The sequence below is a fragment of the Natronorubrum bangense genome, from assembly GCF_004799645.1.
Classification (GTDB): Archaea; Halobacteriota; Halobacteria; order Halobacteriales; family Natrialbaceae; genus Natronorubrum; species Natronorubrum bangense.
Map to the genome: position 1 here is coordinate 281,802 of NZ_CP031305.1, position 55,313 is coordinate 337,114.

Annotated in this window: 60 protein-coding genes, 1 tRNA gene and 3 pseudogenes (2 of these 64 cut by a window edge); 30 read left to right on the forward strand and 34 right to left on the reverse strand. The window is 61.5% G+C overall.

Annotation, left to right across the window (positions count from 1 at the left end):
• The 6 genes from DV706_RS01370 to DV706_RS01395 form a co-directional block, all read right to left on the reverse strand.
• On the reverse strand, window positions 1-59 hold the 5' end (the start) of the coding sequence (locus DV706_RS01370) for a metal-dependent hydrolase (protein ID WP_006067949.1). The gene continues 496 nt to the left of window position 1, outside the view; 59 of the gene's 555 nt are visible here — the first part of the coding sequence; its start codon is at window positions 57-59; the stop codon falls past the left edge of the window.
• A 109-nt stretch (window positions 60-168) separates the two neighbouring features.
• Window positions 169-684 carry a metal-dependent hydrolase gene (locus DV706_RS01375; protein WP_006067950.1) on the reverse strand — a complete coding sequence of 172 codons (516 nt, stop codon included), beginning with the start codon at window positions 682-684 and terminating at the stop codon, window positions 169-171.
• A gap of 1 nt (window position 685) precedes the next feature.
• On the reverse strand, window positions 686-1,315 hold the full coding sequence (locus tag DV706_RS01380; RefSeq protein WP_006067951.1) for a hypothetical protein: 630 nt from the start codon (window positions 1,313-1,315) through the stop codon (window positions 686-688).
• Between the two features lie 59 nt (window positions 1,316-1,374).
• The gene (gene glmU, locus DV706_RS01385) at window positions 1,375-2,556 is read right to left on the reverse strand and encodes a bifunctional sugar-1-phosphate nucleotidylyltransferase/acetyltransferase (RefSeq protein WP_136350762.1); all 1,182 of its coding nucleotides are present in this window, start codon (window positions 2,554-2,556) and stop codon (window positions 1,375-1,377) included.
• Window positions 2,557-2,777: 221 nt separating this feature from the next.
• Window positions 2,778-4,313 (reverse strand): aldehyde dehydrogenase family protein, encoded by a 1,536-nt coding sequence (locus DV706_RS01390; protein ID WP_006067952.1) that lies wholly within the window; start codon window positions 4,311-4,313, stop codon window positions 2,778-2,780.
• Between the two features lie 65 nt (window positions 4,314-4,378).
• Window positions 4,379-5,188, reverse strand: a complete 810-nt coding sequence (locus DV706_RS01395) for an RIO1 family regulatory kinase/ATPase domain-containing protein (protein WP_006067953.1) — start codon at window positions 5,186-5,188, stop codon at window positions 4,379-4,381.
• 194 nt (window positions 5,189-5,382) lie between these two features.
• Between DV706_RS01395 and DV706_RS01400 the strand changes: the two genes are divergently transcribed.
• The 3 genes from DV706_RS01400 to DV706_RS01410 all read left to right on the forward strand — a co-directional run bounded on the left by DV706_RS01400 (window position 5,383) and on the right by DV706_RS01410 (window position 8,105).
• Window positions 5,383-6,573: a DUF7544 domain-containing protein gene (locus tag DV706_RS01400; RefSeq protein ID WP_136350763.1), complete on the forward strand. Its 1,191-nt coding sequence runs from the start codon at window positions 5,383-5,385 to the stop codon at window positions 6,571-6,573.
• 156 nt (window positions 6,574-6,729) lie between these two features.
• Window positions 6,730-7,881, forward strand: coding sequence for an acyl-CoA dehydrogenase family protein (locus tag DV706_RS01405; protein ID WP_006067955.1), 1,152 nt, complete (start codon window positions 6,730-6,732; stop codon window positions 7,879-7,881).
• A 5-nt stretch (window positions 7,882-7,886) separates the two neighbouring features.
• Window positions 7,887-8,105, forward strand: coding sequence for a hypothetical protein (locus tag DV706_RS01410; protein WP_006067956.1), 219 nt, complete (start codon window positions 7,887-7,889; stop codon window positions 8,103-8,105).
• Between the two features lie 30 nt (window positions 8,106-8,135).
• Here DV706_RS01410 and DV706_RS01415 read toward each other — a convergent pair whose 3' ends face one another.
• The 4 genes from DV706_RS01415 to DV706_RS01430 all read right to left on the reverse strand — a co-directional run bounded on the left by DV706_RS01415 (window position 8,136) and on the right by DV706_RS01430 (window position 11,962).
• Window positions 8,136-8,957, reverse strand: a complete 822-nt coding sequence (locus DV706_RS01415; protein WP_006067957.1) for a DUF6517 family protein — start codon at window positions 8,955-8,957, stop codon at window positions 8,136-8,138.
• A gap of 105 nt (window positions 8,958-9,062) precedes the next feature.
• Entirely contained in the window at window positions 9,063-9,566 is a 504-nt protein-coding gene (locus tag DV706_RS01420) for a DUF2062 domain-containing protein (RefSeq protein WP_006067958.1), read from the reverse strand.
• A 117-nt stretch (window positions 9,567-9,683) separates the two neighbouring features.
• Window positions 9,684-10,940: a Glu/Leu/Phe/Val family dehydrogenase gene (locus DV706_RS01425; protein ID WP_006067959.1), complete on the reverse strand. Its 1,257-nt coding sequence runs from the start codon at window positions 10,938-10,940 to the stop codon at window positions 9,684-9,686.
• A gap of 146 nt (window positions 10,941-11,086) precedes the next feature.
• Window positions 11,087-11,962, reverse strand: a complete 876-nt coding sequence (locus DV706_RS01430) for an HpcH/HpaI aldolase/citrate lyase family protein (RefSeq protein WP_083902078.1) — start codon at window positions 11,960-11,962, stop codon at window positions 11,087-11,089.
• A 930-nt stretch (window positions 11,963-12,892) separates the two neighbouring features.
• On the opposite strand from DV706_RS01430, the gene DV706_RS01435 reads away from it, so the two are divergent.
• Window positions 12,893-14,176 carry a Cdc6/Cdc18 family protein gene (locus tag DV706_RS01435; RefSeq protein WP_006067961.1) on the forward strand — a complete coding sequence of 428 codons (1,284 nt, stop codon included), beginning with the start codon at window positions 12,893-12,895 and terminating at the stop codon, window positions 14,174-14,176.
• A 119-nt stretch (window positions 14,177-14,295) separates the two neighbouring features.
• Here DV706_RS01435 and gdhB read toward each other — a convergent pair whose 3' ends face one another.
• Complete coding sequence (gene gdhB / locus DV706_RS01440) at window positions 14,296-15,570, reverse strand: glutamate dehydrogenase GdhB (RefSeq protein ID WP_006067962.1); 1,275 nt, start codon at window positions 15,568-15,570, stop codon at window positions 14,296-14,298.
• A 307-nt stretch (window positions 15,571-15,877) separates the two neighbouring features.
• Here gdhB and DV706_RS01445 point away from each other — a divergent pair, with 307 nt between their 5' ends.
• Window positions 15,878-16,555 (forward strand): PH domain-containing protein, encoded by a 678-nt coding sequence (locus DV706_RS01445; protein ID WP_006067963.1) that lies wholly within the window; start codon window positions 15,878-15,880, stop codon window positions 16,553-16,555.
• Window positions 16,556-16,656: 101 nt separating this feature from the next.
• Here DV706_RS01445 and DV706_RS01450 read toward each other — a convergent pair whose 3' ends face one another.
• Window positions 16,657-17,007, reverse strand: coding sequence for a DUF5658 family protein (locus tag DV706_RS01450; protein WP_006067964.1), 351 nt, complete (start codon window positions 17,005-17,007; stop codon window positions 16,657-16,659).
• Window positions 17,008-17,560: 553 nt separating this feature from the next.
• Here DV706_RS01450 and DV706_RS01455 point away from each other — a divergent pair.
• Entirely contained in the window at window positions 17,561-18,733 is a 1,173-nt protein-coding gene (locus tag DV706_RS01455) for a hypothetical protein (RefSeq protein WP_006067965.1), read from the forward strand.
• 143 nt (window positions 18,734-18,876) lie between these two features.
• The gene (locus tag DV706_RS01460) at window positions 18,877-19,125 is read left to right on the forward strand and encodes a hypothetical protein (RefSeq protein ID WP_006067966.1); all 249 of its coding nucleotides are present in this window, start codon (window positions 18,877-18,879) and stop codon (window positions 19,123-19,125) included.
• Here the strand turns inward: DV706_RS01460 and DV706_RS22455 are convergent.
• From DV706_RS22455 to DV706_RS01480, 4 genes and pseudogenes are all read right to left on the reverse strand, one after another.
• Window positions 19,122-19,352 carry an ADP-dependent glucokinase/phosphofructokinase gene (locus DV706_RS22455; protein WP_136350765.1) on the reverse strand — a complete coding sequence of 77 codons (231 nt, stop codon included), beginning with the start codon at window positions 19,350-19,352 and terminating at the stop codon, window positions 19,122-19,124. The two genes, DV706_RS01460 and DV706_RS22455, sit on opposite strands and share 4 nt — an antisense overlap.
• Window positions 19,300-19,440 (reverse strand): annotated as a pseudogene (locus DV706_RS01470) (ADP-dependent glucokinase/phosphofructokinase); the annotation flags it as partial. The pseudogene DV706_RS01470 and the gene DV706_RS22455, both read right to left, overlap by 53 nt.
• 9 nt (window positions 19,441-19,449) lie before the next feature.
• Window positions 19,450-20,307, reverse strand: coding sequence for a class 1 fructose-bisphosphatase (locus DV706_RS01475; protein WP_006067968.1), 858 nt, complete (start codon window positions 20,305-20,307; stop codon window positions 19,450-19,452).
• Entirely contained in the window at window positions 20,304-21,092 is a 789-nt protein-coding gene (locus DV706_RS01480; protein WP_006067969.1) for a class I fructose-bisphosphate aldolase, read from the reverse strand. Before DV706_RS01480 ends, DV706_RS01475 begins: the two co-directional genes overlap by 4 nt.
• Before the next feature lie 189 nt (window positions 21,093-21,281).
• Here DV706_RS01480 and DV706_RS01485 point away from each other — a divergent pair, with 189 nt between their 5' ends.
• Window positions 21,282-21,617 carry a DUF5798 family protein gene (locus DV706_RS01485; protein WP_006067970.1) on the forward strand — a complete coding sequence of 112 codons (336 nt, stop codon included), beginning with the start codon at window positions 21,282-21,284 and terminating at the stop codon, window positions 21,615-21,617.
• 204 nt (window positions 21,618-21,821) lie between these two features.
• Here the strand turns inward: DV706_RS01485 and DV706_RS01490 are convergent, their stop codons facing one another.
• The 3 genes from DV706_RS01490 to DV706_RS01500 form a co-directional block, all read right to left on the reverse strand.
• A complete protein-coding gene (locus tag DV706_RS01490) occupies window positions 21,822-22,454 on the reverse strand; it encodes an RAD55 family ATPase (protein WP_006067971.1) in 633 nt (210 codons plus the stop codon).
• 177 nt (window positions 22,455-22,631) lie between these two features.
• Window positions 22,632-23,486, reverse strand: a complete 855-nt coding sequence (locus DV706_RS01495) for a geranylgeranylglycerol-phosphate geranylgeranyltransferase (protein ID WP_006067972.1) — start codon at window positions 23,484-23,486, stop codon at window positions 22,632-22,634.
• Window positions 23,487-23,598: 112 nt separating this feature from the next.
• Window positions 23,599-23,784 (reverse strand): DUF7511 domain-containing protein, encoded by a 186-nt coding sequence (locus DV706_RS01500; RefSeq protein WP_006067973.1) that lies wholly within the window; start codon window positions 23,782-23,784, stop codon window positions 23,599-23,601.
• A gap of 169 nt (window positions 23,785-23,953) precedes the next feature.
• Between DV706_RS01500 and DV706_RS01505 the strand changes: the two genes are divergently transcribed.
• Window positions 23,954-24,028, forward strand: a tRNA-Arg gene (locus DV706_RS01505).
• Between the two features lie 165 nt (window positions 24,029-24,193).
• On the forward strand, window positions 24,194-24,433 hold the full coding sequence (locus DV706_RS21995; protein ID WP_083902079.1) for a DUF7563 family protein: 240 nt from the start codon (window positions 24,194-24,196) through the stop codon (window positions 24,431-24,433).
• A gap of 69 nt (window positions 24,434-24,502) precedes the next feature.
• Here DV706_RS21995 and DV706_RS21620 read toward each other — a convergent pair whose 3' ends face one another.
• The 3 genes from DV706_RS21620 to DV706_RS01520 all read right to left on the reverse strand — a co-directional run bounded on the left by DV706_RS21620 (window position 24,503) and on the right by DV706_RS01520 (window position 25,695).
• Complete coding sequence (locus tag DV706_RS21620; protein WP_169331125.1) at window positions 24,503-24,658, reverse strand: hypothetical protein; 156 nt, start codon at window positions 24,656-24,658, stop codon at window positions 24,503-24,505.
• A gap of 110 nt (window positions 24,659-24,768) precedes the next feature.
• Window positions 24,769-25,278, reverse strand: coding sequence for a type IV pilin (locus tag DV706_RS01515; RefSeq protein WP_006067974.1), 510 nt, complete (start codon window positions 25,276-25,278; stop codon window positions 24,769-24,771).
• A 3-nt stretch (window positions 25,279-25,281) separates the two neighbouring features.
• Window positions 25,282-25,695 carry a type IV pilin gene (locus DV706_RS01520; RefSeq protein WP_006067975.1) on the reverse strand — a complete coding sequence of 138 codons (414 nt, stop codon included), beginning with the start codon at window positions 25,693-25,695 and terminating at the stop codon, window positions 25,282-25,284.
• Window positions 25,696-26,022: 327 nt separating this feature from the next.
• Here DV706_RS01520 and DV706_RS01525 point away from each other — a divergent pair.
• Window positions 26,023-26,404: pseudogene (locus DV706_RS01525) on the forward strand (hypothetical protein); the annotation flags it as partial.
• Between the two features lie 89 nt (window positions 26,405-26,493).
• Here DV706_RS01525 and DV706_RS01530 read toward each other — a convergent pair.
• The 5 genes from DV706_RS01530 to DV706_RS01550 are packed head-to-tail and all read right to left on the reverse strand — an operon-like array spanning window position 26,494 to window position 31,398.
• On the reverse strand, window positions 26,494-27,207 hold the full coding sequence (locus DV706_RS01530) for an ABC transporter ATP-binding protein (RefSeq protein ID WP_006067977.1): 714 nt from the start codon (window positions 27,205-27,207) through the stop codon (window positions 26,494-26,496).
• A complete protein-coding gene (locus tag DV706_RS01535) occupies window positions 27,204-28,013 on the reverse strand; it encodes an ABC transporter ATP-binding protein (RefSeq protein WP_049890022.1) in 810 nt (269 codons plus the stop codon). The genes DV706_RS01530 and DV706_RS01535 overlap by 4 nt, the downstream gene beginning before the upstream one ends.
• 31 nt (window positions 28,014-28,044) lie before the next feature.
• Window positions 28,045-29,226, reverse strand: coding sequence for a branched-chain amino acid ABC transporter permease (locus tag DV706_RS01540; protein ID WP_006067979.1), 1,182 nt, complete (start codon window positions 29,224-29,226; stop codon window positions 28,045-28,047).
• A gap of 1 nt (window position 29,227) precedes the next feature.
• Window positions 29,228-30,154, reverse strand: a complete 927-nt coding sequence (locus tag DV706_RS01545; protein WP_006067980.1) for a branched-chain amino acid ABC transporter permease — start codon at window positions 30,152-30,154, stop codon at window positions 29,228-29,230.
• Window positions 30,155-30,168: 14 nt separating this feature from the next.
• The gene (locus tag DV706_RS01550; protein ID WP_006067981.1) at window positions 30,169-31,398 is read right to left on the reverse strand and encodes an ABC transporter substrate-binding protein; all 1,230 of its coding nucleotides are present in this window, start codon (window positions 31,396-31,398) and stop codon (window positions 30,169-30,171) included.
• Between the two features lie 231 nt (window positions 31,399-31,629).
• Here DV706_RS01550 and DV706_RS01555 point away from each other — a divergent pair, with 231 nt between their 5' ends.
• Window positions 31,630-32,466 carry a proline dehydrogenase family protein gene (locus DV706_RS01555; RefSeq protein WP_006067982.1) on the forward strand — a complete coding sequence of 279 codons (837 nt, stop codon included), beginning with the start codon at window positions 31,630-31,632 and terminating at the stop codon, window positions 32,464-32,466.
• A gap of 97 nt (window positions 32,467-32,563) precedes the next feature.
• On the opposite strand, the gene DV706_RS01560 is transcribed toward DV706_RS01555, so the two are convergent.
• Window positions 32,564-33,298: a helix-turn-helix domain-containing protein gene (locus tag DV706_RS01560; protein WP_006067983.1), complete on the reverse strand. Its 735-nt coding sequence runs from the start codon at window positions 33,296-33,298 to the stop codon at window positions 32,564-32,566.
• Between the two features lie 134 nt (window positions 33,299-33,432).
• Between DV706_RS01560 and DV706_RS01565 the strand changes: the two genes are divergently transcribed.
• Window positions 33,433-34,965 carry an aldehyde dehydrogenase family protein gene (locus DV706_RS01565; protein WP_006067984.1) on the forward strand — a complete coding sequence of 511 codons (1,533 nt, stop codon included), beginning with the start codon at window positions 33,433-33,435 and terminating at the stop codon, window positions 34,963-34,965.
• 148 nt (window positions 34,966-35,113) lie between these two features.
• Here the strand turns inward: DV706_RS01565 and fabG are convergent, their stop codons facing one another.
• The 4 genes from fabG to DV706_RS01585 all read right to left on the reverse strand — a co-directional run bounded on the left by fabG (window position 35,114) and on the right by DV706_RS01585 (window position 37,303).
• Entirely contained in the window at window positions 35,114-35,914 is an 801-nt protein-coding gene (gene fabG, locus DV706_RS01570; protein ID WP_006067985.1) for a 3-oxoacyl-ACP reductase FabG, read from the reverse strand.
• The gene (locus tag DV706_RS01575) at window positions 35,911-36,510 is read right to left on the reverse strand and encodes an HTH domain-containing protein (RefSeq protein WP_006067986.1); all 600 of its coding nucleotides are present in this window, start codon (window positions 36,508-36,510) and stop codon (window positions 35,911-35,913) included. The genes fabG and DV706_RS01575 overlap by 4 nt, the downstream gene beginning before the upstream one ends.
• Window positions 36,497-36,715 (reverse strand): hypothetical protein, encoded by a 219-nt coding sequence (locus DV706_RS01580; RefSeq protein WP_049890004.1) that lies wholly within the window; start codon window positions 36,713-36,715, stop codon window positions 36,497-36,499. Before DV706_RS01580 ends, DV706_RS01575 begins: the two co-directional genes overlap by 14 nt.
• 288 nt (window positions 36,716-37,003) lie before the next feature.
• Window positions 37,004-37,303, reverse strand: coding sequence for a DUF7111 family protein (locus DV706_RS01585; RefSeq protein WP_006067988.1), 300 nt, complete (start codon window positions 37,301-37,303; stop codon window positions 37,004-37,006).
• Here DV706_RS01585 and DV706_RS01590 point away from each other — a divergent pair.
• The 5 genes from DV706_RS01590 (at window position 37,302) to DV706_RS01610 (ending at window position 40,398) form a co-directional block, all read left to right on the forward strand.
• Window positions 37,302-38,348 carry a DUF3267 domain-containing protein gene (locus tag DV706_RS01590; RefSeq protein ID WP_006067989.1) on the forward strand — a complete coding sequence of 349 codons (1,047 nt, stop codon included), beginning with the start codon at window positions 37,302-37,304 and terminating at the stop codon, window positions 38,346-38,348. The two genes, DV706_RS01585 and DV706_RS01590, sit on opposite strands and share 2 nt — an antisense overlap.
• 48 nt (window positions 38,349-38,396) lie before the next feature.
• On the forward strand, window positions 38,397-38,696 hold the full coding sequence (locus DV706_RS01595; protein WP_049890005.1) for a PadR family transcriptional regulator: 300 nt from the start codon (window positions 38,397-38,399) through the stop codon (window positions 38,694-38,696).
• 72 nt (window positions 38,697-38,768) lie between these two features.
• Window positions 38,769-39,815 carry a phytoene/squalene synthase family protein gene (locus tag DV706_RS01600; RefSeq protein ID WP_006067991.1) on the forward strand — a complete coding sequence of 349 codons (1,047 nt, stop codon included), beginning with the start codon at window positions 38,769-38,771 and terminating at the stop codon, window positions 39,813-39,815.
• Window positions 39,816-39,901: 86 nt separating this feature from the next.
• The gene (locus DV706_RS01605; RefSeq protein ID WP_006067992.1) at window positions 39,902-40,195 is read left to right on the forward strand and encodes a hypothetical protein; all 294 of its coding nucleotides are present in this window, start codon (window positions 39,902-39,904) and stop codon (window positions 40,193-40,195) included.
• Between the two features lie 50 nt (window positions 40,196-40,245).
• A complete protein-coding gene (locus DV706_RS01610) occupies window positions 40,246-40,398 on the forward strand; it encodes an AbrB/MazE/SpoVT family DNA-binding domain-containing protein (protein WP_006067993.1) in 153 nt (50 codons plus the stop codon).
• 18 nt (window positions 40,399-40,416) lie between these two features.
• Here DV706_RS01610 and DV706_RS01615 read toward each other — a convergent pair whose 3' ends face one another.
• Both DV706_RS01615 and DV706_RS01620 read right to left on the reverse strand, forming a co-directional pair.
• Entirely contained in the window at window positions 40,417-41,094 is a 678-nt protein-coding gene (locus DV706_RS01615; protein ID WP_240756796.1) for a nucleotidyltransferase family protein, read from the reverse strand.
• A complete protein-coding gene (locus tag DV706_RS01620) occupies window positions 41,091-42,320 on the reverse strand; it encodes a molybdopterin molybdotransferase MoeA (protein ID WP_006067995.1) in 1,230 nt (409 codons plus the stop codon). The genes DV706_RS01615 and DV706_RS01620 overlap by 4 nt, the downstream gene beginning before the upstream one ends.
• Window positions 42,321-42,481: 161 nt before the next feature.
• Between DV706_RS01620 and DV706_RS01625 the strand changes: the two genes are divergently transcribed.
• From DV706_RS01625 to DV706_RS01675, 12 genes and pseudogenes are all read left to right on the forward strand, one after another.
• Complete coding sequence (locus tag DV706_RS01625; protein ID WP_006067996.1) at window positions 42,482-43,078, forward strand: CoxG family protein; 597 nt, start codon at window positions 42,482-42,484, stop codon at window positions 43,076-43,078.
• Complete coding sequence (locus tag DV706_RS01630) at window positions 43,075-43,962, forward strand: FAD binding domain-containing protein (RefSeq protein ID WP_006067997.1); 888 nt, start codon at window positions 43,075-43,077, stop codon at window positions 43,960-43,962. Before DV706_RS01625 ends, DV706_RS01630 begins: the two co-directional genes overlap by 4 nt.
• On the forward strand, window positions 43,959-44,603 hold the full coding sequence (locus DV706_RS01635; protein ID WP_006067998.1) for a (2Fe-2S)-binding protein: 645 nt from the start codon (window positions 43,959-43,961) through the stop codon (window positions 44,601-44,603). The genes DV706_RS01630 and DV706_RS01635 overlap by 4 nt, the downstream gene beginning before the upstream one ends.
• Window positions 44,600-47,083, forward strand: coding sequence for an aerobic carbon-monoxide dehydrogenase large subunit (locus tag DV706_RS01640; RefSeq protein ID WP_136350766.1), 2,484 nt, complete (start codon window positions 44,600-44,602; stop codon window positions 47,081-47,083). Before DV706_RS01635 ends, DV706_RS01640 begins: the two co-directional genes overlap by 4 nt.
• A 30-nt stretch (window positions 47,084-47,113) precedes the next feature.
• Complete coding sequence (locus DV706_RS01645; RefSeq protein WP_006068000.1) at window positions 47,114-48,253, forward strand: XdhC family protein; 1,140 nt, start codon at window positions 47,114-47,116, stop codon at window positions 48,251-48,253.
• Window positions 48,250-49,221 (forward strand): AAA family ATPase, encoded by a 972-nt coding sequence (locus DV706_RS01650; RefSeq protein ID WP_006068001.1) that lies wholly within the window; start codon window positions 48,250-48,252, stop codon window positions 49,219-49,221. Before DV706_RS01645 ends, DV706_RS01650 begins: the two co-directional genes overlap by 4 nt.
• A complete protein-coding gene (locus DV706_RS01655; RefSeq protein WP_006068002.1) occupies window positions 49,218-50,666 on the forward strand; it encodes a VWA domain-containing protein in 1,449 nt (482 codons plus the stop codon). Before DV706_RS01650 ends, DV706_RS01655 begins: the two co-directional genes overlap by 4 nt.
• Window positions 50,663-51,583: a Rossmann-like domain-containing protein gene (locus tag DV706_RS01660; protein WP_006068003.1), complete on the forward strand. Its 921-nt coding sequence runs from the start codon at window positions 50,663-50,665 to the stop codon at window positions 51,581-51,583. Before DV706_RS01655 ends, DV706_RS01660 begins: the two co-directional genes overlap by 4 nt.
• An 11-nt stretch (window positions 51,584-51,594) precedes the next feature.
• Window positions 51,595-52,752, forward strand: coding sequence for an XdhC family protein (locus DV706_RS01665; RefSeq protein WP_006068004.1), 1,158 nt, complete (start codon window positions 51,595-51,597; stop codon window positions 52,750-52,752).
• Window positions 52,753-52,908: 156 nt separating this feature from the next.
• Complete coding sequence (locus DV706_RS21380; RefSeq protein ID WP_006068005.1) at window positions 52,909-53,658, forward strand: DUF7409 domain-containing protein; 750 nt, start codon at window positions 52,909-52,911, stop codon at window positions 53,656-53,658.
• A pseudogene (locus DV706_RS21925) lies at window positions 53,659-53,868 on the forward strand (AAA family ATPase); the annotation flags it as partial. It abuts the gene before it with no gap.
• Between the two features lie 254 nt (window positions 53,869-54,122).
• Window positions 54,123-55,313, forward strand: the 5' portion of a protein-coding gene (locus tag DV706_RS01675; RefSeq protein ID WP_006068007.1) for a potassium channel family protein. Its footprint extends 447 nt past the window's final position; 1,191 of the gene's 1,638 nt are visible here — the first part of the coding sequence; the start codon lies at window positions 54,123-54,125; the stop codon falls past the right edge of the window.

The window sequence follows — 55,313 nt, forward strand, 5'->3', positions numbered from 1 at the left end:
GCTCGAGTCGCGATCGTATAACAGAGATAGGCGACGGCGACATGTCCGAGTGGCCACATACGCGTCAAACTGAGTGAGGGCGAATCATAACTGGCGTGGTTGTCTCGCAGACCACGGCGTCGGTCGGGTCGGTTGAGACACACGCGACAGAAACGACGGGGGACGCCGTTAGCCGAGGGCGTGCGTTTCGGACGCGTCGTCACGGCGGCGTCGAGCGACCGCCCAGACGACCACCGCGACCAGCCCGGAGGCGAGTGCCGGCCAGCGGTCGCTGCTCAAGTAGAGCCCGCCCGCCGGCGGCCGGTACCCAGTTAACGGCCAGAAGACGGCGTAGGCATCCCCTGTCGGTGTCATGAGCAACACGTCGAGGGCATGGTGGGAGAAGGCTCCGATCGCAAACAGCGCGAGCGCCTGTGCTCGATACTCGGGAGCGAGCAGGAGCGAGGCGAGACAGATCACGAGGACGGTCCCACCGAGAGTGTGCAGCGGCGACCACGAGAACGGCACACCGAGAAGCGCTGTCGCGAGGCCGTCCGGAACGAAGAGTTCGATCTTGACGAAATCAGGCGAGAGCGCGCCGATCATCACGAGCGTGACGTGTGCCGGTCGAATCCACTCGTATCGAAAGGAGAGCAGCGTCCCGATGATGTACCCAACGAGGACATGTGTGAGGATATCGGCCACGTTACTCACCACTGCTCGTCCGGACGTGTTGGTCGTGCTGGGTTTCGTCTCGATCGGGTTTGGGGTGTGTCGAGGTGCAGTCGGCGGTTTCCGATGCCTGCTCGGACGGAGCGACCGGCTGGCTGTTGTCGTCGTTCCGTCGTCGTGGGACGAACGCGAGTGTTGACCGGTCGAATCGCCACCCGCGGAGGAATCGACCAGCGACCCAGAGCCCGCCGATCATCGACACGATGTACATGTACGCCGTCTCGGACGGCTGGCGGGTCGTCGTCCGTTCGACGACGAGCGTCGACTCGTCCTCGAGGGTCCCGAAGGCGGCCACTCGGTCATCGACGTCCAACGGCCCAGCTGCGTTCTGGAGGCCATCGTCCGCGTCCACGAGGGTAAACCGTCCGTGCCCACTCGCTCGCGTCGCGATCACGACGGGGTCAGTGTCGACGACGAAGCCACCGAGGACGACCTGTTCGCCCACGTACGCCTCGGGTTCCGGAGTCACCTCGGTCTCGTCCGGATACTGACTCTCGAGTGGGTCAGCGGCCGTCGCTCCGACCCAGACCAGCGAGCCGACGAGGAGGGCACCGAGGACGAACACGGCGAGAACGCGACCGGACTGTCCGTACGGTTCCGACATGCGTAGTCCTCGAGGGAAACGCCGAGTCCGGGCAAATGTCTTCTGTTCTCCGCGCTGTGTTATCGGTCCCGATCGACGGTTTCGCCGGGCCGTGTGGTCGCGCCAGTACTCAGCTTCAGTCCAGGAGTCAGACTCGAGTTGATTCCCGTCTTGACGTCGTCACCGGCAACGATGCCGAACTTTCGCCGGCCGGTCGAGACGCGGTCGCCTTTCACGGTGAATTTGATGTCCGCATCGTCGTGGCGCAGGTTCGCGACGTTCGTTCCCGCACCGAGGTTGACGTCTCGGCCGAGCACGCTGTCACCGACATAAGAGAGGTGACTGACCGACGCACCCGGAGAGAGCACACTGTTTTTCACTTCCGCGCTGTGGCCAACTTTCGCGTCTTCGTCGACGAGCGTCGCCCCGCGAATGTAGGCGTTCGGGCCGACCGTCGCACCCGACCGAATCAGTGCTGGCCCCTCGATAACGACGCCGGCCTTTACAGTCGCGCCAGCTTCGACGACCACGTCCCCCTCGAGTGTCGCGTCGTCGCTGACGTCGCCGTCGATCCGGCGCTCGAGGTCGCTTACTTTCCACTCGTTGGCCTCGAGCAGTTCCCAGGGGCGGCCGACGTCGAGCCAGCGCTCGAGCGTGACGGGGCTGACATCGAACTCGTCGATGACGGTCGCGAGCACGTCGGTAATCTCGTGTTCACCGCGCTCGCTCGCGGGGACCTCGAGCCACTGGCGGGCCTCGGCGGGGAAGGCATACGCGCCCGCGTTGGCGAGGTTCGTCGGCGGGTCGGCTGGCTTCTCGACGATGCCGGAAACTGAGCCGCCGTCGGTACTGAGCACACCGTAGTTGCGCGGATCGTCGACTTCGATTGCACAGACGGCCGGACACTGCTCGAACAACTGGTCGATCGCCGCTGGATCGTAGAGGTTGTCGCCGTTCAACACGGCAAAGGGACCCTCGATATGGTCTCGAGCCGCGTTGACGGCGTCTGCCGTGCCAGCCTGTTCGGTCTGGACAGCGTACGAAACGGGGACGCCACGGTACTCTTCGCCGAAGTAGTCGCGGACGGTGTCGGCCTCGTAGCCGATGACGAGGACGACTTCGTTCGCACCGGCGTCGATCGCCGCGTCGATCGTGTGGGCGACAAGCGGCCGGTCTGCGACCGGCAGCATCGGTTTCGGAACTGAATCAGAGAGTGGTCGAATACGTGTGCCCTGGCCCGCGGCAAGGACGACTGCTTTCATGTATGGGCCTCTTCCATGAACCATCGGATAAGCGATTCGTTCATCACCGCGATTCGGTTGTCACCGACCATGACAGTTCGAAAGTAAAATTCGATCAGGCGCTGATTCACCGTCTCGACCGGCCGTCATACGATCTTCTGTACCGATTTGCCGCCGAACACCAGCGGCGGGATCGGTGATCGGCGGTACGTGACTACAGCAGACCGTCTCACTCGAGGCCGTCAGTCCTCGTTGGTCGTGATATCCGCCGACAGGCCCTGTGCCATCTCGATCTCTTCCGAGTTGTTCATCGTCCACGCCGTTCGTTCCGTGACGGCCTCGATGGCCTCACGCGCACTCGGATAGCCGTTGCCGGATTTCTTCACGCCGCCGAACGGGAGCTGTACTTCCGCGCCGATACACGGGAGGTTCGCATACGCCAGTCCGAGGTCAGCCCGGTCGCGGAAGGCGTTGAGTTGGCGGTAATCCTCCGAGATGATCGCACCCGCAAGTCCGTAGGGCGTGTCGTTGTGGACCTCGAGGGCGCGATCGATGTCGCCGTCGTACTCGAGTAAGGCGACGTGGGGGCCGAAACACTCCTCGTTCAGACAGCGCAGGTCGGGATCGTAGTCAATCTCGTAGACGAAGGGGCCGACCCAGTGGCCGTCTTCGTGGCCGTCGGGGATCTCGTCGGCCTCGAGTTCGAACCGGTTGACGAGGATGTCTGCGCCCTCTTCGCGGGCGAGTTCGTTGTGGGTGCGGATCTTCGCGACGTGGTCGGCCTCGATCGCCGGTCCCATGAACGTCGACGCCTCGAGCGGGTCGCCGACAGCGATATCCTCGGCGATCTCGACGAAACGCTCTTTGAACTCGTCGTAGACGTCGGTGTGGACGATCAGGCGCTCGCTCGAGACACAGCGCTGGCCGGTGGTCTTGAAGCTGGACATAACCGCCGAGTGGACGGCGATGTCCAGATCCGCGTTTTCGGTGACGATGATCCCGTTTTTGCCGCCCATCTCGCAGGCGGCGAGTTTGCCGGGTTCGCCACCGACCTTGCCGGCGATTTCGTGGCCGACCTCGGCGGAGCCGGTAAAGAGAACGGTGTCGACGCGTTCGTCGTCAGTGATCGCCGCGCCGGCGTCGCCGTAGCCCTGAACCATGTTGAAGACACCGTCGGGAATATCGGCGTCTTCGAACATCTCGGCGATGATCTGGCCACACCACGGCGTCTGCTCGGCGGGCTTCCAGACGACAGTGTTGCCCTCGACGAGCGCGATGGCCATATGCCAGAACGGGATCGCGACTGGGAAGTTCCAGGGTGTGATACAGCCGATTACACCCCGGGGCTTGCGGCGCATGTAGGCGTCTTTACCCGCGATTTCGGAGGGCACGATGTCACCGTGGGGGTGGCGGGCATTTCCAGCGGCCCACTCGACCATATGCCAGGCCTCGGTGACATCGGCTTTCCCCTCGGAAATCTCCTTGCCACACTCCTTGCTGACGATCTCGCCCAGTTCCTCGTGGCGATCGCGCAGTTCGTGGTAGATTTCCCAGAGGTACTCCGCCCGATCGATGTATGACAGCGAACGCCAGTCCTCGAACGCCTCCTGGGCGGCCTCGAGGGCAGCGTCGACGTCGTCTTCGGTTCCACGCTGGAACGTCGAAAGCGTCTCGCCGGTCGCCGGATTCTCGCTTTCAAACGTCGCAGAGTCGCTCGCATCGGTCCACTCGCCGCCGATATAGTGGCCGGATACTGCTGCTGTCGTTTGCTGACTCATACCAAACTAGACGACGAGTATCGTGAAAACCCTGCTGGTGGTTTACACGAAACACAACAGGGCGGTCACGTCTCCTCGTTGTCGGCTGCCAGCTCGAGTTCGGTCCGGAGCCCCATCGAATCGAACTCGTGATCGGGTCGCAGCCGGATGAAGTCGAGAAACCGCCGCGCCGAAAGCAGTTCGTCGGCGGTGTAGACGTCTGCAGCCGCGTCGACGGCGTCAAACGCACCGATTCGTGGCTCGAGAACGGCCAACGCACAGGCGAGATCGTACGCTGTGGTTTCGGCGACGCGGTCATCGTGGACGCTGGTGGCGTCGATAAAATAAAATTCGTCGTCACACAGCAAGATGTTCTCCGCACGCAGGTCGCCGTGGGCCATCCCGTGATCGCGCAACGCTGCCAGCATCTCGAACAGTTCCGTCGCTCGCTCGGCGACGAGCCAGTCGGGAGCGTCATCGAGCGTTCGAAACTCGGGCAGGTACTCGAGGACGAGGACACCCAGCCCGTTGACTTCGAAGGCGTCGATCGGCTGTGGTGCGTTGATACCGATCTCGCGCATCTGCTCGGTCGCCTCGTACTCGTGTTCGACCATCTCGCGTGGCGTGTCGAACCGGCCGAAAAAGCCGCCGGTGCCCGCCGACACCGCACCGACGTTGCGTCCAGTCGTCAACACGTCGTGGACGAGCGCGTTCTGTCTCGAGACGATCTTGACGAACCACTGCTCGTCGATCACACAGGGCGTCGACAACCAGTTGTCGGCCTCGAGAAACTCGACGCGGATACACTCTCGGTTGTAGCGATCCGCCAGCGTCTGCATCACGCGCTCGAGGCGGTCCCACTCGACGGTTCCTCGTGCGAGCCGGCGGATATCCATACGTCGGATGTGAGTGCCTGGGGGTTAAATGCGTCCCGAACTGTCGCCATCGAAACGTGTCGGTCGGTGGATCAATCGATACCTGGCTGAACGCTGCGAGACAGTACGCCAATCCCGACAACCACTCTCACGGATTGTGGCTGGGATCCAGAGCAGTATTGTTATCAGCAATGCAACTGAATAGTCGCCCAGTTATGGACGCGATCGACGACTTGAGTGACGCACTCGAGACGACGCGAAATCTCTTGACACCGGTCCGGCTCGGGATCTGGGTCAAACTCGCAATCGTCGTCTTCTTCGTGAGCTCACTCGGCATGGGTGGGCCGACGGTGCCCGGTGGAGACATCACGACGTTCGCCGACGAGCCGGGAATCGACGGAACCGAGGAGTTCGAATCGGAGTTCGGAGAGGAGTTCCCAGTTGAGGAGTTCATACTGGGGCTGCTCGTCATCGGCGCCATTGCGCTGGTGCTTTGGCTGCTTTACTCGGTTATCAGCGCGGTCATGGAGTTCGTCTTTATCGAGTCGTTACGCTCGAGTGAGGTCCATATCCGACGGTATTTTTCGGCAAACATCGGCAACGGGCTCCGGCTGCTCGTCTTTCAGCTGGGGGTGATACTCGTCACTGGTGCCTTGGCGAGTGCACCCGCGGCGCTCGTCTTTGTGCTGGGTGATTTCGGTGACCTCTCGGTCGGGCTGATCGGGCTGTACGCGCTGTACGGACTCGGGCTGTTTCTCATCTACTCGGTGATCCAGCGTTTTACCAGCGTGTTCGTCGTCCCGGTTATGCTTCAGGAAGACCGCGGTGTGCTCAGCGCCTGGAGTCGGTTCTGGTCGACGTTTACGGCCAACTGGACGGAGTACGTGGTCTATCTCGTGTTAGTCTGGATCCTCTCGATCGCGATTGCGATCGCCGCCTGGTTTGTCATCGCGTTCGGTGTGCTGGCACTGCTGATCCCGTTTGTGATCGTCATCGTCCTGTTGGTCTTCCTCGGAGAGATCGGTGTGTTACTGGCGATCCCCGTCGGCCTGCTGGCAGTTGTGTGCATCCTACTGTTCATCTCGCTCGTCTGGACGCCGATTGAGACCTACTTCCAGTACTACGCGCTGTTGTTGTTAGGCGATACGAACGCCGACCTCGATCTGATCCCGGAGCAGCGAGCCGCAGTGCGATCCGACGGCGGTGCCCTGACTGACCGAGACGATGACTGGAACGGCGACGACGGAGATGGGCGAGAGAACCGCGACCAATCTCGGAACGACGGCTGGTCGACAGACGACAGTGCCTCACGGAACGACGACCCGGACGACGAGTACGACCCATGGGATACCGACTCGAGTTCGTGGGACGACGACACCGACCGCGACGATAATCGGGGCTGGTAGCGACCGAACCAGTGTCATTGGGCCAGTATTTTTCAGACAGCTACCGTGTCGCCCACTGACTCGAGCGTACGACCGACCGCTCAGGGTGACACGATAGCCATCGATCACGACCGAGTTTGGCGGTGTGCTTATTCCGCTCGTTGGTGACAGTGCGGTATGGACACGGCGCTTCCCGACGAACACCGTATGATTCGGGAGACAGTCCGGGATTTCTGTGACACCGAAATCGAGCCGATCGCCCAGGCGATCGAAGACGAGCATCGGTTTCCAGCCGAGATCTTCGACCAGCTCGCCGAGCTGGATATAATGGGCGTTCCCATCGACGAGGCGTACGGCGGCCTCGGCGGTGATACGCTCATGTACGCACTCGTCGCCGAAGAGCTCGGTCGAGTCTCGGGGTCGATCGGGCTCTCCTACGTCGCGCATACGTCGCTGGGATCGAAACCGCTCGAGCTGTTCGGTACCGAAAGCCAGAAAGAACGCTGGCTGCGCCCGCTTGCGGAAGGCGAGACGCTCGGCGGCTGGGCGCTGACCGAACCGGACAGCGGCTCCGATGCGTCGGATATGGACACGACGGCGACGAAAGACGGCGATGAGTGGGTGCTGAACGGCACCAAGCAGTTCATTACGAACGCCTCGGAAGCAGGCTCGATACTCGTCAAGGCCGTCACCGACCCTGACGCCGGCTACGGCGGGATCTCGACGTTTATTGTCGACCCCCGAACGGACGACGGGTTCGAGGTCACGACGATCTGGGAGAAACTGGGGCTGAACGCCTCGCCAACCTGTGAGATTCGCCTCGAGAACGTTCGACTTCCCGAAGATCGCCTCTTGGGCGAGGAAGGCGACGGCTGGAGCCAGACGAAACAGACGCTCGATGGTGGTCGGATCTCGATTGCCGCGCTTTCGACCGGCCTTGCACAGGGGGCCTACGAGCACGCGAAGGCATACAGTATGGAGCGCGAGCAGTTCGGACAGCCGATTTCGACGTTCGATGCCATCCGAAACAAAATCGTCGACATGCATCGCAAAACCGAGCGCGCACGGCTGCTCACACACCGTGCTGCTCATACGTACGACAACGGTGAGCCCGTTACCCGCGAGTCCGCACTCGCGAAACTCGACGCCAGCGAGGCTGCTCGCGAGGTCGCTGAAGACGCCGTGCAAGTGCTTGGCGGCTACGGCTACACCACCGACTTCGCACCCCAGCGGTTCTATCGGGATGCCAAGCTGATGGAGATTGGTGAAGGAACCAGCGAGATCCAACAGCTCGTGATTAGCCGGGAGCTCGGCCTCTCCCCGAATTAAATCGTATGCTCGTACTCGTCGCCGGCCTCGCACTCGTCGGCTTCGGTGTCGCCGGACTCCGGTATGCACCGGCCATCGTCACAGCCCAGCATCGACAGGGGATGGCACCGCTCGAGGGTGACGAAATCGACGAAACAGATCGGATTCGAGCCACGAAGTGGGTCGGAGCCGTCTTCGTCATCGGTGGGCTTGCCCTCCTTGGCTACGGCATAGGGGTCGTCTGAGTCGAGTACCGATGGCGTCTGCAGCGTCAGCTACTCGAGTGTCCCCAGGAGGCCATCGTCGTCGTCGCTGTCGTTGGTCTCATCACCGTCATCCTCATCGTCACCGTCTGTCTCGCCATCCTCGTCAGCATCCTCATCGCCACCGTCTGTCTCGCCATCCTCGTCAGCATCCTCATCGCCACCGTCGTCGCTCGATGCAGTGTCGTCCAGCTCGATGTCCGTCGTGACGCCCTCCATCAGTTCGAGAATGTTCGACTGTTCCACGCTGCGAACTTGCTGGGGATAGACACCGATGGTCACGAGCAGGTCGTCGCCTGCTTCGACGGCCTCGCTGACGTGGAGATCGACCTCGAGGGAGTGACCGTCGAACGTCGCATCGGCGCTGAACCGCGACCGGGTCGTTGTCTGCTCGAGGATCGTGATATCTGCGGTCTCCTCGTTCGTGATGTCGCTGATATCGTCGTAGTTGTCCTCGACGAGTGCAACGAGTTCTTCGGCATCCATCTCTTCGACGGGATTGAAGTTCCGGCCTGCGGCCCCGATCTGTGGCGTCGTCAACACCATGAAAACAGCACCGCGCTGGCGACCGAGTGGACCCATGTCGACCGCCTTCTCGTGTTCGGTGAGATAGTTCGTGACGGCAATCGTCTCCGAGGCGGCTCCGACACCGACGTCTTCTTCGACAGTAAGCGGCTCGACATCGGTCTGGTCGTACCCCGTCTCCGACCGAACGCTCGCATCAACGCCGGCCGGCGACGACTCGTGGACGTCCATACCGAGGGTACCCAGACAGCCCGCAAGCGCCGTGAGTCCGAGGCCACCAAGGCCACCGAGCACTGCTCTTCGATTCATTTTCGATTGAATCTCTCTTGAGTTCGTAAATGGTTGTTGCTTCTCTAAGAGAGTGTTCGGCGACGATCCATCACTTCGCTGTCGTCTTCGAACGATGTCGAGGGGTTAGCGTCGGAAAAGACCAAGAATTCCCGACCCGACTGACGGCCCGGGATGGCGATCTGTCCGTCGGCGATGTACTCGAGTCAGATGCAACACCGTCACGTACCCAACAGCGCCAAGCACGATGGCGACGACGGCGTTTCCAAGGAGGAGTTGCTGAACCCCAACCCATGCAAACTCGGTCGTCGTTGCATCCCGTGAGCGAACCGAGTTCGACCCCAGTAAAAATGCGCCGATCTGAAAACTCGCGAGGTAGACCGCTGGCTTGACAAACGGGTTGAGGACGATGACGGAGGCGAAAATCGCTGGCTTGCTGATCCACGACCACAGCGAGATGAAGACGAAAAACAGGCCGACACCGACGCCACCGGTTGGCAGTGCGGTGACGAAAATGCCAATAGCGAAGCTCGCAGCGATCTGCCGTGGCGTCCGTTCCTCACGAAACGCAGCGAGGAGTTTCCGGCGAACCCGGTCGCGATACCGAGCGAGACGTTCCCCTACAGTCACTCTATCCGTGGGTTGCCAGCAACCGGCAAAAGGATATCGAGTTCGTAGATGAATAGTTACGCAACGAGTGTTTTGCCGTCTCAAGCGAGGCGCTGTCAGCGACGTCTCACCAACGAGTCAGGGGAACGAGCCGGCTTCCTCGAAGGCATTGGCGACGCGACCGATCGCAACCACATACGCCGCGGTCCGTGGGTTGTCGAGATCGTGTGCCTCGAGCGTCTCGACGAGGGCGTCGAAGGCGTTGACGATGAGTTCCTCGAGTTCCGCGTTGACTCGCTCTTCGGTCCAGTGGAACCGCTGGCGGTTCTGAACCCACTCGAAGTAGCTCACCGTCACCCCACCAGCGTTGGCGAGGATGTCCGGAATCACGAAGACGTCTTTGTCCTCGAGGATGGCGTCGGCTTCGGGGGTCAGTGGCCCGTTTGCAGCCTCGGAGATAACGTCTGCCGTGACTTCCTCGGCGAGGTCGGCATCGATCGCGTTCTCGAGGGCAGCGGGAATCAGCAGGTCGACATCCATCGTCAGAATGTCCTCGTTCGTCACTTCCGTTTCACACTCCTCGTAGCCGACGATGCTACCGGTCTCGTTTTTGTGGTCTTTGGCCGCAACCGGGTCAAACCCGTCCGGATTGTAGATCCCGCCACTCGAGTCACTGGCTGCGACGACAGTCGCCCCCATCTCGTCGATCAGTTTGGCGGCGATCCAGCCGGCGTTGCCGTAGCCCTGCACAGCGACGGTTGCGCCCTCGAGATCCTTGCCGAGATAGTCGAAGGCTTCGCGGGCAGCGATCACTGTCGAGCGGCCGGTTGCCTCGACGCGGCCTTCACTGCCACCGCTGGCGATGTTTTTACCCGTGATGACACCTGGCTCGGTGGTGTTTTCGAGTGTTTCATACGTGTCTTTGATCCAGTTCATCTCCCGCTGGCCCGTGTTCACGTCGGGTGCGGGAATGTCGCGGTCCACGCCGATCATCGGGCGCAGTTCCTTCGCGAAGGCACGAGTGACGCGCTCGAGTTCGGCCTCGGAGTACTCATCAGGATCGATGATGATTCCGCCTTTGCCGCCACCGTAGGGGATGCCGACGGTCGCACACTTGTAGACCATCCAGCCCGACAGCGCCTTCACTTCGTCACGGGAGACCTGTGGGTGGTAGCGAATGCCGCCCTTGTACGGTCCGCGATCGCCGTTGAACTGCGAGCGGAACGCCTTGAATCGCTCGAGGTTGCCGTCGTCACGCTCGATCGTGAGGTTCGTCTCGAGAACTCGCTCCGGATGTTTGAGCCGCTCGATCACGTCGTCGCCGACGTCGAGATGAACAGCTGCCTCGTCGATCTGAGACTGGAGACTTTCAAACGGGTTTGCTTCGCCAGACATTGAGTATGCCTTCCAAGGAAACCAAAATAAACGTGACGAATGCTATTCATAGTGCATAATATTCAATATAAGGTATTCAGAGGCAATTATATTTTTCCAAACTGTCGACGTCGATTCGGGTGGGAACACGGTGTTAATCGCTGGTCTCAGTGATCACTCTCAGGCCACGTCTCGGCTGCAACGGCCCGCGAGCGGATTCGTTCAGCCTGTGCGATCAACGGCGCATCGATCATCTCGCCATCGACTTCGAAGACGCCTCGACCCTCGGCATCCGCAGTCCGCTTGGCCTCGAGAACCTTTTGGGCCCACTCGAGGTCGTCTGCCGACGGTGTAAACGCCGCATTGATCGGGTCGACCTGCGCGGGATGGATCGCCAGTTTGCCGTCGTAGCCGAGCTGGACCGAAAACGCAGTATCCTCACGCAGTTGTGCTTCGTCGCCGAAATCAGTGACGAGGGTGTCGATAGCCCCACACTCGTGTGCAGCGGCAGCGAGGACGATACGTTCGCGCGCGTAGAGGACCTCCGTTCCCTCATCTGTACGGGTCGCACCGAGATCCGCCGAAAGATCCTCTGCACCGAAAACGAGCGCATCAGTCGCCTGAACGGCCGCGATCTCCGGTGCAGCGAGGACGCCCGCAGCGCTCTCGATTAGCGCAAACACGGGAAGTGAGACGTCATAACCCGCGAGTTCGTCCACGAGTCCCCGGACGTCTCCCGGCGAGTCGACTTTCGGCAACATCACGCTATCGAGCCGAACGTCGCCATCGACATCCTGCAACAGTGCCTCGAGGTCGGCCGCCACAGCCGACTCGGTCGCGTTGACGCGGACACAGACCTCACAGTCCGGATCGAACGCCGGATCAGCGAGAACTGTTCGAACAGTCTCACGTGCATCGGCTTTCTGTCCGGGCGCAACTGCATCCTCGAGATCGAAAACGATCACATCCGCCCCTGCAGTGGGCGACTTGCGCATCATCTCCGGACGATCCCCTGGCGTGAACAGAATGCTTCTCCGTCCCATACATCATGTCTGTGAGCCATTACTATATACTGTTGGACGGACCACGTGACCGAGTTTCGAGACGGACGCCGCCGTCGCCATGTCGACGACTCAAACTGGTTAGAACGGAGGTGTAGACGGGACCCCTCGTTCAGAGTGAAAAATGGTTCGGTCTACGTTGGCCAACAGAAGCGACCAGCTGGGCAACGTCGAGTCGGTCGTGTAGTCTGACTCGAGTCAGAACGCTGGAACGGAGAGACCCGTCGTTCAGAGTGAAATCGGATCACGGGTCCGCCTTTCGGTTACAGAGCAGAGCGGTGGCATGGACACCGCAGGGTAAGCCTCGAGGTACTCGCCCTGCCCAGTCTGTCGAATAGCGCAAGACCCCCACCCCCTATTCAGAGTGAAAACGGAGTACACGTGGGTTGGGGGGCGGCGAACCGTATGCGGAGATGATATTTACTACAGATTGGTTGTGAAAATAAGAGTGGCTGTAGATAAGGGATGAAATTGCCTTTATCGTAAGATATAATCGTACTATACTAGCTAGGTAGGTAGTTCTAGAAAGAGAATGAATGAGCTAGCGATCCAACAAGCAAAACGTGGCGTCGTAGTCAGTGACTCGTCCGAAGTGGGCTGTTTTCACTGCTTCCCGCTCTATCGTCTCATACGACGACGTTAGCTCATCATCCGACACTGCTCTGGACCATCACCTTCCACCACGATCTTCTTTTGACCCTCCCCCCACCGTCGTTCGCACTTTCACTCTGAATGAGGGGTGTGGGGGTCCGACACGAGCGTTCCACGAAGCGTGCACTACAGTCTGCATCCGGGGACTCTGTAGGGAAATCGAAGACAGCCGAAACATCACGTCTTAAAACGTCTACCTGATCGTTATCAGTCTGAACTACCTTCCATAGTTTTATTATGTATGTCTCGAAGAACGGAGACATGGCTGAACAGGCAGGGGACCCGCTTTTCCAATCTCACGATCCGATCTTTGATCGGAAGGAACTCCTCCACGTCGGTCACGTTCCCGACGAAGACCGGATTGTCGGCCGGGACGACGAGATCCAGTCCGTCGCCGCCGAAGTCGGTGCGATCACGCGAGGCGATCCACCCAACAACGTGATGATCTACGGGAAGACCGGCACTGGAAAGAGTCTCATCTCTCGACACGTCGCCACTCGAGCACAGACGGCCGCTCGAGACAACGAGATCGACTGTGGCGTGCTTTACGTCGATTGCTCCGAAGCGAACACAGAAACGCGCGCGACGCGCCAGCTCGCGTTGAGTCTGAAAGATCAGACTGGCTACCAGGAGAACATTCCGCTACGAGGTGTCGGGACGATGGAGTACTACCAGCATATCTGGGGAATCCTCGAGGACTTTTTTGACGCCATTATCGTCATCCTCGATGAGATTGACAAACTGGACAACAGTAATATTCTGATGCAACTCTCACGGGCGCGTGAAGCTCAGAAGACGGACGCTTACATCGGCGTGATCGGCATCAGCAACAAGGTCAAATACCGAGAGACGCTCGACGAACGCATCGACAGCAGCTTCGGCCACCGAGAGCTGTTCTTCCATCCGTACGATGCCTCACAGCTCCGGGAGATCATGCGAAACCGCGAAGATGCGTTCCAGCCCGAGGTCTTAGAAGACGGGACGATCGAACTCTGTGCAGCACTCGCTGCAAAAAAGCATGGTGACGCCAGAAAGGCGATCGAGATCCTCAAAGAGGCCGGCGAACTCGCTCGTCGCACTGGCTCGGAAACTGTCTCAGAGAGCCACATCCAGCAGGCCCAGGAGGTCGCCGAGATCAATCGAATCGAAGAGCTCACCAGCGGGGCGACTGTCCACGCAAAACTCGCCCTCTATGCGCTGGCAAGTCGGATCATCACCGGCGACCGCGAGACCCACAAGACACGGGAGATCTACGAGCGATACGTCGGGATCTGCAACATGGTCACGACCGATCCGATCACTGAAAACGGACTGTATCGGCAGCTCAAAGAGCAGGCCTTCCTCGGCGTTATCGAGTCTGAAAAAACCGGTGGAGGCCGCTCTCAGGGGAGTTATCTCTTACATCGCCTCGTCACTGACCCGAAACACATTATCAAAGCAGTCCGCCGGGACGACTCACTCGAGGAGCTTCCGACGTACGACCAACTCACTGAAACCGGACCCGCAACGAACAACCGCGACGTCGATCTCTCCTCGTTTTCCTGACCCGCCGACTGGGAGCGGGCACGCCTCTTGGACGTCGGATGACTCGTGGTGTCGTTTCAGTCTGAACGAGGGGTGTGGGCGTCGTTTGCTACACCGAGATCAAACTGCTCGTTTCGCGACTATGGCCAGAGCCCACGCACGTCGTGTGCATCGGCGATCCGTGACAGCGCCACGATGTACGTCGCATCGCGCCAGGTGACGTCGCGAGCGTCGTACTCCTCGCGGATGGCGTTCCACGCCTGGAGCATCTCGTCTTCGAGTTCCTCATGAACACGCTCGAGGCTCCATTTGCGACGGTTGATGTCCTGGAGCCACTCGAAGTAGCTCACCGTTACTCCACCGGCGTTGGCGATGATGTCGGGAATGACTGGGATTTCTCGTTCTTCGAAGATCTGGTCGGCCGTCGAAGTCGTTGGTCCGTTTGCGCCTTCGACGATCAGGTTCGCACTGACATCGCGTGCGTTCTCGGCGGTTAGGACGTTGCCGATCGCGGCCGGAATAAGGACGTCGACGTCGAGCTCGAGTAGTTCGTCGTTCGACAGCGTTTCGGGGGCGTCGTAACCCGAGACCATGCCTGGGGTTTCGTCGTGGTCTTCGACGTCGGTCGTGTCGAGGCCGTCGGGATCATAGATCGCGCCATCAATATCGGAGACGGCAACGATCGAGGCCCCGAGATTATCGAGATAGCGGGCCGCGTTGGCACCGACGCTCCCGAACCCTTGGACGGCGACAGTGGTGTCTTCCATGTCCCAGTCGTAGTACTCGATCGCCTCTCGAGCGACGATGCCGACGCTCCGACCGGGTGCTCGCTCTCGGCCGTAGGAGCCGCCGACGACTGGCGGCTTGCCAGTGACGACACCGGGCTCGGTCTCGCCCTGTTGCATCGAGTAGGCGTCCATGAACCACGCCATCTCCTGGGGACCGGTCCCCATGTCCGGCGCGGGAATGTCTTTCATCGGGCCGATCACGGGGCGGAGTTCCTCCGCAAGCCGGCGGGTGAGCCGCTCGGTTTCGTCCTTGCTGAGCTCTTTCGGATCAACGACGACACCACCTTTCGCACCACCGAATGGAAGGTCCATCACAGCGCACTTCCAAGTCATCCACATCGAGAGACCGACACACTCCTCTTCGGTTACGCCAGGATGGTAGCGCAGGCCGCCTTTGTACGGCCCACGGACGCTGTCGTGGTGGGCGCGATATCCCGTAAACATCTCACGGCTTCCGTCATCGCGCTCGAGTGGGATCGTCACGCGGTAGACGCTCGTCGGATGTCGCAGTCGCTCGACGATTCCCTCGTCGACGTCGAGATGGGCAGCTGCGCGCTCGAGTTGGCGACGGGCTGTTTCAACGGCACTCTCCGGTTCCGGCTCCGATGTGGGCTCAGTTGTTGTCATAGTATTGCCGTAGAGATTCCGCCCGAAGCGAGGGTCACGGTAGCCCTCTGTTGACAGCCGTTTTGAACGCGACGACTGTCTCGGGTACTGGGAAGCTGTTTTCCCGCGGCAGAGATAATGTTTGCTACTTCACTCGAGTTCGTGCAATATTTGCACACCACACTCTCTCGGCATGGTATTATGCAACAATTTCGAGTTGGCACCGCGCGACAAAGGGAGATGTCGAACGTTCGAACCGAGGCTCATCCTTGGCGACCTCCCGCGAGCGAGCAGTATGCTTTTGCCGTCGCTGTGTGACCTCGAGCGTATGAGTGGACTGGAAACCGACGGCGACCTCGAATGGCTGTCCCTGGATGCCGACGAGTCGGTCCGCTGGGCCGGCGGGCCGGATCTGCGGACGGTTGCACCGACGGCGTTGTTACTCGCGTTGCCTGTGCTTGCACTCGCAGTCGTCCCGTTCAATACGGTTGCCGGACTGGCACTCGTCGCAGTGCTCGGAGCGGTGACGGTTCCGATCGTCGGCTGGGCTGTCCTCTGGATTCGGAGCACGGACTACGTCGTGACCACATCCGGTCTGTACGAGAAACGCGGCGTGTTCTCGCGGGATGTCAAGCGGATCGACTTCGAGAAGGTCCAGAACACCTCCTACAGCCAGAGTGCACTCGGTACGCGTTTTGGCTATGGGCACGTCGAAATCAGCTCCGCCGGCGGTGCGGGTGTCGAAATGCGGTTTCGATCCGTTCCGGAGCCACGAGCGGTCCAGCAGCTGATCAGCAGTCACGTCTCCCGCGGGCAGGCCACTGACCGCTCTAAGACGGCCAACGCAACCGATGCGGTCCTCGAGGAGATCCTCGTCGAGTTGCGAGCAATCCGGACGGCACTCGAGGACGGCGCTGGCGATGCGGAGTCCGTCGAGACGCGCTCGAGCACACAGTCGGACGACAGCGTCCCTCTCGAACACGAGTCGGCTGACAGCAATTCGTGAGCAGTGGTGGCACGTATCAAGCCGACTCTCTCTAAAGGAGTAGGGCTGAGCGAGACTGGGACCGACCGATCCAGAAACGCAGGCTCTGGGTATTCGTCCGATCAGATCGCCGTCGAGATCATATAGACGTTGATACAGACGGCCGCTGTCCAGGGGAGCGCAAGCCCTGCGGGAACGATCGGTCGGTAGGCTGGAGGGAGCATCGGCCGACAGATCAGTCCGATAGCGACTGCGATGCCTTTGAGAGCGAGCATGCCAGCCAGCCCGTAGCCTTCGATTGCACTCCTGGCGACCGGGTTCGATTCGGCCAGTCCGAGGTGTAAACCGACGAACGTCGTCACGATGTCACCGACCAGCGATAGCGCGACGAGGACCCACAGAAGTCGCTCGAGGACGGCTGGAGAGAGGTCACGAAGCAGTTCGGTGTGGAGAGAGGCCCCGCTGAAACTCATACACTCCCCGCCGGAGTCGAACCGGTCGTTACGTAACCGTCGGGAGTGGTGTCCGCAGGTGACGGTTCCACCACTCGCGGTATTGTTATGTCAGGCGTAGCGTCTCACCACCTCTCGTAACACGTTGGTAACCACCGTGGAATGGTCCTCGAAGGGGCGTGACTGATCCGGCTGAAAACGACGGCCTCGAGAGCGTCAGTATCTGATTGCGATCGGTAGTGGGTGGTAAACCGGGTGCGAACAGCTGAGTAACGGGGATGGCCTCGACCGGCCCCAATCGAGGCTGTGGCCATAACGGCTGTCGGGACAGGGTTAGCCGACCGGCGGGTTGTAACGACCTGTTCGTAAAACCTGACACTCCCCATCACTGTTGATTACCACCTGCCGCTTAGCGGATTCGTATCTTCCACGTAATATATAACGCGTGGCACCTGCAGGCACAATGGCTTTGCTCGATTTCGTCTTCGTATCCGACAGCTATAGACGCTCCCGTGTCCGTGGTCCGTCGCTGGACGATACGGGTGAATACACCGTTATAAATCACTCTCGCGGTATGGAAGACACACACACCGAGTATCTCGTTTCCCGGCTCGCGACGATTCGTGACCGGCTCGAGGCGGGCATGGACCGTCGCGAATTCCTTCGGACCCTCGTTACTGGCGGCTACGCGCTTGGTGTTGCCCAGTTTCTCGGCGTCGACGATTTCCTTGCAGCTGATGACGGCGAGGTTCCAATCGTTACCGCACTCGTCAGGTCCGACCCCGACGACCCGTGGTCACTCGAGGAGCGGACGCGGTACGTCCCCACGTCGTGGTATGCATCTGTTACGAAGGCCTTCGAACTGAACGACCTGCTGGCGCGAACAGCATTTACCGGCTATCTCGGGAGTGCAGTCGTTCCCGGATCGTACGATCGTGGGACTGCATCCGTCTCTGTCGGTATCTCGAGCGGTCTCGATTCGTTCCGAGACACGTTCGATGGACTGGTCGACGACGTCTCACTCGATATCGAGACGATCGTCGATATCGACGGCATCGAAGACGGACACGAGGGCTTCGAGCCGCGGTTTATCGACTCGGCCTCGAGTGGGGATATTCCAAGCGGCATCGCCTGTGAAACACCGGGGAGCATTGCGACGCTCGGCCCTGTTCTGTACGATCCGGACACCCGACAGGAGTTTTTCGTGACGGCCGAACACGCGTTCGAGGACGGAGCCGATCCGGACAGTGATCGACTCTCACTGCCGGTCGATGGAGCCGACACTGTCGAACTGGGAGCCGTCGAGCGCGCTCATCCGGTCGAGGATATCGTCGCTGTTACTCCCGGAAACCAATTCAGACCCTCGAACACGATCGACACACCCTCACCGGCTCGCGTCCGTGGTCAGCTCACCCGACTCGGACTTGCTGATCTCATCGCTCGTGGCGAAGACCTCGAGAAGGTCGGTGCCATGACTGGGCATACGACCGGGACGATTCAGGGTATCGACGCGGTTACCTGCTTTACCGACGAGTTCTGTCGACGCGGTCAGATTCGCTGGGGTGGGGAAATGGATCTGACTGACGGCGACAGCGGATCGGTGAGCTATCATAACGACCCCGAGGGTGCCGACGAGGACGTCCTCGTTGCAGGCTTCAACAATGCCCGTACGTGGTGGCCAGGACAGAGCTACGTCTGGGGAATTGGCGCCTACAAACTGACCGAAACCTACGGATATCACTTCTGACTCATGGACGACGACCACGATCCGACACACGAAAGCACCACCAACTGCGACCTGAATCAGCGCCGTCCGTTCCGGCCTGCCAGATACTCGACCGGCACACCAATGTTCGTTCACCGACCACACCGCGGACAACCACCACGCCGATGAGTTCCGATACTGCTGACAGCCCCGGCCGGGCTGGCGGCACGATAAAATCGGTTGCAAACACCACTGCCCGACTCGCGATCGACCTGCTCGTCATTACCGGCTGGGTCATGCTTCTGACGCTGTTCTTTCTGCAGAACGCGTGGCCACGGTGGGCGTTTTACGCACTGCTCCTCCTCGGGATCGGTGTCTACGTCACCGTAACCGCAGCATGGCGCACCAGCGATTCCGACGAACCGACTGCCTAGAGTAACAACTGAACCGACTGACACACGCATTGTACTGTCCGCAGTTCTCGCTCGAGAAGAAAACTCGACGACGAAACGATGTCACCGATGCCGACAGTGCCTGCAGGATCGTCGACGACGCGATTAGGACAGGCAACGACCGCCGGCGTACAAGAGGAAGCCGTCGTCGGCCGTCTCGTCGACGTGCTTAGGGGTGAGATTGTGATAAGCCGCAAGCAGTGCCCCATCGACGACCGCGCCGACCTGATCAATCATTTCGTCGAGCGCACCCGCGTACAGGTCGAACTCCGGCGGCCTCGAGGCGGCGATGAACCTCTGTATCGCTTACGCGAGTGCGGCCTCGAGGCGGTCGATCAGGCTCGTGTTACCGACGTGGACCGGCACGCGCTGGTGAAGGTCGGTCGCCTCAACCTCGAGGATCGAGTACTCGCCGTTCGAGGAGCGGCCGCCGGCAGCCTCGATGACGTAGCCGATCGGGTTCCCCTCGAACTGCAAGCGGAGTTTTCCGTTTGGGCTGTCCTCGAGGGCAGGGTAGGCAAAGATGCCGCCGTAGGTGAGGACCTGGTTGACGTCGCCGATCATTGCGCCACCGTAGCGGAGCTTGTGTTGTGGGTTGGACTCGACCTCGCGGACGTACGCCTCGAAGTCATCGGGCCAGTCGGGGACGCGTCCGCCGAAACCGTAGGTGATCGGATCGTCGGGAAGGGTCACGTCGTGCTCGACGACCGTCCGCTCACCCCCGGTGAGTTCGTACTTCGTGACCGTCTCGTCACGGGCGTACACCATTGTCGTTATCGGACCGTAGAGCACGTATCCCGCCGCAACGAGGGCAGTTCCCGGGGCGGGGAGTGGCTCGTCATAGATGCCGAACACCGTCCCCATCGTGTTGTTCGACTTGAGATTCGAGGAGCCATCGAGTGGATCGACGGCCACGGAGAGCCCGTCATCATCACAGTCGATGATCTCCGCGCGCTCCTCGCTTGCGTACTGGGAAACGCCGTCGATCGACGACAGTCGCTCCGCGAGCAGGTCGTCAGCCCAGACGTCTGCCTCGGCCTGGGTCTCGCCGCTGGGGTTTTCTTCGTCGGCTTTCCCCCGTCGACCGACCAGTCCCTGTCGGATCTCGGTCGCCGAGCGGCTGATCGTCGCGACGATGTCCTCGACTGGGTCGGACACCGTCATTCCTCGAGTGCGGCGTCGGCGGTTTCGCCCTCGTAGATGACCTTCTCCAGCGCGTCGAGCAGCTGGGTCGGGTCCTCGCGCTGCCAGACGTTACGACCGACGGCGAGTCCGCTCGCACCGGCGTCCATCACGGCCTCGACCGTCGAGAGGAACTCGTAGTCGGAGGTCTTCGAGCCGCCGCTCATGACGACGTTCATGTCACCGGCAGATTTGACGGCGTGGGCCATCGCCTCCTTGCTGCCGGGGTATTTGACTTTCGCGATATCGGCACCGATCTCGAGGGCGATACGGGTCGCATAGGAGATGGTGCTCGGCTTGGTGTCGTTTTTCAGCCCCTGTCCGCGTGGGTACGACCACATGACCATCGGGAGGTCGTACTCGCGGCCCTTCTCTTGGGCGTCGCGGAACTCCTCGTACATCTCGACTTCGTTGTTCGAACCGCTGTAGACGGTAAAGCCGAGCGCGTCGGCACCGAGTTCGGCGGCGTAATCAACCGAGCAGTTGACCGGCGAGTCAGGCTCGCCCATCCAGAGGTTCGACGTGCCGTTGAGTTTGAGCAGGAGGTTGACGTCGTCCTCGTAGCTGGGATAATAGCCCTCAGCAACCCCTTTCTGGACGGCCATCGCGGTGACGGCGTCGTGCGTCGCCGTCTCGAAGACCGTCGATGGGTCGAGTTTCTCCGGTACTTCCTCGAAGTCGACCGGACCGTGTTCTAACCCGTGGTCCATCGCGAGAATCAGTGACTTGCCGTCGCGAACGATCGGAGAGTCGTCGATCGGAATCATCTGTTAGTCGGTCCAACTGGCCGCTATAAATCTTTGATGGTCCGAGTTACCAGAATTACGTACAATAGTAGTAGTAAACACCGTCTCTGACCGGAAACAGGACAGCGGTTCACAAACTGAGAGACAGGGAGTGGTCTCCTCGAGCCACGGACGAAAAGGCCCATTAGTCTGCCAACACATCACTCATGTATGGGACTTGGCAGCACTGCAAAGAAAATTCAGGGCCTTTCCGACCGTGCCGAAGCGATGTACAAGCAGGTACAGCAACTCCAGCAACGGATCATTGGACTGGAAGAAGAGATGGACGACACCCATGAGACGGTCAAGCGCCTCGATCATCAACTCACCGAACAACGAGCACTCCTGCTTGCGATCGCTGCAGAACAGGGGCTTGACGGTGAGGAAATCCTCGCGGAAGCAGCGATCGACGAAGCCGAACTCGAGGACGATGAGACCGACAGCGACGCGACGGAGTCAACCGACACGATCACGGAGGCCGACGCGAGCGACACACCGGCTAAGTAGCGTTCTCCGCCGTATCTCCCCAGACAGTAACCCAGTATACGCTCCCCTCGGTCCGCCAGCAACCGGCTCCAAACACGGTGGACCCACGATGTGGGCGCGCTGTCGTGTCTGTGAACTCGACGAACAGCCGTTATCATCGGTACGCGATACGAACCGGCGTCATGTCTGACTTGGCCGTCTCGATGGTCGGCATCGAAACGCCTGTCAGGTCGACAGGCCAGCCGTCCGAATCTGTGGCTTGTCGCCATCGTCGGCTTTCTCGAGTTCGAGAGAGGCGTCGAACAGCTGTTTGAGCGTGTTCATCGTCTGGGCATCGTGAGACGTCGAGTCGATGACGTAGACACCCATCGCGTCTGCACTCTGGATTCGGCCGGTAAAAACGTGGAGAAACCGAAAGACGGTCTGGAGATCCGAGTACATGAGCAGCGTCGATACGGAGTAGAGCAACACGCGGTTTTCGGTCACGCCACGCTCCTCGTAAAAGTCCTGTAAAAACTCCGAGAGATTGATTCCGATTCCCGTCATATCGACCGGTGAGGAGGCGTACTTGACTCGCGGATCGTCGTCGACGGATCCAATACCGCGCTGTTTAGTAACACAGTCGACGACGCCGAGATCTGGATCAGTGCTTGGACTAATCGAGTCGGCAAACGACTTGAGAACCTTATCGGCACTATCTTTGGTCGTCACGATGATCGACCCATCACCGCGGTCGGCACCGCTTGCGAGGATATCGAACGCGATCTGTCGCTTCCCCGTTAGCGGCGGACCCGCGATGAGTAGATTCGTCCCGGGCTCGATTTCGGCGTCCGGTAGGACGTCTGCGAGGTCATACATACCAGATACTCACATCCATCCGCAGCCGTACTGGTGTATCACTGTGTGCGCTGGCTACTTCGGTGTGTGATATGAAAATACCGAATCTAGCTTATATTACTTTTGATTGGACGATTATTGTCAACACTGCTTTCCGATATCGAGGGCATCCAGGTTCGAAACTGCTCTCGAGTCAGTTCACCCTCCCGTTGGGATCGTCACCGCTGCCCGCCCAACAATAAACGCCAGTGCAGCGAGGAACATCCCGTACTTGAGGTGTGACTGTCCAGCCGTCGGATCGTCGAAACTCTCGACGGCCGCATAGAGCATCACCGCGTCCGCCGGCACCACCACCAGCAGGTACATAATTCCGAAATACTCGAGGAGATACGGAATCGGGCTCGCGATCACAGCCACGATGAGCAAGCCGGTCGCGATCTGGAGCGCACGCCGTTCGCCGATTGCGATGGGAAGCGTGTTCAACCCCTCCTCGCGGTCGCCAGCGATGTCCTCGACGTCCTTGATAATCTCTCGAGTCAGTGTCGCAATCGCCGAGAGGACGAACAACACCACGGCAGGGCCCATGTTGCCCACCGCCGCCGCGCCGAAGAGAAACGTGCTTCCGACGAGGTAGGCGACCAGTGCGTTCCCCAGCCCGGGCAGTCCTTTGAAGAACTCGGTGTACGCGACCAGCGCAAGCAGATTGATCGTTGCGATGGCGATCGCAGCCGCCGGCAGCGTGATCGCGAGCCCGACAGCGCCACCGAACAGGACGAGGCTAAAACCGAGCGCACCCCGTGGGCTCACGGCTCCCCGAGGGATCGCTCTCCCTGGTTGGTTGATTCGGTCGATTTCCCGATCGAAGTAGTCGTTGATCGCGTTTCCGGCCCCAACTGCAAACCCCGTTGCCGCGATCGCCGCTGTCACCGACAGTGGCTCGGCGGCGACACCACCGGCGACGAACGCGCCGATAAACGTCAACACGCTCGCTGCAACCACGTTTATCGGCCGCGTCAACTCGAGCAGCCCACGAATCGTCTCACCCGCTGTCATGGACGAAACTGCTCAGTCGGACTGGTTAAACGGTACGATCCGCTCTCAGCGGTCGTCGCTGTCACTCAATTCGATTGCACGCGCGGGGTAAAACAGTGTGATGCCGGCGAGCCTACCGCCACTCCTCGAGATCACACAGCGTCTCGGCGTCGACTGAGAGCCACTTACAGACCCGTTCGTCGCCAGTCGCATCGGCGGGAACGGCAGTCCAGACCTCGTTCTCGTCATCAGTGAGCAACTCGAGCGGTGCATCTGCAGACCAACCGTCGTCTGGGATCGGGGCCTCGTTCACCGTCATTGACAGCTGACTGTTGCCCACACAGCGTAAATACCCCGTGTGGTAATTTTCACCGATTGAGAAGTAGAATGCTGTCTCGAGCGCTCGAGGAGAGTGTGGTGTGCTGGTCGATGTCGAAACCGTCCCGAATCGAGTGACTTATACGGGACCGCCGGAAAATAGGTGGTAAGGGCGCTTAGCTCAGTCTGGACAGAGTACTTGGCTTCGGACCAAGCTGTCGTGGGTTCAAATCCTGCAGCGCCCACTCACAAACGCCTCGATTCTCGACTAATACTACTTTCCCCGTAGAGCGTTCGCTGTCCGTCTTTTCGCCACTTTCGTCCGTTTCACAGACGGGGGTGGAATCTGATCCCAACGGGCAACGGGTTGCGTCCCCGTCAGGTCATGCGATTCTCGTCACAAACTCGGGGTGGTCGGCGTGACGTTCTCGCTCCAGTCGTCGACCGCTAACTCGAGTTGCCGTCACTGTGGCGCTCATGTTTCCGACCGATTCAGCCGCGTGTTCGGCGACGATGACGATCGCGCCCACCGCTGTTCTGAGTGCGATACCTACGCGCGACTGAGCCGCGGCTCGGCTGCTGGCGTGGACGTCGGGATTCCAGATCCAGAAACGTCATCCGGACGTCACGGAGGTGAGGCCGATGCGTGAGGACTCGTTCGTTCCCGCGAGTCAGCTGTACGACGTTGGGAGTCAAACGCCCATAGCCCATCCGGCCCATCAAGCGACAGATAACGACGTTCGCAGCAACGAGTAGCTGCCAACGAGCAGGACAGTCTGGGGCGACATGGCAAACGCCAACCCGAGCGCGGCAGACTCGCCGGTACTCAGTTCGTCGTCATCGTCTTCATCCTCGGCAAGCGCGGTGCCGCTCAAGGAGGACTGTTACGTGCATATCCGACACATCGACGAAGGACAGTGGTCGCTCAAACTTGTAGATAAACGTGATATACAAATTAAATAATCATGTGGTAGTTATTGATTCACTAAGGCTCGTGATCGGTGATAATCGTTGAGGAACCATCCGCTTCCCACGTAACGACTATCTCTTCGATTTCATTAGCAGGATCAATAGTCCCGAAGTCTATACTTTGACCATCAACCGCATCGCCACTAACATCAACATTGTCGTTGGACTCATCAATGGCGAACGTAATCCCCTCTCCTGCTGTAATATCGGAACCGTCTCTTTCTAAGTCAGCACTTTCAGAGTCGCCATCGACAGTTACACTTACTGACAAGGTGTCTGGATCGATATCATCGCCACTCGTGTGAGAGATGTCAACTACCGTATTGTTATCATTGCTTTCCCAGTCATACTGAGCTTGTGGTGCGCTATCATTGAAGTCACCAATATCCAGTACAAATGCTGCGATCACAGCAGCCAGAATGACAGTGATTGCTACCATCAGGATCACGCCGATAACCGGCGAAACAGCACGCTCTTGGTCACCTCCAACAAGTTTTGTCGTGTATTGACTAAGATCAAAATTCATTGTCTAGTTCTCGTGTTCAGCGAGAATTGTTGAGGAACCGTCCGCTTCCCAGACAACTTGGAAATTACCAGTCTCACTATCGAAATTTATTGTTTCGCCAGCAGACCATGTGATATCTGCGTTGCCATCAATATCGCCATTGTCATTCACGCTTGGATCAAATTCGACGTTCGATAGTTCGATATCATCACCGCTTGTATGAGTTATCGACATCTCGTCTTCATCACTATCAACCTCCCAGTCGAACTGCGCGTTCGGCGCATTGCCATCAAGATCACCAATGTCTAGCACGAACGCTGCGATCACAGCTGCGAGAATGACAGTGATGGCCACCATCAGAATAACTCCAATAACTGGCGATACAGCTCGCTCGTCTTCGCTTCCGATCAGCTTGCTTCGATATTTCGTGAGATCCATAGTTGGATTTGCGTTTTCACGCACCCACAACGGTAAGACTCTCGAGTGCCACAGTGGCACCCGACGGCGCTCGAGGGAGCTACAAATCGCCCCTCAGCGGTGCCGTCTCGTCGTTGCGGTGCTACTTGCAGTCAGCGGAGACTGCATATATATAATTGTCCCAAAGTACAGTGTATTAGTGAAAAGAACGTTTTGAGACACTTTTAGAACTGATAATTAGGCGGGGTTAGAGACCCTACAGCACCCCCTTGAAGCCACGCAGTCTTGCGATTTCCCGATTATTCAACGATACAATACATGTTTGAAGCCTCACATCTGAAACCCAGCATGGACTGGGACACCCTCGCAGTCGACGAGCGCGACCTCGCGCGCACCGACGACGGCGGGACAGACAGTGATCCGTGGGCGGCCGCCCTCGACTACCAGGCTGTGCGTCGCTATGCGAGTCAGCATCCGGACAAAGGCCCCTACGCGATCTCGAACGCGCTGGAGTTACCACGTGGGCGTGTTCGTGGGTGGATCGACGACAGGAAGCCGGATGCCGCCCGCGGGATCGAGGTCGCTCGCGACTACGGCTGGCTGGATGCGACCATGCAAGACCAGCCGTTTCTCGCACTGAACACGCTCGTCGCGAACGTCTTCTCCGGTGGGTCGATCGCCACCGACACGTTCGTCCCCCTTTGCACTGAACCATCGCGATGCACACCGTATCGCACGACGGCTGTGAGATGCGTGTGGACATCGGTTCAGTTGTACTGTACACTTAGAACGAGATCAAAAAGCGGTTCGACGCAGCCGTCAGCCGCCGAGATATAGCTGCGACACTTCTTCGTTGTCCAGCAACGCGTCGGCCTGGTCCTCGAATCGGACGGTCCCCTGATCGAGGACGTAGCCGCGATCGGAGATGCCCAGCCCCTTCGTAGCGTTCTGTTCGACCATCAAGATCGCCGTGTCCATCGCGTTGACCTCCTGGACGTCTGCGAAGACATCGTCGGCGGTGTTCGGCGCGAGGCCGGCAGATGGTTCGTCGATCAGGAGCACGTCGGGTTCCATTACGAGCGCGCGGGCAAGCGCAAGCACCTGCCGCTGGCCGCCGGAGAGGTTCCGAGCCTTCGCTGTCCGCTTTTCGTCCAACAGGGGAAACCGATCGTACAGCGTCTCGAGGACCGGCCCGAGATCGTCGTTACGGGCGACGCCGCCCATCCGAAGGTTCTCCTCGATGGTGAGCGAGCCGAACACGTTCTGGGTCTGGGGAACGAAGCCGATCCCCTCGCGAACGATATCCTCGGGTGCCATCCCGCCGATATCTCGATCATGGTAGGTGACGGCACCCTCCCATGGCGTCAGCATGCCAAAGGCGGTTTTGAGAACGGTCGACTTCCCGGCCCCGTTCGGCCCGATCAGACAGACGATTTCGTCCGTATCGAGGTGGAGTGTACAGTCATCGAGCACTTGCACCTCGCCGTAGCCGCTGTCGACGCCGTCGAGTGCAAGGACGTGGTCGGCGCTCATACGCCACCACCCCCAAGGTAGGCGTCGATAACCTTGGTATCCGACTGGATCGCGTGGGGTGGCCCTTCGGTGAGCACGCTCCCGCGGTCGAGGACGACGATCGGATCGGCGAGGTTCATGACGAACTCCATGTCGTGTTCGATAAGCAGGAAGGTCGTTCCCTGCTCGTTGAGCCGCTGGATCTGCTCGGCGAGTTTGTTCCGGAGCGTCGGGTTGACGCCGGCGACCGGTTCGTCGAGTAATAGGACCTCCGGTTCCGCGAGCATTGCACGGGCCAACTCGACCAGTTTCATCTGGCCGCCGGAGATGTCCGTTGCGGGTTGGGTCGCGAGATGGTCGATCTCGAACTCCTCGAGGATCCGTTCGACGTCTGCGAGATTCTGTTGTTCGTGCTCGCCGACGGTCTTGGGGTCGGTGAACAGTTTCACGAACGACTCGCCGGGCTGGTGTCGCGGGCCGACGAGCATCGCCTCGCGGACGGTCATTCCCTCGAGTTTGCGGGGCGTCTGGAACGTTCGGATGAGGCCGTGTTCAGCCACCTCGTAGGGCTCGGTGCCGGTGACGTCGGTTCCGTTGACCGTGACAGTGCCGCCGTCAGGCTCGTAGAAGCCCGAAATGAGGTTGAAGATCGTCGACTTCCCGGCCCCGTTGGGGCCGATGAGGCCGGTGATCGTCCCCCGTTCGACCTCGAAGGTCGCGTGATCGGTGGCGACGAGTGCGCCGAAGGACTTCTGTAAATTCTCGACTCGGAGCACGACGTCGTCTTTCGCCATGTTGGCGTTCGTCTGGACTGTGCTCACGTCCATCTCGCTGGTCGTTCCTGGTTCTTCGATCGCGTCACTCATTTTTCTCACCTGCTTTCACGTCACGCACACCTCGATCGGGCTGTGACGGTGCGCTGCTGTCGACCGCACTCGGCCAGATCAGTTCCCGCTGTGGCGGAAGGATTCCCTGCGGTCGGAACCGCATGACGAGGATGATCAACAGGCCAATCGCGAGCAGCCTGAACGGTGCCCCACCGAGGGGAATCCAGCCGATATCGTTGACGAACCGAGAGCCTTCCCGGATGGCCACGACGACGAACCCACCGAGCAGTGCCCCGCGGTTCGAGCCGCTGCCGCCGAGGATCACGGCGACCCAGACATAAAATGTCGTGATCGGGTCGAGGTCACCCGGGCTGACGAAGAGATTTAGATGCGCATAGAAGACGCCCGCAAGTGCCATGATGAGGCTCCCGAGGACGAACGACTGCATCTTGTAGGAGTAGGTGTTCTTTCCCAGCGCCTTCGCTAAGTCCTCGTCGGAACGGATCGTCCGGAGCAGCCGCCCCCACGGCGATCGCTGTGCACGCCGGAGGACGGCGAACGTCCCGCCGAGGAAGACGAGCAACAGCACGACGTTGAGCAGTTGCTGCCAGAACGTCAGCCCCAGAATGACCGGTGATCCGGGGACGAGTTCGATCTCGATCGCCGGCATCACTTCGGTGAACGTCCCCAGAACGGGCCACTCCTCGAAGAAGGTCGGGATGCCCCGGAGGCCGGCGCTGCCGTTGGTCCACTGGCGCTCGTTGAGCATGAACAGACGGATGACCTCCGCCAGTCCGAGCGTCGCGATCGCGAGGTAGTCTGCACGCAGTCGCAGCGTCGGAATGCCGATCGCCACTGCAACCACCGCAGCCAGGGCAAGCCCGACGATCAGACCGAACACGGGGTTGTAGCCGCCGCCGATCGGAGAGTTGCTGGCTGTCATCAGGGCCGCGCCGTAGGCACCGAGCCCGAAGAAGGCGGCGACGCTGAAGTTGATCAGCCCAGTAAACCCCCACTGGGAGTTCAGTCCGAACGAGAGGAGCGCGTACATCCCTGCCAGACCGAACAGGAAGAGGAAGTAGGATGCGCCGAGCGCGCCGGTGAGCAAGGCTATGACGAGGCCAAACACGATCAGCCCGATCGCTACCGTGACGCCTTGCTCCGTGGTCGTCAGATCGTCCCAGTAGCCGCGGGGGTCGGTGAGAACCCTCATTTCAGACCCCCTCCCCGCTGATACCGTCGCCGGCGATCCCAGTCGGTCGGACGAGCAAGACGGCAACCATGATGAGGAACGCGACGGCGTTTGCGTACTCGATACCGATCGGGATACCCACGTCAGACAGCAGCGGCATCATCTCGACGACCATCCCGATGAGGAACCCACCGAGCATCGCGCCGTAGATGGAGCCGATCCCGCCGAGGATCACTGCGGCGAAGATAACCAGCAGGACGTTAAATCCCATCCGTGGCTGGAGCTGGTTGAACAGTCCGAGGAAGGCGCCACCGGCACCCGCCAGCCCCGCACCAATGATCCATGACATGAGCTTGATGCGATACGTTCGAATGCCGCTTGCGCGCGCAAGATCCGGATTGTCGGCCATCGCTCGCATCTTTCGGCCGAGATCAGTGTGTTGCAAGAGGACGTGAAGTCCCGTCACGAGTATGGTCGCCGAAATGACGATCGCGACGTCGTGTTGGGTCAGCCGAATCCCGTAGGGCAACAGCGTCTCGATCGGCTGGACGAATCCGACATCGTATCGGATCGAGTCCGAGCCAAAGCCCATCTGGATCAGTGCACGGTAGACGAAGGCGACGCCGATCGATGTGATGAGCAGGCCGATCGAGCCGATGTCCAGCGGTTCGTAGACGATTTTTTCGGTAAGTATCGCAACGACAGCGGCGACGGCGAGCCCGATCAGGAGTGCAACAAAAAAGCCCATCGGCAGCCCGAGGATGCTGAACCCGACGCCACCGACGACGCCGAAACTGACGAGCGTCGTATATGCACCGACGGTCATCGTATCACCGTGTGCGAAGTTCGCGAAGCCGTTGATGCTGTAGATCAGCGATAGCCCGATGCTCCCGAGGACGATGATGCTACTGTACACCAGTCCGTTGGCAGCGTATTCGATAATAGACATTGGTGAGACACCGATTACGATTCTCGGAGTCCGAGCGAGACGTAATCGTGATCCTGGACTTCCAACACCATGAGTGTCCCCCGCGGGTCACCGTTCTCATCGAAGTCGATCGGACCGCTCACGCCCTGATAATCGATGTCGTCGGCCGTCCCGCCGTCTTCGAGAATCTCGTGGGCCTCCTCGTAGGTGAAGACTTCTTGCCCTTCGGGGCGAGTCACGTCGCGGACGACGTCGCCGAGTGCCGCGCCGGTGAACTCGTCGGCAGCCTCGATCGAGAGTGCGGCGGTGACCACGCAGTCGTAGGCAAACGCCGACCAAGACGTCGGTGCTTCACCGTGCTCCGCCTCGAAAGCCTCGGCGAAATCAAGGTAGTTGTCCTGGTCTTCGGGGACACCCGGCTCAACGAGTTTCATTCCGTCCATGCTGCCCTCGGGCGTTCCTTCGAGCACGCTGTCGCCCCGATTGGAGTCGGCACCATAGAGCTGGACGTCGTCTCCGTAGCCGCCCGAATCCATATCGTTTACCATCGTCGTAAACTCCGACTGGTATGTAATGAAAAGCCACGCGTCCGCGCCGGAGCTGTCCATGCTGGAGATGAGACTGTTGTACGACGACTCGTCACTGTCGTGGACATTGTCGTAGACGATCTCTCCCTCGTAGGCTTCCTCAAAGGCATCGTACAGGCTATCTCCGAAGTCATCGTTGATCGAGGTCACGGCGACTTCGTCGTAGCCATCTTCCTCGATAATCTCTGCCAGCGCGATCGACTGCGTTTGCCCGCTGGGCGACATTCGGAGGAGACCCGGCTCGTCCGTCAGGTTGACCCCAGTCGAACTCTGGCTCAACTGGACGACATCCGTCCCACTGATAACGCTGTCGTAGATTGCCATCGAGACTCCCGAGCCGACCGCCCCGATGAGGAACGGAACGTTGTCCTGCTCGACCAGCTTCTGTGCCGCTGAGAGGCCCGGCTGGGATTCGCTCTCGGAATCCTCGATGATGATGTCGAGTTCCTCGCCTTTGACGCCGACCTCGTTGACGTGCTCGAGTGCGATCTCGACGGCGTTCTGGTTCCGTTCGCCGAAGTCGGCCAGCGATCCGGTCAGCGAGTCGACCATCCCGATCGTGTACCCGTCATCATCGTCGGTTGTCCCGACACAGCCAGCCAGTGCGGCGAGTCCGAGTGCACTCCCGGCGGTCAGTACGTCTCGTCGGTTCCGTCGCAATATGTCATCATCCAACATAGGATATGAGCAGGATTAGAAAGAGTCCTTGTTAGTACTACCACCGACCATGGTCAACACGGCCCGTAGACGCCCGGATTCGGCACTGACAGCGCGTGTGGAACCCCAGTTCGGCAACGCTGTAACCGACAACTCACGGCCGACCAGGCGGCCGGGAGCCCCACATATCGATCACTGGGGGCGTCTATGGTCGGGTGACTGTTTACCCTCTCCCCGTTTCATTAGCCAACTATGCTCCTTCCAATCGCGAACAATTTCGTCGCTGCCGAAGATCAGCCCGGAGCGCTCTCGCATATCGACACGCTCAACGATGACGGGATCGCTGGCATTCTGAATCTACTGGGTGAACACTACGATGATCCCGCAGATGCGGCCGCTGACGCCGACGCCTACATCGAACTGATCGAAGCGATCGACAGGCACGATCTCGATTGCTGTGTCTCCGTCAAACCCTCCCAGATCGGGCTGGACTGTGGCGACGACGTCTTTCTGACCCACCTCGATCGAATCGTCGACGCAGGCACCACCCACGATGTCTTCGTCTGGATCGACATGGAAGACTACACGACGACCGATGTCACGCTCAGTGCGTTCGAACACCACGCACGCAAGACCAACGGAGCGGTCGGCGTCTGTGTGCAGGCGAACCTGAAGCGAACGCGCGAGGATATCGAACGACTGACTGACGTTCCGGGCAAGGTTCGGTTCGTCAAAGGCGCGTACGACGAGCCAAAACACGTCGCCTACAAGAAGAAATCAGAGGTAAACGAGGCGTATCGAGACCTGATCACGTACGCCTTCGAGTCGTTCACCAAAGGGAAGGTCGCTGTCGGCAGCCACGATCCGGAGGTCATCGATTACGTCGAGGAGCTCGCTCGAACGTATGACACGCCCTACGAGTTCCAGTTGCTCATGGGCGTCCGCGAGGATGCCCAGCGCGAACTCGCCACGGACCACGATGTCTACCAGTATGTTCCCTACGGACCGAAATGGATGTCCTACTTCTACCGACGGGTGCGCGAACGCAAAGAAAACGCCCTGTTCGCCCTTCGAGCAGTGCTCAGCTAGTCCCCTTCCAACCGTTGCCTGATGGTATGACCGATACCAGCCGACTAGTTCGACCCATCAGTACAGGGTCGGGCCAGCGACGAGGATTCTCGAGTTGTCATTCGCTCCCGGCACCGTCCGGATCAAGCAGCTTTGACTCAGCTTTTCGCAAATGGTCGAGCAGCGTCGTCTTCGAGATGTCGAGTTCAGCCGCTAGCTCCCGGGTCGAGACGCCCCGTGGCCACTGGTAGTAGCCCCGATTTCGTGCAAGCTGGAACACCTCCCGCTGGGTTGTGGTAAGCGCATCCATCCGGTGTTTGCGCTCGGACTCGCCCGAAGGCGTGCTTGTGATTGTCTCGATCGATACCTCTGCACCCGCGGACTCACAGACTCCCTCGATCGCGCTCTCGATTCTGTCTCGATCGTCGGCGAAACAGACCTCCCAGTACTCCTGTCCGCCCTCGATTCGTACGGGGGCGCTGTGGACGAACCCGTGTTCGAGCAGTGTCGGACAGATCATGTCCTGTGGGTCGTACTCGAGGAAAAATTCGGTGACGACGTTGCCGGGGAGCAAGGAAGACTGTCGACGACCGAACCGTTCTTGCAGTTCAAGCACCTCGCCCGCAAGCGGTGACGCTTGGATTTCGTCGAGTAGCGTCTCGACTTCCTCCGTCGTTTCGCCAAACGCAGTAAAAAGCCCGTTTACGGGCTCCTCCGCTGGAGCCGGCACGTTATAGATCGCGTGTGCCAGGATCCCCCCACCGACCCGTTCGGTCGATTCGATCGCCCAGCAGTTTGGGTGCCATAGTTCAAGTGTTAATCGCGTGCCGTGAAGTGGACGGCTCACGTTCATTGCCATTCTGTACCAGTGAGTAGGCAAGTAGTTCTCGATTCGCGAAATAGTACACCCGACCATGGTCGGGTCGCATATCGACCCCTCCCATGGGCGGGGCGCGTTATTCTATGGTGACGGCCAAACCACCATCCATGAGTCAGCAAACACAGGTCTACGGCCACCAGATCGGTGGCGAGTGTACTGATGGCGACGGAACCGAGACGTTCGCAAGCGAGAACCCGGCGACTGGCGAAGAGCTCGCACGTTTCCAGCGGGGCACCGAGTCAGACGTCGACGCCGCGCTCGCGGCCGCTGAGGACGCCGCCGAAGAGTGGCATTCCCTGTCGTACATCGATCGAGCGGAGTATCTCTGGGACATTTATCACGAACTGCGCGAGCGCACCGACGAACTCGGTGAGATCGTCACCAAAGAGTGTGGAAAGGAGATCAGTGAGGGGCGGGCCGACGTAATCGAGGCCTACCACATGGTCGAGTGGGCCGCTGCAAACGCCCGCCATCCACACGGGGATGTAATTCCGAGCGAAATCGCGAGCAAGGACGCGTACATGCGCCGCAAGCCCCGCGGCGTCGTCGGCTGTGTCACCCCGTGGAACTTCCCGGTCGCGATCCCGTTCTGGCATATGGCGGTCGCGCTGGTCGAGGGGAACACGGTCGTCTGGAAGCCCGCCGAGCAGACGCCGTGGTGTGGCCAGATCATCGCCGAGATGTTCGAAGATGCGGGAATTCCCGACGGCGTCTTCAACATGGTCCAGGGCTTCGGTGACGCCGGCGCGGCGATCACCGACGACGAACGCGTCGACACTGTCCTGTTTACTGGCTCGGCGGAGGTCGGCCACGAAATCGCAAGCAAGGTCGGTGGCGAACCCGGCAAACTCGCCGCCTGTGAGATGGGCGGCAAAAACGGGATCGTCATCACCGAAGATGCCGACCTCGACGTCGCCGTCCACTCCGCAGTCATGTCGAGTTTCAAGACGACTGGCCAGCGCTGTGTCTCGAGCGAGCGGCTAATCGTCCACGAAGACGTCTACGACGAGTTCAAAGAGCGATTTATCGAGGTCGCGGAGAACGTTTCCGTCGACGATCCGCTCGAGGAATCGACGTTCATGGGGCCGGCGATCGAGGCCGAACACGTCGAGAAAATCAGGCAACACAACGAACTCGCCCGCACGGAAGGCGCGGAGGTACTCGTCGATCGCGAGGAACTCGACGACAGCGAGATTCCCGACGGCCATGAGGACGGCCACTGGGTCGGCCCGTTCGTCTACGAACTCGACTACGATTCGGAGCTGCGCTGTCTCCAAGAGGAGTGTTTCGGCCCCCACGTCGCCCTGCTCGAGTATTCGGGTGACGTCGATCGCGCCCTCGAGATCCACAACGATACCGATTACGGGCTCGCCGGCGCGATCATCAGCGAGGACTACCGGAAGATTCACCAGTTCCGCGACGAGGCCGAGATCGGGCTGGCGTACGCGAACCTACCCTGCATCGGCGCGGAGGTTCACCTTCCGTTCGGCGGCGTGAAGAAGTCCGGGAACGGCTACCCGAGTGCCCGTGAAGTCATCGAAGCCGTCACCGAACGCACCGCGTTCACCCTCAACAACTCGAAGGATATCGAAATGGCACAGGGGCTCTCGGCGGACGTCACAACGTCGGACGACGACTGATCGGTCCGCTCTCCTTTTTTATGCTCGCCGATCGTTGATGGCCGTCCAGTCGCGTCACTCGCTCGACTGATACGGACTGTCGATCTCACCTGGCCCGGTCTACAGGACTGTGCGGTGAACACCACTGTCCAGGGGAAGCGACCGAACGTTAGAGGTCGATTCCGCCGTTGACGTCGATCACTTCGCCGGTGATGTAGCCGGATTCCTCGCTCGCGAGATAGCGAACGAGGCTGGCAATCTCGCTGACGCTGGCAAAGCGCTCGAGTGGAATCTCCTCGCGTAGGTCGTCCTGAATGCCATCCGGGATCGCTTCGACCATCTCCGTGCGCGTGAAGCCGGGGGCGATGCAGTTTGCTGTCGTGCCGGTGTCTGCTAACTCGAGGGCGAGCGAGCGGGTAAAGCCGAAGAGGCCGCTTTTGGCCGCGGCGTAGTTGGCCTGGCCGACGTTGCCCTGTTTGCCGATCACACTCGAGATGTTGATGATTCGCCCGTCATCGACGGCCTCGAGGTCGTCGTAGAACGCTTTCGTACAGTTGAACGTCCCGTGGAGTGAGACGTCGAAGACGCGGTGCCACTCCTCGGCGCTCATGTTGGCGAACGTACAGTCAGATGTGATCCCGGCGTTGTTGACGAGGACGTCGAGTGAGCCGAACTCGTCGTGAATCGCGTCGCTCATCGCGTCGACTGCGGCCCGATCGGTGACGTCGGCCTGAACTGGGTGGCCCGTGCCGTCGGTATCGCTGTCGGTAATCGTCTCGGCGACTGCCTGGGCGTCGGCTTCCGAAGAGCGGTAGTTGATAATGACGGTTGCGCCGTACCGGCCCAGTTCACGAGCGATACCGCGTCCGATGCCGCGTGAGGAACCGGTTACCAGACACGTTCGTCCCGCGAGCGGTTGTCGTGGTGGGAACTCGAGGTTGGCTGGCTTTGTAGTGGGTGCCGCCTTCATTGATGGCCCTCCAGTCGCGTCGGCCGGTCGTGGTGAGCGTTGTGGGTGAGCGGCGCTGTCTCCGCTGGTTCGACTGCGGACAGCCACGTGTCGACGGTGTACGTCTGTTCGTCGGCTGTCTGTGGCTGTTCCGTATACGGGACGACGCCACGGAGTGTCTCTTCGTCCGTGCCCTCCTCGGCGTCCTCGTAGATCGCCAGTGAGACGAACGGAACCCGCACTCGCTCGCGTGGCTCGTCACACTCGAGTCCAAGCGGCGCTTGCTGAACGTCCTGTCGGCGGAATGCTGGCTCGAGTGAGTGGCCATGCTGTGTCGCCCACTGTTCGAACGTGGCGACGAGTTCACTGCGTGTCACCGGGCGGTCGTCGGTCGCGGTGTCCATCCTGACTGCAGGATGGTCTGGCGGCCAGTGGGTGGTCTGATAGGTATCGATCTGTCCGGCCTCGGAGAGACGCTGGAGTCGTTCGACGACGTCGTTGATCGACTCGGAGACTGTCAGGGGGATATTTGAGCGGACGTAGCACTCGATCCGAACGCGAGAGTGTGTCTCGAGATCGACGGCCGGCGTCGTAGCTGCGTAGTTACTGACTGGCATACCCATCCTCCGTTCGCCGTGCGAGATTCTTCGAAACAAGCGACTCGAGAACGGACAGGAGTGTGAGCTTCGGGAGCGCTAAGAGCTGCTGAAGCTCAGTCACTGTGGCCTCCTCCAGCACGTGGAGCGACAGATAGACGAGTTTCGTCTGAGGTGACGCAAGCTCATCTGGGACCGCAAACTGTTGTGTGCTCGTGGACATCATCCATGGTGGATGCCAACGATTAATCATATAAATCTAATTGAGATATGCACACAACTAACACAGAACTGCCAGTGGGCTGTACGATCAAGCTGTGGTATTACTCGAGTATGCTGGTCGGTCTCACAGTCGCTTTACGCGCCCCTTACACTCCCAGACGAGCGGAAACCGGCCATTTCGATAGCGGACATAGCTGTCATTCTAAGATTCGACTGGCGATACTCGAGGCGTCGGTTCTGTGCCCGGTCCAGTGGATGGCGTGACGGGCGGTAACACCGTTCGTCGACGACGCTACATCCCCAGGTCGGCAGCGGCGGTTGGAATCGGGAGGTCATGCGGGGAGATGCCCAGCAGCTCTGCAGCGTGATCGAGTGCCATGTCGAACCCGTAGTAGCGCTCGAGTTCGTCGCCATCGGCGGTTGGACGCACTTTCAACATCGCATACCCGTCTCGATTCTGGGCGATTGCGGCGGTTGTGCCGACCCGGGCCGTTCCGTCGCCGGTCGCCTCGAACTCGAGGAGTCGTTCCGTTTCGGTTTCGTCGTAGGTTGCTTTGATGCCGTTTGCCTCGGCCGTTCGGTCGTCGGTCATGGCTGGAACTCACGGACCGACGACCGGGAAGCTATCGGTTCCGGCGAGCCACGAGCGCCGCGACGGGGTGCGCTCGACGAGAGGAATCGATACCGACTTCTCCGTTCCTCGTGAGGGTATGGCCGTGAGCCGGACGGAGCCATCGCAGACAGTACAGCTGATCGCGACGTTCCGCCAGACCCGTTCTGTCGCGATCCAGTGGATCGTCGTCTCCGTAATCGGCTTTTTTGGCTTCGCCTACGGGTTCGGGTACGTCCTCGCAGTGATCCGAAACACGACCCTCGAGCCGATCGTCATTTCGCCGTTCGCGCCGCCGGATGTCATCGTCTGGCTTGCAATTTCGGCTGGGCTAGTCGCGCTCGTCGTCGTTCCACACGAGCTGCTTCACGGCGTGTTCATGGCGTACTACGGCGGGAAGCCGGAGTACGGCGTCGGTGTTTCCCACTTTCTCTTGCCGTACGCCTACGCAGAGACGGAGCAGGCAGTCTACACCCGAAATCAGATGCTCGTCGCCCTGTTGGCACCGTTCATTGGCATTACGGCTGTCGGGCTCGCGATACTGGTCGTCTATCCGACTCCGCTATTGCTTATTCCACTGGCGGCCAACGCCGCCGGCTCGATCGGTGACCTCTGGATGGCTGCCGTGCTCTTGCAGTATCCCCCCGGCGTTCGTGTTGGTCCGCTCCCCGACAGCGACGTACAGGGGTTCGGAATCTACGGCGCGAGCGAACGCGATCACAGCCGTGTTCCGGGGCGGCGCGTCCTTTCAACGGTCGTATCTGGCGCGGTCGGGACGCTCGCGGTGTTGTCGATCGGGATCCTCGGCTGGGTGTTGGTGTCGCTCGCCGTCGGCTCGGGAACTGTCGTCATCGGCGATCCCGACAGTCACTGGCTTCTCGTCCGGCACGAACGTCACGCTCACGGTGACGTTCACCTCGAGATCGGTGCCACTCTCTTTTTCGGTGTCACGGCGCTTGGTGGGCTCATCTGGGCGCTCGGGATCGAGGGATATCGTGCACTCGTCCCAGCGGAGTCGTCGCCATGAGGAAGCCAAAACCGTAACGCTCGAGCCGTTCTCACCTCGAGTGAGTGTATGACCAAGTGGCTTCAAAGCGGTCGCCGCCGCGATATGTGCGTGCTGCTCGCCGGTGCAGACGGGGGCGAACTACGCGGCCAGCAACTCAAATCCCGTCTCGAGTCGCAGTACGACGACCATCTCGAGCCGAAGGCGTTCTACGGTTCGCTGTCGGCGCTGGTCGATGCAGGGTTCGTCGAGAAGCGAACGGTGGGGATTCACGACGTGTACACGCTCACGGACGGTGGCGAACGACGGCTGCGTGAGCACTACGAGTGGGTCTGGGAGTGTCTGCATCGAGATGGCAGCGCGCAGTGAACAGCGACCACTGGAACATCCCGCCGGGACCGCGGCGTTTTTCCGGGATGGGAACAAAGTGAAATCGAGTAGATGACCACGGGCCAGCCCGATTTCACAACTGACGCCGACCTGGAGTGGTGTTACGACGCGGTTCACGGCGTCTCGCGGACTTTCTCGATCACTATCGATCGGCTCGAGGAGCCGATGGCGAGACACATTTGTATCGGATACCTCCTCTGTCGTGTTGCTGACACGATCGAAGACGCGGGACACATCCCGCCGGATACACAGACCGAACTGCTGACGACGTACGACCAGTTGCTCGATCCGGAGTCGGAGCAGACCGTCTCGGCGTTCATGGACGATATCGAGCCATGGATTCCCGACGAGCGCTCCGAAGACTGGAACGTCGTCGCTGAGACACCCCGCGTGTTGCGGACGTTCGAATCGCTCGATGAGGAACCTCGCGAGATCATGCGCGAGCCTGTCCGCGAACTCGTCGACGGGATGGCGATGTTCACGGACCGCTACGCTGACGAAGGCGGATTGCGCCTGCAGACGCTCGAGGAACTCGAGGAGTACTGCTGGTACGCTGCGGGCACCGTCGGGACGCTCATCACAGGGCTGGTCGCCCGGGGAGCCTCCCAGAACCGTGCCGAGGAGATGCGAGAGAACGCCCGCTCGTTTGCGCTGCTGTTGCAACTGGTCAACATCGCCAAAGACGTCGAGTCGGATTACCACGACGAGAACAACGTCTATCTCCCAGCCGAATGGCTCGAGGCAGAGGACGTCGACGTTGAGCAGGTCACCGACGCGGACAACCACGGCGGCGTGACGAACGTCATCAAACGCGTCACCGGACGGGCTGAGACCTATCTCGACGACGCCCATCGCTATCTCGAGGTCGTCCCCGAGACCCACGGCAACCGACTGTCGGCGTGGGCGATCCCGTATCTGCTTGCGGTCGGGACGATGCGTGAACTCCGCGAGCGGCCTGAAGATGTCATCCGTGAGGGCGACGTCAAGGTCTCTCGGTCGGAAGTGTACGCCCTTCTCCAGACGTTCGAAGGGGACGTCTCGCGGTCGACGCTTGCCGACCTCCGCAAGGAGATGGCAGAGAAGCCGCTCCATCAGTGACACCGCGCTCAGGTGCTCGTTGCAGGTGGTTTTCATGTCGAGAACGTCGTCAGAACCTATAACAGCACGCCGTTCGACTACCCCTCATGTGTCGGGAAACGAAGCGTGAACCCGCGTGGGTGTCGGCGATCCGGCTGGCGTTCCTCCGGGGACAGGTCGACGTCGACGGCGTGATGGAGGAGGCAAACCTCCCCGCCGGGTACGAACGAACTGTCCGGGACGTTCTGTCGACGATGGCCGACCGGCGACTTCTCGAGCCCGCCGGCGAGACGGGCGAGCGATACGTTCCAGGTCCCGTCCTCATCGAATCCGATCGCTTTGAGTTGGATTACTCCAAGGCATCCGACGGCGGTGCCCATCGGTGGCACTCGAGCGGCTGAGACACTTCATAGCGCAAACTATGTATTGACTACGACTGTACACGTCAGTAATGGGTACGCTTACGGATACGAAAATTTCCTCGAAGAACCTGACAACAGTGCCGAAACCGGTCCGGAACTTTCTCGACGTCGGTGCCGGCGATCGAGTCGAATGGCACGTCGAAGACGGACAGATCGTCATCAAAAAACGCGACGCCGAGTAGCCTCGACGACGCGGTTGATTAGAGATCGTCGGGAACGTCGACGTCACGACGGACACCTGGGTCGTCGACCTCGATGAGCGCACTCGAGTCGCTCTCGAGGAAGAGTTCTCGACCCCCGATGTCGCCGTCGACGTCAGTGAGCGCGTCGAAAAAGCGCGCGTCGAACAGCACCGGGTTGCCACGGTCCCCATCGAACGCTGCGGCGAGCGCCTCGCCAGCGCCGGCGGCGTACGCCGCGACCACCGTCTCGATCGTCTGGGGTGCGACGAAGGGCATATCGCCAAGGGCGACGAGGACAGCATCGACGTCGCCGCAGTCGCAGACGGCCTCGATGCCGGTCCGGAGCGACGACGCCTGCCCGGTGTCGTAGGCCTCGTTGACGACTGTTTCGACCGGAACCCCCTCGAGTGCGTCCTGCACTCGATCGGTCTCGTGGCCGAGGACGACGACCACCGGGTCGACGCTGCTGTGGACGAGCGTTCGGGCGGCATGACGGACGATCGGCTCGCCCTCGAGCGTCGCTAGCAGTTTATTCTCACTTCCGTAGCGGCTGCTCGTGCCGGCGGCGAGCAGCACGCCAGCCACTGCCGGCTCGTTGCAGCCGTCGTCCGCGTGGCGCACGTCGTCGGCCTCGAGAAGTGGGGGATCGGCGGTCGCAGATCGGGCCGTGTCCTCGTTGGCGTCGTTTTCAGTCATCGTTCCAGCACGGGATACGGCACGACTCGGACCTGTTCGTCGGCGGTGACGCCGTCCGTCGTTATGACGATGCCGTCGGCCTGGCTCGCACGCGTACTCGAGGAGAGCACGCTCGGATCGAACGTCTCCTCGTAGACCGACAGCGGCGAGTCGACGTGACCGAGTGGCATCGCGACGCCGTCCTCGAGCGTGACGGGGATGCCGTAGGTGAAGCCGGCAGTCGAAATATCGACGTCACGAGCCATCTGCGCGGCGACGGTCGGCAGCGTCGTCTCGCCGGTAAAGAACGGGCGGGCGACGAGCGACGTCACCAGATGGGCACCGATTGGTTTGCCCGGAATGGCGAACGCAACGGCGTCGTGGTCGGGCAGTTCCGCGACGGCGATCGGTTTTCCCGGTCGGAGTCGCACTCGGTGGAACAGCACGTCGCCGAGGACATCGAGCGAGCGGATGACGTAGTCCTTGTCGCCGACGCTGGTACCGCCGGTCGTGATGACGACGTCGTACTCGTCGGCCAACTCGGCGATCCGTTCTTCGACCCGGTCGTCGATGTCGGGAACCGCCCCCTCGTACGTCGCCTCGTGACCCCACGAGCGCACGAGGCCGGCGAGCATCGGCGAGTCGAGGTCCCGATGGCGCCCCTCGTGGATCTCCGTCCCGGTTGCCAGCAGGCCAACCGAGAGCCGTTTGGTGACGGGAACCGTCTCGATTTCGAGATCGCCGAGCAACAGCGCGTCTTTTGCGCCGAGTCGATCACCCGCGTCGAACAGCGCCTCGCCCTCCGCGACGTTGCTCCCGCGCTCGTAGACGTAAGTCCCGGGCTCGAGGTCGGAGCCCGTGAGCTGACCGTTTTCGACCGTCGCCTCCTCGCGTTTGAGCACCGCGTTTGCCGACGGCGGCAGCGGCGAGCCGGTGGCGATCCGAACCGCCGTCCCGGCCTCGAGTGCGGCTGGCTCGTCTTCGGGAAACACTGGCGTCTCGACGACCTCGAGCGGATACTCGTCGGTCGCATCGAACGCAAAGCCGTCCATCGTCGCGTGGCTCTGGGCTGGGACGTCGATCGGGGCCGAAATCGGTTCGGCGAGGGTTCGCCCGGCGATCTCGTCGAGGGAGACCTGTTCCGTCTCGAGTCGTGACAACCACTCCGTTCGAAGCGCTAGAACGCGGTCGACGGCCGCGTCCACATCGATCAGATCGGCACCGTCGTGTGAGTCAATACCTGTCATTCTCAAATCCTATTTTTCAGATTTGATATGCTGAAAACACTAATGTTTATTTGTGTGGTATAGGAACGCATAGAGTGTGGTAAATAGTATGCACATAGTGCAGGGTTATAAAAGATGACGCCGATCGACACACAACGACCGCGGCCACGAAACGGGTGGGTATGATGGAGTTCAGTGGCGAATTCGAACTCGAGGACGTGCCACCGGAGAAAGCGTGGGTCGTGCTCTCGGACCCGATCGCTGTCCGAAACTCGCTGAAAGGGTGTCAGTACATCACACCGATGAACGACGACTTCGGTTTCGACGACTACGAACCCGAAGAAGACGTCGAGACACTTCCTGAAGCCGACCCGGAGGACGTCGCCGAGCGGGCGTTCAAAGAGGGCCAAGAGTATGCAGCGCTGATGCAAGTCGGCGTCGGCAGCGTCAAGCCCCGCTTCGAGACGTCGGTGACGATCGACGAACGCGACCACGACGACTTCATCATGACCGCGACTGGCAGCGGCACCGCAAGCGGGAGCAGTTTCAGCATGGAGTCGGGGATGCAGATCTACTCGCTCGAGGATAGCGAGGGCTCGCGCATCGAGTGGTGGACCGAAGCCGACATCTCGGGCCGGATCGCCCAGCTCGGTTCGCGGGTGATCGACCCCGTGGCCAACAAGATCGTGGGCAACTTTTTCAGTGATATCGAACAGCAGATGAGCGACGTCGAAGAGACGGATTCGGGCATCACGGACCGGATCCGTGGGATGTTATGAAACCGGCACAGTTCGAACAGCACGAACCCGAAACCGTCGAAGAGGCTGTCAGCTTGCTCGAGAGCCTAGACGACCGGGCGATCCTCTCCGGCGGGCAGAGTATGGTCCCGATGCTCCGGTTCCGGCTTGCGGTGCCGGAGACGATCATTGATATCAACCGCATCGAGAGCCTCGACTACCTCGAGGAGGACGACGGCTGGCTCACAATCGGCGCACTTGCCCGTCATGCCGATATCGAACACTCCGAGCTGATCGCCGAGCACTACGGCAGCTTCGCCGACACGGCACCGCTGGTGGCGGACCCACAGATCCGCAATCGGGGGACAGTCGCGGGCTCTATCGCACAGGCGGACCCGAAAGGCGACTGGGGCAGCGTCTTACTCGCCCACGAGGGTGAAATCGTCGCACACGGTCCTGACGGCGAGCGAGTCATTCCGGCCGACGAGTTCTTCCTGCTGCCGTACGATACGACCCTCGACGAGAACGAACTGCTCACTGAGCTTCGGGTACCGACACCCGCGCCTCGAGAGGGCAGCGCCTATCACAAGCTGAAACGGAAGGTGGGCGACTACGCGATGGCTGGCTCGGCTGCACGGCTCGTCCTCGACGACGACGGCCGAATCGAGCAGGCAGGCATCGGCCTCACCGCCGTCGACATCACGAACGTCCGGGCGACCGACGCCGAAGACCATCTCGAGGGCGAACGGCCGAGTAGCGAGCTGTTCAAACGCGCTGGCGAACTGGCGGCCGAACAGTCGAACCCCGAATCTGACGAACACGGCGACGTGGAATATAAAGAACGAATGGTAAATGTCCTCACCCAGCGCGCACTCGGCGACGCCGCCGAACGCGCCGGACTGGTCAAACGGAGGGTATCACAGTGACGAACACACGAGAGATTTCGCTGACGGTCAACGGCACTGAACACACGATCGACGTCGAACCGCGCCAGCTGCTCGTGCACGCGATCAGAGAGGAACTGGACATGACCGGTACGCACATCGGCTGTGACACTGGCAACTGCGGGGCCTGTACGGTCCTCAAAGACGGGGAACCGATCAAGTCCTGTCTCATGTTCGCAACGCAAGCCGACGGGAGCGAACTCATGACCGTCGAGGGGATGGAAGAACTCCCCGAAGCGCGCGGAGACTTGCATCCGCTCCAGGAGGGCTTTCGCGAGGAACACGGCCTGCAGTGTGGCTACTGTACGCCCGGCATGCTGATGGCCGGCAAGGCGTTGCTCGACGAGAACCCGGACCCGAGCGAGGAAGAAATCCGCGAAGCGATCAGCGGCAACCTCTGTCGGTGTACCGGCTACCAGAACATCGTTCGCTCGATCGAGTACGCCGCGGAGGAACTCGAGGAGGTCGCGGCTGCCGACGGCGGCACGACCGCGGCGTCGGGGACGGACACCAGCAGCGCCGACGCATTCGACGGCGAGTTCGACTGCGGCGTCGAGAACTGCTGTGGCGGCCCGACGACCGATCGCGACCACGACGCCGACACTGGCGGTGAGCACAGATGAGCAGTGATTCAGAGCGATTTGCAGAGGCAGAAGACGGCGGTCCGCAGCCGGAAAAACACTGCGGCCACGGCCGCGGCGGGATGGGTGAGGACGTCAAACGAAAGGAAGACCAGCGATTCATCACGGGGCGTGGCAACTACGTCGACGACATCAAGAAGCCGGGCATGCTTCACTGTGAGATCGTTCGCAGCCCACACGCCCACGCCCGTATCGAGAACATCGACAAGTCTCGAGCGCTGGACGTCGACGGCGTCGTCGCTGTCCTCACCGCGGACGACTTGCGCGAGTACGATCTCGCGACGATGCCGACGCTGATGGCCGACACCCAGGACGTCCTTGTCAACGACAAAGTCAAGTTCCAGTCCCAGGAGGTCGCCGCCGTCATCGCGACCGATCGGTACACGGCCAAAGACGGCGCACAGAAGGTCGTCGTCGACTACGACGTGCTCGAGCCGGTCGTCGACGCCGAGAAATCACTCGAGGACGACGCGCCGCTGATCAGAGACGACATCGAGGACAAAACGGACAACCACTGTCTCGACTGGGAGACGGGCGACGAGGAGGCCACTGCCGAGGCCTTCGAGGAGGCCGACGTCACCGTCAAAGAGGACATGCTCTACCAGCGACTGCACCCGGCCCCGATCGAGACCTGCGGTGCCGTCGGCGACTACGACCCCGGCAAGGACAAGCTGACGGTCCATATGACCTCGCAGGCACCCCACATCCACCGAACCCTGTTCGCGCAGGTGTCGGGCATCCCCGAACACAAGATCCGGATCGTCAGCCCGGACGTCGGGGGCGGCTTCGGCAACAAGGTGCCGATCTATCCCGGCTACGTCGTCGCTGCGGCGGCGTCGTACGTCTTAGAGCAGCCAGTCAAGTGGGTCGAAGAACGCTCGGAGAACATCCAGTCGACCGGCTTCGCCCGTGACTACGACATGACGGGCGAACTCGCCGCGACCGACGACGGCGAGATCCTGGCGGTTCGAACCGACGTGCTCGCGGACCACGGCGCGTACAACGCCGTCGCCCAGCCGTCGAAGTTCCCCGCCGGGTTCTTCAACATCTTCACGGGGTCGTACGATATCGACACGGCCTACGGCTCGCTGACTGCGGCCTACACCAACACCGCACCCGGTGGCGTCGCCTATCGGTGTTCGTTCCGTGTCACGGAGGCAGTGTACCTCATCGAACGGATGGTGAAAGTCCTCGCGGACGAGCTCGGGATGGACCCCGCCGAAATCCGCCGAAAGAACTTCATCCAGCCCGAGCAGTTCCCCTACGAGAGCACAACCGGGTGGAACTACGACTCGGGTGACTACGAGGCGGCACTGGACAAGGCCCTCGAGATGGCCGACTACGACCACTACCGCGAGGAACAACAGCGCCGAATCGACGAGGATGCCAACAAACTGCTCGGCATCGGCATCTCCTCGTTCACCGAAATCGTCGGAGCCGGCCCGGGCAAAACCTGTGACATCGCGGGTGTCGAGATGTTCGACTCCGCCGAGATCCGGGTCCACCCGACCGGCAACGCGACGGTCCGGGTCGGCGTCCAGACACAGGGCCAAGGTCACGAGACCACGTTCGCCCAGATCGTCGCCGAGGAACTCGGCATGAACGTCGAGGACATCACCGTCGAACACGGCGACACCGACACCGATCCGTACGGCCTTGGCACCTACGGCTCCCGGAGTACGCCCGTCGCCGGCGCGGCGGCCGCCGTCGCCTCACGCAAGGTTCGCGAGAAAGCGAAAGCCATCGCCGCGAACGAACTCGAGGCCGCCGAGGAAGACATCACCTGGGACCGCGAAAGCGGCGAGTTCCACGTCGCCGGCGCGCCCGACCGGTCGATCACGATCACCGAGATCGCCGCCGGTGCGTACATGAACAAGCCGGCCGGCGAGGATCCCGGCCTCGAGGCGGTCAACTACTACGATCCACCGGAAATGACGTATCCGTTCGGCTCCTACATCGTGATCGTGGAAGTCGACCGCGAAACCGGCGAGGTCGAGTTCGAGAAGTTCGTCGCCGTCGACGACTGCGGGAACCGCATCAACCCGATGATCATCGAGGGCCAGATCCACGGCGGACTCGCCCAGGGAATCGGGACGGCGATGCTAGAGCACGTCACCTTCGACGACAACGGCAACGTCACCGGCGGCGACTTCATGAACTACCTGCTGCCGACGTCGATGGAGATCCCAAACTTCGAGACGGGCCACACCGTGACGCCGTCGCCCCACCACCCGATTGGGGCGAAAGGGGTCGGCGAGTCACCGACAGTTGGCTCGCCGCCGGCGATCGTCAACGCCGTCGTCGACGCGATGAGCCACGCCGGAATCACCCACGTCGAGATGCCGATGACGCCCGACACCGTCTGGGAGAAACTCGACGAAGCGGGGCTCGCGGCCGACCCCGCCGACTACGTCTCCCTCGAGTTCGAGGACCAATCGAGCGACAGCACGGCCGACGACTGATCTCACCGTGCTCACCGACCACCCACCGACATGACACCAGACACCGCATCCGACGCCGATCTCGCAGCGCACGAGCAAGCGCTGCAAGCGCGTGAGGAACCGTACGCCTGGGCGACCGTCGTCCGCCGTGAGCCACCAGTGTCAGCCACCGTCGGCGATCGAGCGCTTGTGACTGCCGACGGTGAGTTGCACGGCTGGATCGGTGGTGTCTCCTGTGCGCAGTCGCGCGTGACCAGCGAGGCCCGGGCGGCCATCGCCGACGGCGAGCCACGACTGATCGGCATCGCCCCCGATCCCGATGTGATCGACCGCCCCGGCCTCGAGGCGTTCCCGATGCAGTGTCACAGTCAGGGCACCCTCGAGGTGTTCATCGATCCCGTGTGTCCGGCGACGCGGCTGCTCGTCGTGGGTGGGTCGCCGATCGCCCACTCGCTGGTCAGGCTGGCAAGCGAACTCGATATCGAGGTGGTGCTCGTCGATCCCGACGGAGCCGACGCCGATCTCCCGTCGGAAACGACCGTTTTGACGACGCTCGAGCCCGACGAGATCGCCGAAGCAGTCGGCAGCGGGCCGCTCGTCGCCATCGCCTCGATGGGCGAGTACGACGCCCACGGCGTCGTCGCCGGCATCCGCACTGGGGCACCGTACATCGGCCTCGTGGCCAGCGAGACGCGGGCCGCAGAGACCGTCGACCACGTTGCCGGTCTCCTCGAGGAAGCGCCGGACACCGTTCGCGACGCGGTCACAAGCCCGGCGGGGGTCGATATCTCGGCCTCGAGCGCGCCGGAGATCGCGACGAGCCTGCTCGCCGAACTGGTCGAGGTACGATCGACCACCAGTGGGGTGGCGGCCTCGAACGAGCTGGCCACCCACACGGATGCCAGCAACGCCAGCAATGCAGACACCGCCGAATCCAGCGAGTTGGCGACGGAGACAGCCTCGTGCTGTGGCGGCGGTGACGAACGCCCATCGACAACAGAACCCGAATCGAGCCATGAGTCGGCCGTCGACCCCGTCTGCGGGATGACGGTCGATCCGGACGAGGCACCGAGTATCACCCACCAGGGGACGACCTACTACTTCTGTTGTCACGGCTGTGCCGACGCCTTTCGAACCGATCCCGACGAGTATCTCGAGGGACCCACGACCGAAACAATGAACTCAGTATGACAGGGGAGACGCCGGAGCTCGCCGTCGAGGCGATCGACGAGGCGACGCTACGCGAGCGATTCGAGGCCCAACACTACGTCGCGGACGACCGCGTGGTCACGACCGTCCAGCTTGCGTTACAGCTCGGCCGGCCGCTGCTCGTCGAGGGCGAACCCGGCAGCGGGAAGACCGAACTGGGGAAGGTCCTTGCCGAAGGGTTTGAGACGGAACTGATCCGCCTCCAGTGTTATGAGGGGCTGACCGCCGAAAACGCCCTCTACGAGTGGAACTACACGAAACAGCTGCTTGCCGTCCAGTCGAACGAGGGGACGGTCACCGCCGGCTCCGACTCCGCGGACGCTGCGGGGACTCGGTCCGTCTTCGACGACGAGTATCTACTCGAGCGCCCGCTGTTGCGTGCCCTGACGGCTGGTGGCGATCGATCGCCGGTGTTGCTGATCGACGAGATCGACCGCGCCGACGAGGCGTTCGAGGCGTTCTTGCTCGAGTTGCTGTCGGAGTATCAGGTGTCGATTCCGGAGCTTGGGACGATCCGCGCGGAGAACCCGCCGATCGTCATCCTCACGTCGAACCGAACTCGCGGGCTCAGCGATGCGCTCAAGCGGCGCTGTCTCTATCTCCACGTCGAGCCGCCGTCGTTCGAGACGGAGTACGAGATCGTCTCACGCAAAGTTCCTGAACTCGATGCAGCGATCGCAGCCGAAGTCTGTGCCGTCGTCGAACGCCTCCGCGAGGAGTCGTTTCTCAAACGGCCGGGTGTCGCCGAAACGCTCGACTGGGCACGGGCGGTTGCGATGCTTCGAGCCGACGGCAGTGACGAGCCGTTGTCGACCGACGAGATCGAACGGACGATCGGCTGTCTGCTCAAGGAGGTCGAAGACGTCACCCGCGTCGACACCGCGCTGCTCGAACAGCTCCATGCGGCCGCAGCCGCGGCCGACGACCGACTCGATCCGAACGAGAGATGACGCCACGCGAGCCCCCTTCTGAGAACGCCACCGGATCCGATCGCGCTCGAGGCGACAGTAACAACGGCGACCGTGGCGCGCTCGACCAGCCGATGAGACTCCACACCGTTCCCGATTTCGAGGCTGCACGCACACACGTCCTGACGGAACTCGTGCGATTTACCGACGACCTCCGGCAGGCGGGCGTCGACGTACCGGCGACTGGCACGCTCGAGGGGGCACGAGCGCTCGCCGTCGTCGGCTTTGCCGACCGCGAGCCCGCTGCGGACGCACTGCGAGCGACGTTGCTCTCCGAGGCGGCCGACCGCGAGGCGTTCGACGAGGCGTTTCCACCCTTCTGGCACCGGCTCCGAACCGGGCTCGACCGCATCGCGACCTACGAGGGGACGGGCACACCGGACGACGACGAGTCGGAGCCGTCCGGCGCCGTCGCACTCGAGGGAGAGGCGTCCGAACTGCTCTCGGAGACGGAGCCGCCGTCGCTCGAGGACGACGACGGCGACGGCTCGGAGCGTGCCGAGGTTCGACTGCAGACCGGTCGACGCCACGCCACGGGCGAACGACCGGTCGACGACGATGGGGACGGCGACGCCGTGCGGCGGTACAGCGCCGTTGGAGGACGCGAACGCGTGGCAGCGACACCGGCGTCGCTGACGGACGCCGAACGTGACGCTATCGATCGGTTCGTGGACGCGCTGGCGACCGTCCCCGGCCGACGGACCCAACAGGCCACCGCCGGCGAACGAATCGACGCGCGACGAGCACTCCGGACGAGTCTCGGAACCGGGGGGACGCCGATGGACCTCCCGACTCGAGACCGCGCCCCGAGCGAGTTACACTGCTGTCTGCTGATCGACGTCAGCGGCTCCGTGCTGGATACGGTCGACCGCGACACGCTCCTTGCCGTCGCGGAACGGCTCCAGACCGTTGCCCGACGGAGTTCGGTCTTCCTGTTCGATACCGACCTCGTTGACGCGACCGAGCAGTTCGAGCGCGCTGGCGGTGATCCAGCCGCGGCCCTGCGCGCGGCCGAAATCTCGTGGGGCGGCGGCACGCAGATCGGCGGCGCGTTCGAAACACTGCGGCGCCAGCACCGCGACGCGGTGGATCGCCGGACTGTCGTCATCGTCATCAGCGACGGGCTCGATGTCGGCGAGCAGTCAGTGCTCGAGGAACAGATCACCTGGCTCGCCCGCCGGGCCGCGGCGGTGCTCTGGCTCAACCCGCTCGCCGTCGCGTCGACGTACGAGCCACGAACGCGGGGGATGGAGACGTGTCTGCCGTACGTCGACGGCCTCTTTGGCTTCGCGGAGCCGACCGATCTGGCCGAGATCGCCCGCCAACTCGAGCGCCGTGGACTCGACGGCCCGATCGGCTACGAGTACGATCCACGCCGGCAGCAGCCGGCCGAAACCACGCCTACAGCTGAGGAGGGCCACGAATGAGCGACTCGATTCTCCCTGCCGTCATCGACCGACTCCGTGACCGCGGAGCCACTGCTGGGGTGACGGTCGAGCAGATCACGATCGGACGATCGACGCTCATGGTCGAACTGGCCGGCGTGGATGGCGGTGCCGACGATGAGGGATGCGAGAAGCGACGGACCGCCGGCCTCGCCCACCGCCCGCCGGGGGACGCGCCGCCGACAGCCAACAGCGACCTCGAGACGCTGCTCGAGTGGACGACACAGCCGCCAGCCGACTCGCTACTGGAGCCGGCTGGCCAAACTCACCCGGAGTCCGAGGACACGGCACTCGAGGTCGCCATCGGTATCGCCACCGTCAACGCGCTGTCGGCCCCGTTCATCGAGTGGCAGACGGGCGATCCGATGGCGCTGCTTGACTCGCGCGTCGACACGATCGCGACTGTCGGGCTCTTTCGCCCCGCGTTTCGGAAGTTTTCCGACGTCGACGTGCGCGTGATCGAACGCAAGCCCATCGGCGACGTGTCGACGCCCGACAGCGTCACCGTCACGACCTACCGACCGGCCGATGCGGCCGCCGCGATGGCGGACGCCGAAGTGGTTTTCATAACTGGATCGACGCTCATCTACGGCGGCCTCGAGCGCTATCTCGAGACAGCCCCGGAGACGGCAACGGTCGTCCTGATCGGGGCGACTGCGTCCGTCCTTCCCGAGGCCGTGTTCGCAGCCGGCGTGACGGTCGTCGCCGGTGCGTCGGTCACCGATCCCGACCAGGTTCGCGACGCCATCCAGGCTAACGCGTGCGGAACTGAGTTACACGCGGCCGGCGTAGAGAAGGGATACACAGTGACTGACAGCCCCACTGGTCGGGGTCGGAGGCTGCACCTGTCACGCGCCGACTCACCGGACCGAGACGAACCGAGAGACGACCGACTGTGAGCAAGCAATAGATGACACAAAACAACTGGAGTGTACCGGAGACCGAAGTACTACAGCGCGTCCACGAGCGACTCGAGGGCGACGGCGCGGACGTCCTCGCGACGATCGTCGACGTCGAAGGCAACGCCTACCGCCGGCCGGGGGCGAAGATGCTCCTCGACGAAGCGGGCGAGGGTGTCGGCGCCATTACGGCCGGCTGTCTCGAGGACGACCTGCTCGCAGCGGCCGAGTCAGTCCGCGAGCACGGCCGTCCGGAGCTGATCACGTACGATCTGATGGACGACGAAGACGACGTCTGGGGACTCGGCGTCGGCTGCAACGGGATTATCGACGTCCTGCTCGAGCCCCTGACCGAGACGTATCGTCCAGCGGTCGAGGCGTTTGCCGACGGCCGGGACGTCGCCGTGCTCACCGCACTCGAGGACAGCGAGGGGGCGCTCGAACGAGGCGATCGCGCATACTACCATCCGACCGAGACACAGCTGACAACCCCTGATGGTGAGCCAGCACCGGCGTGGCCCAACGAACTCGCCGATCCCGCGGGCGATCTCGCCGAGCGTGGGCGAGCTGACACCCTCGAGATCGATGGCCGGGGCCGCCAGCTCGAGGTGTTCATCGACGGGCTCGCTGCCCCGACGGAGCTGGTCATCTTCGGCTCCGGCCACGACGTGGGGCCGGTCACCGAGCTAGCGGCGAAAAACGACTTCCGCGTGACTGTGGTCGGCTTCCGCGGTAGTGTCGACCTCGAGACGCGATTCCCGGATGCCGACGAGACGCTGACGACCTCGCCAGCGGCCGTCAGCGACGACCTCGCGCTCGACGAGCGCAGTTACACGGTTGTCATGACCCACAACTTCATCGACGACCGGCTGACCGTCGAGCAGCTGCTCGACTCGTCGGTCCCCTACATCGGTCTGATGGGACCACACGACCGCTTCGAGAAGATGCTCGCGGAGTTCGACGACGAGGGACGGACGTTCGACGAGGAAGCGCTGTCGTCGCTCTACACCCCGATCGGGCTCGATCTCGGCGGCGGTTCGCCATACCAGATCGCTCACAGTATCGTCGCGGAGATTCTGGCGGTCGCTAACGATCGAACGCCGCGTCATCTGAAAACGCGCGAGGGACATATTCACGACCGCGTTACTGTCGAGTCGCCGTCGAAGTGACGTGTCTCGTCGTCTCGGTCGTACCGTGGGTGGGATGGCATACTGGCTCTCGAACACGCTGACACTGGTTGCTACCCGATAGACACACGACAGCCGTCAGTGGGAGAAACCTTCAAGAATGAGGGGTGAAAGTTCCAGACAGACCCGGTGAATCGCGTGAGTAAAAACGACGTTGCCACTGAGCGGGACGGGGAGGCCGAAGCGACAACTGACCGTACCAACAGCGACGCCGCGATTGACGACCTTGGACTCGGAATCGACATTGATCTCGAGGCAGTCGAGTCCGACACTTCCGCTGATGTCGAACTCACCTTCGACGAGGAGACACTGCTCGAGGCAGCCGATACGGCAGCTGACGTGCCCACAGACGATGCGTCCGCCGGCGATGGTCTACGACTCGAGGCCGACGAGCGAGTACGGCTTGAGGACGCTGAGATCGATCCAGAGGCGCTCTCCGAGAAGCGCTGTTCGTACCGAATGCTGTTGGATGCTGGCGTCGATGGGTCGACCGCAAAGCGTCTGCGGCGACGGTTCTCGCTTCCTTGGACGTTCGAAAACGACGGCGACCTCGAGCGACGCTCGAGTGAGGTTCGTGGGCTCGGTGCGGCCGAACGCGAGTGGATCGCCAAAAGCGGCGACGAGGAGTGGCAGGCCTTCGAGTACGACCATTCACCCATCGCGGCGGTTGCTCGGCAGAAACCGTCGGAGCGACCGTGGCCAAAGCCAACGCCGGTCACGGCGGTCACGGGTGTTGGCCCTGCTGATGCCGACAAACTGGCTGACGCCGGCATTCACTCGGCGGAACGACTGGCGACGATCAACGCTTTCGAGGTCGCCAGCGTCCTCGAGATCGACGTCGTGCACGTCCGAACGTGGCGCCACAACGCACGGGAACAACTCGACTGACTCGATGGTGTCGTTGTGATCGCGGCCTCGAACTGGCCAGAGCTGATCGATGATGCGCTCTTGCGACCTGGGCGGCTCGACCAGCACGTCGAGGTCTCCGAACTCGACGAGGCCGCCTGCCGCGATATTTTCGAAATCTACACCCGCGGCCGCCCGCTCGCCAATGACGTTGACCTCGACACCCTCGTGGGGGTCTCGCCCGAGGCGGTCGACGCGTTCGATGCCGACACGAGCCAGTTCGAGGACGCACACGGGCGCCGAGGGAGAAGCATGGCCGCACACCCGTCTTCGTGACCGGTGCCGACGCGTCTTTTTGTTCTGTTGCCTTGCACTGGCCTCAGCAAGAACAATAGCCACCGCTACTGAACGACCTTGTGTGCGAATGATCAACGGCAGCAGCATCGAGGGACAGGACGGACGCGGCCGCGGTGACGGAACAATCGTCCGGAGCAGGTGAGCACGACATGGTCCGCCTCACCGCTCGACTCGCCGGCTACCTCGGTTCGCTCCTGTTTCTGATCGCCGTGTACGCGATCGTCTACCAGTGGGGGATGGCGACGCTCGAGGGCGAGCCGCGATCGTGGTACCGGGCGCTCGAGGTCGTCGTCCAGTCGATGACCACTACGGGCTACGGACAGGATGCCCCGTGGGAAACGCTCGAAATGACGCTGTTGCTGATGCTGATCCAAGTGACGGGGATCGCCTACATCTTCGTCGCCATCCCGCTGTTCGTCGTCCCGTGGCTCCAGACGATCGTTCAGCCAACGCCGCCCGAACACATCAACGGACTCGAAGAACATGTCATTATCGTCGGCTACACCGATCTCTGTGACACACTTATCGACGAACTCGAGGGCAGTGGGACGCCGTACGTGATCCTCGAGGCCGACGAGGACCGCGCACGGGAGCTCCACGAGGACGGGCTCACGGTCCTACACGACGATCTGAGGACCGAGGGCGCGCTCGACGCGGCACAGCTCGAGGACGCGATCGCGGTCGTCGTCGACGCCACCGAGCGCGAGTTCGTCAAAACTGTCCTCGCGGTCGAGGAGCGTGATCCCGACGCCTCGGTGCTCGTCCTCGTCGCCGACCCGACACGGGCGCGATACTTCCGCTACGCCGGCGTCGACGAGGTGCTGTCGCCGAAACATCGGCTCGGAAAAGCTCTGGGAGACAGGGTCCGAGACGTGGTCGAGCCCGATCTCGACGACGAGATCGAACTGGGGGAAGCCTTCGACGTCGTCGAGTTCCCCGTCGATCCGACGACCGACCTCTTCGGTGAGACCGTCGCCTCGTCTCGCCGACTCGAGCAAACCGGCGCGACCGTTCTTGGCGCGTGGGTTCGTGGCGACTTCGTTACCACGCTCTCCGAGCGCGTCCGTATCGACCAGAACACCGCGCTGCTCGTGGCCGGAACCGAGTCACAACTCGAGGACGTCGCCGAGATAACGGGGTCGGCGGGCCACCGCTACCGGACGGCGGCCGATCCCGTCGTCGTGGTCGGCGCCGGGCTCGTCGGCCAATCTGCACACGGCACGCTCGAACGGGCCGACCTGGAGACTGTCGTCGTCGACCGCGAGGACGGCGAGCACGTCGATGTCGTTGGCGACGCGACGACCGAGGAGACCCTCCACGAGGCAGGGATCGAAGACGCC

Bases quoted from the DNA above. Each gene is read 5' to 3' on its own strand.
- DV706_RS01620 (WP_006067995.1), bottom strand. From the start codon at position 42,320: ATGACAGGTATTGACTCACACGACGGTGCCGATCTGATCGATGTGGAC.
- glmU (WP_136350762.1), bottom strand. From the start codon at position 2,556: ATGAAAGCAGTCGTCCTTGCCGCGGGCCAGGGCACACGTATTCGACCA.
- DV706_RS01560 (WP_006067983.1), bottom strand. From the start codon at position 33,298: ATGAACGTGAGCCGTCCACTTCACGGCACGCGATTAACACTTGAACTA.
- DV706_RS01450 (WP_006067964.1), bottom strand. From the start codon at position 17,007: ATGAGTTTCAGCGGGGCCTCTCTCCACACCGAACTGCTTCGTGACCTC.
- DV706_RS01590 (WP_006067989.1), top strand. From the start codon at position 37,302: ATGGCTGGAACTCACGGACCGACGACCGGGAAGCTATCGGTTCCGGCG.
- DV706_RS01660 (WP_006068003.1), top strand. From the start codon at position 50,663: ATGAGCGACTCGATTCTCCCTGCCGTCATCGACCGACTCCGTGACCGC.
- DV706_RS01615 (WP_240756796.1), bottom strand. From the start codon at position 41,094: ATGACTGAAAACGACGCCAACGAGGACACGGCCCGATCTGCGACCGCC.
- DV706_RS01445 (WP_006067963.1), top strand. From the start codon at position 15,878: ATGAGTGGACTGGAAACCGACGGCGACCTCGAATGGCTGTCCCTGGAT.
- DV706_RS01640 (WP_136350766.1), top strand. From the start codon at position 44,600: ATGAGCAGTGATTCAGAGCGATTTGCAGAGGCAGAAGACGGCGGTCCG.
- DV706_RS01585 (WP_006067988.1), bottom strand. From the start codon at position 37,303: ATGACCGACGACCGAACGGCCGAGGCAAACGGCATCAAAGCAACCTAC.
- DV706_RS01605 (WP_006067992.1), top strand. From the start codon at position 39,902: ATGTGTCGGGAAACGAAGCGTGAACCCGCGTGGGTGTCGGCGATCCGG.
- DV706_RS01435 (WP_006067961.1), top strand. From the start codon at position 12,893: ATGGCTGAACAGGCAGGGGACCCGCTTTTCCAATCTCACGATCCGATC.
- DV706_RS01645 (WP_006068000.1), top strand. From the start codon at position 47,114: ATGACACCAGACACCGCATCCGACGCCGATCTCGCAGCGCACGAGCAA.
- DV706_RS01580 (WP_049890004.1), bottom strand. From the start codon at position 36,715: ATGATGTCCACGAGCACACAACAGTTTGCGGTCCCAGATGAGCTTGCG.
- DV706_RS01610 (WP_006067993.1), top strand. From the start codon at position 40,246: ATGGGTACGCTTACGGATACGAAAATTTCCTCGAAGAACCTGACAACA.
- DV706_RS01655 (WP_006068002.1), top strand. From the start codon at position 49,218: ATGACGCCACGCGAGCCCCCTTCTGAGAACGCCACCGGATCCGATCGC.
- DV706_RS01665 (WP_006068004.1), top strand. From the start codon at position 51,595: ATGACACAAAACAACTGGAGTGTACCGGAGACCGAAGTACTACAGCGC.
- fabG (WP_006067985.1), bottom strand. From the start codon at position 35,914: ATGAAGGCGGCACCCACTACAAAGCCAGCCAACCTCGAGTTCCCACCA.
- DV706_RS01530 (WP_006067977.1), bottom strand. From the start codon at position 27,207: ATGAGCGCCGACCACGTCCTTGCACTCGACGGCGTCGACAGCGGCTAC.
- DV706_RS01600 (WP_006067991.1), top strand. From the start codon at position 38,769: ATGACCACGGGCCAGCCCGATTTCACAACTGACGCCGACCTGGAGTGG.
- DV706_RS01400 (WP_136350763.1), top strand. From the start codon at position 5,383: ATGGACGCGATCGACGACTTGAGTGACGCACTCGAGACGACGCGAAAT.
- DV706_RS01430 (WP_083902078.1), bottom strand. From the start codon at position 11,962: ATGGGACGGAGAAGCATTCTGTTCACGCCAGGGGATCGTCCGGAGATG.
- DV706_RS01555 (WP_006067982.1), top strand. From the start codon at position 31,630: ATGCTCCTTCCAATCGCGAACAATTTCGTCGCTGCCGAAGATCAGCCC.
- DV706_RS01515 (WP_006067974.1), bottom strand. From the start codon at position 25,278: ATGAATTTTGATCTTAGTCAATACACGACAAAACTTGTTGGAGGTGAC.
- DV706_RS01475 (WP_006067968.1), bottom strand. From the start codon at position 20,307: ATGACGGTGTCCGACCCAGTCGAGGACATCGTCGCGACGATCAGCCGC.
- DV706_RS01415 (WP_006067957.1), bottom strand. From the start codon at position 8,957: ATGAATCGAAGAGCAGTGCTCGGTGGCCTTGGTGGCCTCGGACTCACG.
- DV706_RS01520 (WP_006067975.1), bottom strand. From the start codon at position 25,695: ATGGATCTCACGAAATATCGAAGCAAGCTGATCGGAAGCGAAGACGAG.
- DV706_RS01495 (WP_006067972.1), bottom strand. From the start codon at position 23,486: ATGACAGCGGGTGAGACGATTCGTGGGCTGCTCGAGTTGACGCGGCCG.
- DV706_RS01625 (WP_006067996.1), top strand. From the start codon at position 42,482: ATGATGGAGTTCAGTGGCGAATTCGAACTCGAGGACGTGCCACCGGAG.
- DV706_RS01575 (WP_006067986.1), bottom strand. From the start codon at position 36,510: ATGCCAGTCAGTAACTACGCAGCTACGACGCCGGCCGTCGATCTCGAG.
- DV706_RS01410 (WP_006067956.1), top strand. From the start codon at position 7,887: ATGCTCGTACTCGTCGCCGGCCTCGCACTCGTCGGCTTCGGTGTCGCC.
- DV706_RS01480 (WP_006067969.1), bottom strand. From the start codon at position 21,092: ATGATTCCGATCGACGACTCTCCGATCGTTCGCGACGGCAAGTCACTG.
- DV706_RS01630 (WP_006067997.1), top strand. From the start codon at position 43,075: ATGAAACCGGCACAGTTCGAACAGCACGAACCCGAAACCGTCGAAGAG.
- DV706_RS01390 (WP_006067952.1), bottom strand. From the start codon at position 4,313: ATGAGTCAGCAAACGACAGCAGCAGTATCCGGCCACTATATCGGCGGC.
- DV706_RS01500 (WP_006067973.1), bottom strand. From the start codon at position 23,784: ATGACGGTGAACGAGGCCCCGATCCCAGACGACGGTTGGTCTGCAGAT.
- DV706_RS01380 (WP_006067951.1), bottom strand. From the start codon at position 1,315: ATGTCGGAACCGTACGGACAGTCCGGTCGCGTTCTCGCCGTGTTCGTC.
- DV706_RS01460 (WP_006067966.1), top strand. From the start codon at position 18,877: ATGAGTTCCGATACTGCTGACAGCCCCGGCCGGGCTGGCGGCACGATA.
- DV706_RS01650 (WP_006068001.1), top strand. From the start codon at position 48,250: ATGACAGGGGAGACGCCGGAGCTCGCCGTCGAGGCGATCGACGAGGCG.
- DV706_RS01395 (WP_006067953.1), bottom strand. From the start codon at position 5,188: ATGGATATCCGCCGGCTCGCACGAGGAACCGTCGAGTGGGACCGCCTC.
- DV706_RS01425 (WP_006067959.1), bottom strand. From the start codon at position 10,940: ATGTCTGGCGAAGCAAACCCGTTTGAAAGTCTCCAGTCTCAGATCGAC.
- gdhB (WP_006067962.1), bottom strand. From the start codon at position 15,570: ATGACAACAACTGAGCCCACATCGGAGCCGGAACCGGAGAGTGCCGTT.
- DV706_RS01455 (WP_006067965.1), top strand. From the start codon at position 17,561: ATGGAAGACACACACACCGAGTATCTCGTTTCCCGGCTCGCGACGATT.
- DV706_RS01550 (WP_006067981.1), bottom strand. From the start codon at position 31,398: ATGTTGGATGATGACATATTGCGACGGAACCGACGAGACGTACTGACC.
- DV706_RS01405 (WP_006067955.1), top strand. From the start codon at position 6,730: ATGGACACGGCGCTTCCCGACGAACACCGTATGATTCGGGAGACAGTC.
- DV706_RS01565 (WP_006067984.1), top strand. From the start codon at position 33,433: ATGAGTCAGCAAACACAGGTCTACGGCCACCAGATCGGTGGCGAGTGT.
- DV706_RS01485 (WP_006067970.1), top strand. From the start codon at position 21,282: ATGGGACTTGGCAGCACTGCAAAGAAAATTCAGGGCCTTTCCGACCGT.
- DV706_RS01595 (WP_049890005.1), top strand. From the start codon at position 38,397: ATGACCAAGTGGCTTCAAAGCGGTCGCCGCCGCGATATGTGCGTGCTG.
- DV706_RS01490 (WP_006067971.1), bottom strand. From the start codon at position 22,454: ATGTATGACCTCGCAGACGTCCTACCGGACGCCGAAATCGAGCCCGGG.
- DV706_RS01545 (WP_006067980.1), bottom strand. From the start codon at position 30,154: ATGTCTATTATCGAATACGCTGCCAACGGACTGGTGTACAGTAGCATC.
- DV706_RS01540 (WP_006067979.1), bottom strand. From the start codon at position 29,226: ATGAGGGTTCTCACCGACCCCCGCGGCTACTGGGACGATCTGACGACC.
- DV706_RS22455 (WP_136350765.1), bottom strand. From the start codon at position 19,352: ATGGGGCACTGCTTGCGGCTTATCACAATCTCACCCCTAAGCACGTCG.
- DV706_RS01535 (WP_049890022.1), bottom strand. From the start codon at position 28,013: ATGGACGTGAGCACAGTCCAGACGAACGCCAACATGGCGAAAGACGAC.